At 63.9% G+C, this 55150-nt stretch carries 61 protein-coding genes and 1 tRNA gene (1 of these 62 only partly in view); 25 read left to right on the forward strand and 37 right to left on the reverse strand.

The window, feature by feature from the left end:
* The 8 genes from OX460_RS18880 to OX460_RS18915 form a co-directional block, all read left to right on the forward strand.
* On the forward strand, positions 1-1029 hold the 3' portion of the coding sequence (locus tag OX460_RS18880) for a porin (protein WP_099665790.1). Its footprint begins 9 nt before the window's first position; 1029 of the gene's 1038 nt are visible here — the last part of the coding sequence; the start codon falls outside the window, past its left edge; it ends in the stop codon at positions 1027-1029.
* A 179-nt stretch (positions 1030-1208) separates the two neighbouring features.
* Positions 1209-1886: a DUF484 family protein gene (locus OX460_RS18885; protein ID WP_099665791.1), complete on the forward strand. Its 678-nt coding sequence runs from the start codon at positions 1209-1211 to the stop codon at positions 1884-1886.
* 7 nt (positions 1887-1893) lie between these two features.
* A complete protein-coding gene (locus OX460_RS18890) occupies positions 1894-2838 on the forward strand; it encodes a tyrosine recombinase XerC (protein WP_289899565.1) in 945 nt (314 codons plus the stop codon).
* A gap of 135 nt (positions 2839-2973) precedes the next feature.
* Positions 2974-4062, forward strand: coding sequence for a GTP-binding protein (locus OX460_RS18895; RefSeq protein ID WP_251349446.1), 1089 nt, complete (start codon positions 2974-2976; stop codon positions 4060-4062).
* A gap of 481 nt (positions 4063-4543) precedes the next feature.
* The gene (gene dksA / locus OX460_RS18900) at positions 4544-4996 is read left to right on the forward strand and encodes an RNA polymerase-binding protein DksA (RefSeq protein ID WP_034753066.1); all 453 of its coding nucleotides are present in this window, start codon (positions 4544-4546) and stop codon (positions 4994-4996) included.
* Positions 4997-5206: 210 nt separating this feature from the next.
* A complete protein-coding gene (gene hslV / locus OX460_RS18905; protein WP_099665794.1) occupies positions 5207-5743 on the forward strand; it encodes an ATP-dependent protease subunit HslV in 537 nt (178 codons plus the stop codon).
* Between the two features lie 136 nt (positions 5744-5879).
* Entirely contained in the window at positions 5880-7232 is a 1353-nt protein-coding gene (gene hslU, locus OX460_RS18910) for an ATP-dependent protease ATPase subunit HslU (protein WP_285817091.1), read from the forward strand.
* 15 nt (positions 7233-7247) lie between these two features.
* Positions 7248-7442, forward strand: a complete 195-nt coding sequence (locus tag OX460_RS18915) for a hypothetical protein (RefSeq protein WP_099665795.1) — start codon at positions 7248-7250, stop codon at positions 7440-7442.
* A 68-nt stretch (positions 7443-7510) separates the two neighbouring features.
* On the opposite strand, the gene OX460_RS18920 is transcribed toward OX460_RS18915, so the two are convergent.
* Entirely contained in the window at positions 7511-8122 is a 612-nt protein-coding gene (locus tag OX460_RS18920) for an outer membrane beta-barrel protein (protein WP_289899566.1), read from the reverse strand.
* 168 nt (positions 8123-8290) lie between these two features.
* Between OX460_RS18920 and OX460_RS18925 the strand changes: the two genes are divergently transcribed.
* Positions 8291-9067 carry a helix-turn-helix transcriptional regulator gene (locus OX460_RS18925; protein ID WP_180278646.1) on the forward strand — a complete coding sequence of 259 codons (777 nt, stop codon included), beginning with the start codon at positions 8291-8293 and terminating at the stop codon, positions 9065-9067.
* On the opposite strand, the gene OX460_RS18930 is transcribed toward OX460_RS18925, so the two are convergent.
* The 17 genes from OX460_RS18930 to gpmA all read right to left on the reverse strand — a co-directional run bounded on the left by OX460_RS18930 (position 9040) and on the right by gpmA (position 26998).
* Positions 9040-11292: a patatin-like phospholipase family protein gene (locus OX460_RS18930; protein ID WP_099665797.1), complete on the reverse strand. Its 2253-nt coding sequence runs from the start codon at positions 11290-11292 to the stop codon at positions 9040-9042. The two genes, OX460_RS18925 and OX460_RS18930, sit on opposite strands and share 28 nt — an antisense overlap.
* Before the next feature lie 58 nt (positions 11293-11350).
* Positions 11351-11908, reverse strand: a complete 558-nt coding sequence (locus OX460_RS18935) for a type II secretion system protein N (protein WP_099665798.1) — start codon at positions 11906-11908, stop codon at positions 11351-11353.
* Between the two features lie 15 nt (positions 11909-11923).
* Complete coding sequence (gene gspF / locus OX460_RS18940; protein ID WP_099665799.1) at positions 11924-13144, reverse strand: type II secretion system inner membrane protein GspF; 1221 nt, start codon at positions 13142-13144, stop codon at positions 11924-11926.
* Between the two features lie 10 nt (positions 13145-13154).
* Positions 13155-14576: a type II secretion system ATPase GspE gene (gspE, locus tag OX460_RS18945; protein WP_077398708.1), complete on the reverse strand. Its 1422-nt coding sequence runs from the start codon at positions 14574-14576 to the stop codon at positions 13155-13157.
* Positions 14577-14586: 10 nt separating this feature from the next.
* On the reverse strand, positions 14587-16824 hold the full coding sequence (gene gspD, locus OX460_RS18950) for a type II secretion system secretin GspD (RefSeq protein WP_289899567.1): 2238 nt from the start codon (positions 16822-16824) through the stop codon (positions 14587-14589).
* The gene (locus OX460_RS18955) at positions 16821-17597 is read right to left on the reverse strand and encodes a type II secretion system protein N (RefSeq protein WP_289899568.1); all 777 of its coding nucleotides are present in this window, start codon (positions 17595-17597) and stop codon (positions 16821-16823) included. Before OX460_RS18955 ends, gspD begins: the two co-directional genes overlap by 4 nt.
* Complete coding sequence (locus OX460_RS18960; protein ID WP_251349449.1) at positions 17594-18127, reverse strand: type II secretion system protein M; 534 nt, start codon at positions 18125-18127, stop codon at positions 17594-17596. Before OX460_RS18960 ends, OX460_RS18955 begins: the two co-directional genes overlap by 4 nt.
* Complete coding sequence (gene gspL, locus OX460_RS18965) at positions 18124-19353, reverse strand: type II secretion system protein GspL (RefSeq protein WP_289899569.1); 1230 nt, start codon at positions 19351-19353, stop codon at positions 18124-18126. The genes OX460_RS18960 and gspL overlap by 4 nt, the downstream gene beginning before the upstream one ends.
* Before the next feature lie 19 nt (positions 19354-19372).
* Positions 19373-20344 carry a type II secretion system minor pseudopilin GspK gene (gspK, locus tag OX460_RS18970; protein WP_289899570.1) on the reverse strand — a complete coding sequence of 324 codons (972 nt, stop codon included), beginning with the start codon at positions 20342-20344 and terminating at the stop codon, positions 19373-19375.
* Positions 20341-20964: a prepilin-type N-terminal cleavage/methylation domain-containing protein gene (locus tag OX460_RS18975; RefSeq protein WP_099665805.1), complete on the reverse strand. Its 624-nt coding sequence runs from the start codon at positions 20962-20964 to the stop codon at positions 20341-20343. Before OX460_RS18975 ends, gspK begins: the two co-directional genes overlap by 4 nt.
* A complete protein-coding gene (gspI, locus tag OX460_RS18980) occupies positions 20964-21344 on the reverse strand; it encodes a type II secretion system minor pseudopilin GspI (protein ID WP_240317643.1) in 381 nt (126 codons plus the stop codon). The genes OX460_RS18975 and gspI overlap by 1 nt, the downstream gene beginning before the upstream one ends.
* On the reverse strand, positions 21344-21838 hold the full coding sequence (locus tag OX460_RS18985) for a GspH/FimT family pseudopilin (protein WP_051959291.1): 495 nt from the start codon (positions 21836-21838) through the stop codon (positions 21344-21346). Before OX460_RS18985 ends, gspI begins: the two co-directional genes overlap by 1 nt.
* A 12-nt stretch (positions 21839-21850) precedes the next feature.
* Positions 21851-22303, reverse strand: a complete 453-nt coding sequence (gene gspG, locus OX460_RS18990) for a type II secretion system major pseudopilin GspG (RefSeq protein WP_289899571.1) — start codon at positions 22301-22303, stop codon at positions 21851-21853.
* A 93-nt stretch (positions 22304-22396) separates the two neighbouring features.
* Positions 22397-23158, reverse strand: coding sequence for a molybdopterin-synthase adenylyltransferase MoeB (gene moeB, locus OX460_RS18995; RefSeq protein ID WP_289899572.1), 762 nt, complete (start codon positions 23156-23158; stop codon positions 22397-22399).
* An 8-nt stretch (positions 23159-23166) separates the two neighbouring features.
* Entirely contained in the window at positions 23167-24660 is a 1494-nt protein-coding gene (locus OX460_RS19000; RefSeq protein WP_289899573.1) for a S41 family peptidase, read from the reverse strand.
* A gap of 51 nt (positions 24661-24711) precedes the next feature.
* Positions 24712-26175 carry a peptidoglycan DD-metalloendopeptidase family protein gene (locus tag OX460_RS19005; RefSeq protein ID WP_289899773.1) on the reverse strand — a complete coding sequence of 488 codons (1464 nt, stop codon included), beginning with the start codon at positions 26173-26175 and terminating at the stop codon, positions 24712-24714.
* Between the two features lie 76 nt (positions 26176-26251).
* Complete coding sequence (gene gpmA, locus OX460_RS19010; protein WP_176381555.1) at positions 26252-26998, reverse strand: 2,3-diphosphoglycerate-dependent phosphoglycerate mutase; 747 nt, start codon at positions 26996-26998, stop codon at positions 26252-26254.
* 106 nt (positions 26999-27104) lie between these two features.
* On the opposite strand from gpmA, the gene OX460_RS19015 reads away from it, so the two are divergent.
* The 5 genes from OX460_RS19015 (at position 27105) to OX460_RS19035 (ending at position 30105) form a co-directional block, all read left to right on the forward strand.
* Positions 27105-27521 (forward strand): rhodanese-like domain-containing protein, encoded by a 417-nt coding sequence (locus OX460_RS19015; RefSeq protein WP_289899574.1) that lies wholly within the window; start codon positions 27105-27107, stop codon positions 27519-27521.
* A 25-nt stretch (positions 27522-27546) separates the two neighbouring features.
* Positions 27547-27813, forward strand: a complete 267-nt coding sequence (grxC, locus tag OX460_RS19020; RefSeq protein WP_070220900.1) for a glutaredoxin 3 — start codon at positions 27547-27549, stop codon at positions 27811-27813.
* Between the two features lie 160 nt (positions 27814-27973).
* On the forward strand, positions 27974-28450 hold the full coding sequence (gene secB, locus OX460_RS19025) for a protein-export chaperone SecB (RefSeq protein WP_077398684.1): 477 nt from the start codon (positions 27974-27976) through the stop codon (positions 28448-28450).
* An 84-nt stretch (positions 28451-28534) separates the two neighbouring features.
* Positions 28535-28996 (forward strand): SH3 domain-containing protein, encoded by a 462-nt coding sequence (locus tag OX460_RS19030; RefSeq protein WP_099665810.1) that lies wholly within the window; start codon positions 28535-28537, stop codon positions 28994-28996.
* Between the two features lie 68 nt (positions 28997-29064).
* A complete protein-coding gene (locus OX460_RS19035; RefSeq protein ID WP_251349455.1) occupies positions 29065-30105 on the forward strand; it encodes an NAD(P)H-dependent glycerol-3-phosphate dehydrogenase in 1041 nt (346 codons plus the stop codon).
* Between the two features lie 14 nt (positions 30106-30119).
* Here OX460_RS19035 and OX460_RS19040 read toward each other — a convergent pair whose 3' ends face one another.
* From OX460_RS19040 to mscL, 4 genes are read right to left on the reverse strand one after another with little or no spacing between them, the layout of a single operon-like run.
* The gene (locus OX460_RS19040; RefSeq protein ID WP_289899575.1) at positions 30120-30464 is read right to left on the reverse strand and encodes a cupin domain-containing protein; all 345 of its coding nucleotides are present in this window, start codon (positions 30462-30464) and stop codon (positions 30120-30122) included.
* Between the two features lie 15 nt (positions 30465-30479).
* Positions 30480-31172, reverse strand: coding sequence for a DUF2461 domain-containing protein (locus OX460_RS19045; RefSeq protein WP_289899576.1), 693 nt, complete (start codon positions 31170-31172; stop codon positions 30480-30482).
* A 21-nt stretch (positions 31173-31193) separates the two neighbouring features.
* Positions 31194-32354: a Do family serine endopeptidase gene (locus OX460_RS19050; RefSeq protein WP_180278647.1), complete on the reverse strand. Its 1161-nt coding sequence runs from the start codon at positions 32352-32354 to the stop codon at positions 31194-31196.
* A gap of 39 nt (positions 32355-32393) precedes the next feature.
* A complete protein-coding gene (gene mscL, locus OX460_RS19055; RefSeq protein ID WP_046681989.1) occupies positions 32394-32843 on the reverse strand; it encodes a large conductance mechanosensitive channel protein MscL in 450 nt (149 codons plus the stop codon).
* A 414-nt stretch (positions 32844-33257) separates the two neighbouring features.
* Here mscL and petA point away from each other — a divergent pair, with 414 nt between their 5' ends.
* The 9 genes from petA to OX460_RS19100 all read left to right on the forward strand — a co-directional run bounded on the left by petA (position 33258) and on the right by OX460_RS19100 (position 39805).
* Positions 33258-33866 (forward strand): ubiquinol-cytochrome c reductase iron-sulfur subunit, encoded by a 609-nt coding sequence (gene petA, locus OX460_RS19060; RefSeq protein ID WP_034783594.1) that lies wholly within the window; start codon positions 33258-33260, stop codon positions 33864-33866.
* 2 nt (positions 33867-33868) lie between these two features.
* The gene (locus OX460_RS19065) at positions 33869-35281 is read left to right on the forward strand and encodes a cytochrome bc complex cytochrome b subunit (RefSeq protein ID WP_099668284.1); all 1413 of its coding nucleotides are present in this window, start codon (positions 33869-33871) and stop codon (positions 35279-35281) included.
* A 36-nt stretch (positions 35282-35317) separates the two neighbouring features.
* On the forward strand, positions 35318-36082 hold the full coding sequence (locus OX460_RS19070; protein WP_099665814.1) for a cytochrome c1: 765 nt from the start codon (positions 35318-35320) through the stop codon (positions 36080-36082).
* A 120-nt stretch (positions 36083-36202) separates the two neighbouring features.
* On the forward strand, positions 36203-36814 hold the full coding sequence (locus OX460_RS19075) for a glutathione S-transferase N-terminal domain-containing protein (protein WP_010394154.1): 612 nt from the start codon (positions 36203-36205) through the stop codon (positions 36812-36814).
* 139 nt (positions 36815-36953) lie between these two features.
* The gene (locus OX460_RS19080) at positions 36954-37466 is read left to right on the forward strand and encodes a ClpXP protease specificity-enhancing factor (RefSeq protein WP_099665815.1); all 513 of its coding nucleotides are present in this window, start codon (positions 36954-36956) and stop codon (positions 37464-37466) included.
* 26 nt (positions 37467-37492) lie between these two features.
* Positions 37493-37568 (forward strand) — tRNA-Thr (locus OX460_RS19085).
* A gap of 185 nt (positions 37569-37753) precedes the next feature.
* Complete coding sequence (locus OX460_RS19090; RefSeq protein WP_289899577.1) at positions 37754-38731, forward strand: ImmA/IrrE family metallo-endopeptidase; 978 nt, start codon at positions 37754-37756, stop codon at positions 38729-38731.
* A 12-nt stretch (positions 38732-38743) separates the two neighbouring features.
* Positions 38744-39355: a hypothetical protein gene (locus OX460_RS19095; protein ID WP_289899578.1), complete on the forward strand. Its 612-nt coding sequence runs from the start codon at positions 38744-38746 to the stop codon at positions 39353-39355.
* A gap of 243 nt (positions 39356-39598) precedes the next feature.
* A complete protein-coding gene (locus OX460_RS19100; RefSeq protein WP_071325761.1) occupies positions 39599-39805 on the forward strand; it encodes a dodecin in 207 nt (68 codons plus the stop codon).
* A 27-nt stretch (positions 39806-39832) separates the two neighbouring features.
* On the opposite strand, the gene OX460_RS19105 is transcribed toward OX460_RS19100, so the two are convergent.
* Positions 39833-40144, reverse strand: a complete 312-nt coding sequence (locus OX460_RS19105; RefSeq protein WP_099665816.1) for a hypothetical protein — start codon at positions 40142-40144, stop codon at positions 39833-39835.
* A gap of 162 nt (positions 40145-40306) precedes the next feature.
* Between OX460_RS19105 and OX460_RS19110 the strand changes: the two genes are divergently transcribed.
* Together OX460_RS19110 and OX460_RS19115 are read left to right on the forward strand one after the other, a co-directional pair.
* Positions 40307-40681 carry a hypothetical protein gene (locus tag OX460_RS19110; protein WP_289899579.1) on the forward strand — a complete coding sequence of 125 codons (375 nt, stop codon included), beginning with the start codon at positions 40307-40309 and terminating at the stop codon, positions 40679-40681.
* A 211-nt stretch (positions 40682-40892) separates the two neighbouring features.
* Entirely contained in the window at positions 40893-41882 is a 990-nt protein-coding gene (locus tag OX460_RS19115) for a PEP-CTERM sorting domain-containing protein (protein WP_289899580.1), read from the forward strand.
* Positions 41883-41950: 68 nt separating this feature from the next.
* On the opposite strand, the gene OX460_RS19120 is transcribed toward OX460_RS19115, so the two are convergent.
* The 14 genes from OX460_RS19120 to OX460_RS19185 form a co-directional block, all read right to left on the reverse strand.
* Complete coding sequence (locus OX460_RS19120) at positions 41951-43027, reverse strand: LytR C-terminal domain-containing protein (protein WP_289899581.1); 1077 nt, start codon at positions 43025-43027, stop codon at positions 41951-41953.
* Between the two features lie 11 nt (positions 43028-43038).
* Positions 43039-43977 (reverse strand): type II secretion system F family protein, encoded by a 939-nt coding sequence (locus OX460_RS19125; protein WP_289899582.1) that lies wholly within the window; start codon positions 43975-43977, stop codon positions 43039-43041.
* Between the two features lie 119 nt (positions 43978-44096).
* Complete coding sequence (locus OX460_RS19130) at positions 44097-45074, reverse strand: type II secretion system F family protein (protein WP_099665821.1); 978 nt, start codon at positions 45072-45074, stop codon at positions 44097-44099.
* Positions 45075-45084: 10 nt separating this feature from the next.
* On the reverse strand, positions 45085-46431 hold the full coding sequence (locus OX460_RS19135) for a CpaF family protein (protein WP_099668285.1): 1347 nt from the start codon (positions 46429-46431) through the stop codon (positions 45085-45087).
* Between the two features lie 50 nt (positions 46432-46481).
* Entirely contained in the window at positions 46482-47651 is a 1170-nt protein-coding gene (locus OX460_RS19140) for an AAA family ATPase (protein ID WP_077398652.1), read from the reverse strand.
* Positions 47652-47703: 52 nt separating this feature from the next.
* Positions 47704-48312, reverse strand: a complete 609-nt coding sequence (locus OX460_RS19145; RefSeq protein WP_289899583.1) for a TadE/TadG family type IV pilus assembly protein — start codon at positions 48310-48312, stop codon at positions 47704-47706.
* On the reverse strand, positions 48302-48784 hold the full coding sequence (locus OX460_RS19150) for a TadE/TadG family type IV pilus assembly protein (protein ID WP_099665824.1): 483 nt from the start codon (positions 48782-48784) through the stop codon (positions 48302-48304). The genes OX460_RS19145 and OX460_RS19150 overlap by 11 nt, the downstream gene beginning before the upstream one ends.
* Positions 48781-50208 carry a pilus assembly protein TadG-related protein gene (locus OX460_RS19155; RefSeq protein WP_289899584.1) on the reverse strand — a complete coding sequence of 476 codons (1428 nt, stop codon included), beginning with the start codon at positions 50206-50208 and terminating at the stop codon, positions 48781-48783. The genes OX460_RS19150 and OX460_RS19155 overlap by 4 nt, the downstream gene beginning before the upstream one ends.
* Complete coding sequence (locus tag OX460_RS19160) at positions 50198-50500, reverse strand: hypothetical protein (RefSeq protein WP_289899585.1); 303 nt, start codon at positions 50498-50500, stop codon at positions 50198-50200. Before OX460_RS19160 ends, OX460_RS19155 begins: the two co-directional genes overlap by 11 nt.
* Positions 50501-50516: 16 nt before the next feature.
* Entirely contained in the window at positions 50517-51947 is a 1431-nt protein-coding gene (locus tag OX460_RS19165) for a type II and III secretion system protein family protein (protein ID WP_289899586.1), read from the reverse strand.
* Between the two features lie 38 nt (positions 51948-51985).
* On the reverse strand, positions 51986-52843 hold the full coding sequence (gene cpaB, locus OX460_RS19170) for a Flp pilus assembly protein CpaB (RefSeq protein ID WP_251349469.1): 858 nt from the start codon (positions 52841-52843) through the stop codon (positions 51986-51988).
* A complete protein-coding gene (locus tag OX460_RS19175) occupies positions 52840-54213 on the reverse strand; it encodes an ATP-binding protein (protein WP_289899587.1) in 1374 nt (457 codons plus the stop codon). Before OX460_RS19175 ends, cpaB begins: the two co-directional genes overlap by 4 nt.
* A gap of 93 nt (positions 54214-54306) precedes the next feature.
* The gene (locus OX460_RS19180; protein ID WP_289899588.1) at positions 54307-54840 is read right to left on the reverse strand and encodes an A24 family peptidase; all 534 of its coding nucleotides are present in this window, start codon (positions 54838-54840) and stop codon (positions 54307-54309) included.
* Positions 54841-54894: 54 nt separating this feature from the next.
* Positions 54895-55077 (reverse strand): Flp family type IVb pilin, encoded by a 183-nt coding sequence (locus tag OX460_RS19185; protein WP_034752975.1) that lies wholly within the window; start codon positions 55075-55077, stop codon positions 54895-54897.
* Positions 55078-55150 lie beyond the last annotated feature (73 nt).

Consider the following 55150-nt stretch of genomic DNA (forward strand, 5'->3'; position numbering starts at 1 on the left):
TCACTCGTTGCCCTCGCACTCTTCGGCGCCTTTGCCGCCACAGCACAAGCGCAGTCGTCCGTCCAAATCTACGGCACGATCGATGCTGGCCTGGGCAAATTGACTGGTGAAACCACCAAAGTCACCAAGCGCGACAACAACAAGCTGGGTTTCAAGGGCACGGAAGATCTGGGCAATGGCTTGAAAGCTATTTTCCAACTGGAAATTCGCTATGAATCCGACACGGGCACCATCGAAAACACCTCGGGCATCAATTCGCGTCCCCTGTTCCAGGGTCAAAGCCGCGTCGGCCTGCAAGGCGACTTCGGTACCGTACGCCTGGGCCGTGGCCTGACCGCTTTCCAGGAATCGAGCACCGCATTCGAACCATGGTCGGGCATGCCTACGACCGCCGGTTTCCAGACCGACCTGACCGTTGCCGGCTACACCAGCGATCCACTGAGCGCGCCAGGCAACTCGCGTAACCGCTTCTCGAACGCCGTGTTCTATAACTCGCCAGTCATCAGCGGCTTCCAGTTCAACGCCACTGTCGCCGCCAAGGAAGCCAATAACAACGCAGCTGTCAACAATCCGCCGGGCTCCAACAACTACTTCGTGCCAGCCAATGCCGTACCGGCGTCGAACCCATACTCGATCTCGGCCACGTACAACTATGGCCAATTCGCCGGTATGGCCGCGTATGAGCGCAATGGCCTGCAAGCCAAGCTGTGGTCGGTTGCCGCATCGTTCAATCCGGTAACGGAACTGAAACTGATGGCGTCGTACCAGCATCAGGATGACAGCAAATTCAAGATCATCAACACCGACACCAAAGCATGGCTGGTTGGCGCCAACTACGACGTCGGCCCAGGCAAGGTTCGCGCTGGCTACGGTCAAAAAACGCCAGACGGCGTGGCCAAGACCAAGCAGGCATCGCTGGGCTACGACTACAACCTGTCGAAGCGCACCTACCTGTACGCGGACATCTCGAACCGCAAGGATGTTGTTTCGAAGACCTACATCGGTCTGGGCGTACACCACAACTTCTAATGCCCGGCCTGTCACCCTCCGCGGGTGATTGCTGAGCTAAGAATGCAAGGCGGCATGGGCAACCATGCCGCTTTTTTCATGCGCGCGCGGAAAATGCATCGACGCTATCCCCTTTGCGCCTATGCCGCCGCACTCTCGGTTAGAATGAAGTGTTCAACTTTCACTGACAGATATTCTCAATGACCGCCACACTCGATTCCAGCACCGTCGCCCAGTACCTGAGCGAGCACCCGAATTTCTTCGAAGAGCATACCGCCCTGCTCGGTGAGGTCAAGCTGAGCAGCCCGCTGACGGGACGCACCATCTCGCTGCAGGAGCGGCAGATGGAAGTGATGCGCGACAAGTACAAGGCGCTGGAACTGCGCATGTCCAAGCTGAGCCGCCTGGCCGAGGAAAATGGCGACATCGCCAGCAAATTCCACGGCTGGAACCAGGCCATGCTGCAAGTGCGCAACGATGCGGACATGCCGCGCGTGCTGGTCGACGCCTTGCAAAGCAATTTCGACGTACCCTGCGTCAGCCTGCGCCTGTGGCAAGTGCTGCCGGAACACGCGAACGGCTGGTTCACGGAAGATGTGACGGCCGACGTGCGCATGTTCGCCAACAGCCTGCAAGCGCCGTACTGCGGCAGCAACCGCGATTTCGAAGCCGTGCACTGGTTGCAGGCCGATAAGATCGAATCGACCGTCATGATCGCCCTGCGCGCCCCGAACACCACGGGCACCTTCGGCTTGCTGGTGCTCGGTTCGCCCGACAGCGAACGCTTTACCTCGAGCATGGGCACGGACTTCCTCGTGCATATCGGCGCCACGGCCAGCGCCGCCCTGGCCGCGCTGCGCGCCGGCACGCCTGCCTGAGCACGCCATGGAGGCGCGCGGCAAGGCTGACTGGCTCGACGCCTATCTGGCGCAGCTGGCCACGCAGCGCAAGCTGTCGCCGCATACGCTGGATGCCTACGGGCGCGACTTGCGCGCCTTGCTGGAACTGAGCGGCAATACGCCCTGGACGGCGCTGGCGCACAATGAAGTGCGCCGCTACACGGCCAAGCTGCATGCCGGCGGCCTCGACCCGCGTTCGATCGCCCGCAAGCTGTCGTCGTGGCGGGGATTTTTCAACTGGCTCAGCGGCGAGACCCCGCTCGACGCCAATCCCGTCGACGGCATCCGCGCCCCCAAGCGGGCCAAGACCTTGCCGAAAGCCCTGTCGGTGGACGATGCCGTGCGCCTCGTGGCGCCCGCGCAACACCAGCAAGGCGCCGCCGAACCGGAACAGCTGTGCAACCGCGCCATGTTCGAACTACTGTACTCGAGCGGCTTGCGCGTGTCCGAACTGACCAGCCTGGACACCCACTATTGCAAGGCCGACGGCGGCCAGCCCGCCTCGCTGGGCTGGCTCGACATGGCCAGCTTCGAAGTCATCGTCACGGGCAAGGGCAACAAGATGCGCAAAGTGCCCGTCGGCAAGGCGGCCCTCGTGGCCCTGACCGCCTGGCTGGGCGTGCGCCCGCCAGCGGCCGATGGCAGCGCTGCCTTGTTTTTAAGCACGCGCGGCACGCGCATCTCGCCCCGCGTGCTGCAGCTGCGCCTGAAGGCGCACGCGCTGGCGACGGACATTCCCGCCAACGTGCACCCGCACGTGCTGCGCCACTCGTTCGCTTCGCACGTGCTGCAATCGTCGGGCGACTTGCGCGCCGTGCAGGAAATGCTGGGCCATTCCAGCATCACCTCGACCCAGGTCTACACGGCCCTCGACTTCCAGCACCTGGCGCACGTGTACGACCAGGCGCACCCGCGCGCCAAGCTCAAGTAGGCAGCGGCGCCGGTGGGGCAGCCTGATCCATATCAAGCGGATGGGCGCGCATTTGCAAGCTTTTGCAAAATTCCGGCATAATCGTCCGCATTCTTCCGCTTGCGCGGCGGCACCACCGATTACAAGGCATCTCTCATGGCACTGATTCCAACCACCATCCTCACCGGTTTCCTGGGCGCAGGCAAAACCACCTTGCTCAACCGCATACTGCAGGAAGAGCATGGCATGCGCATCGCCGTGATCGAAAACGAGTTTGGCCAGGAAAACATCGATAACGAGATCCTGGTGCAGGATAGCAACGAACACATCATCGAGATGAACAACGGCTGCATCTGCTGCACCGTGCGGGGTGACCTGATCGTGGGCCTCACGGAACTGGCGCGCAAGCGCGACGCCGGCTTGCTGGCGTTCGACCGCGTCGTCATCGAAACGACGGGCCTGGCCAATCCCGGCCCCGTGGCGCAAACCTTCTTTGTCGACGAAGAAGTGGGCAGCCACTACATGCTCGACGCTATTATCACGGTAGTCGATGCCCGCCATGCGATGAAGCAACTGGACGAATACGAGGAAGCCCAGCGGCAAGTGGGCTTTGCCGACAAGCTGCTGCTGTCGAAGACCGACCTCGTCAGCGAAGACGACGTGGCCGTCCTGACGCGCCGCCTGAAACGCATCAACCCGCGCGCGCCCATCGCCAAGGTCGATTTCGGCCGCGCGCCGCTGGCCGAGGTGCTCGACATCCGCGGCTTCAACCTGAATGAAAAGCTGGAACTGGACCCGGATTTCCTGGCAACGGAAACGGCGCACGTCCACGACCACGATCACGCGCATGAGCACGCAGATGAGCACGGCCACGGGCACAAGCATGAGCATAGCGACGCCTGCGCCACCGACTGCGGCCATGCCGACCATCACCATGCGCAGCACAGCGACGATATCGCCGCCTTTGTTTTCAAGAGCACGCAACCGTTCGACAGCGCCAAGCTCGACGAGTTCCTCGGCGGCCTGGTGCAAGTGTATGGCCCGCGCATGCTGCGCTACAAGGGCGTGCTGCTGATGCAGGGCGCCGAGCGCAAGGTGGTCTTCCAGGGCGTGCACCAGCTGATGGGCAGCGACCTGGGCGCCAAATGGGGTGAAAATGAAGTGCGCGGCAGCAAAATGGTGTTTATTGGCAAGAATCTACCAAAAGACATTTTTATTCGCGGACTCGAACAATGTTTGGTATAAACTAGCCGGGTTTTGCAAAGTATCCGTTGCAAAGCAGAAACAAAAGGGAAAGTTAAGCACGCTTTCCCGCTGTCTGACACCCGTCTTGCTGGCATAAACCAACAAGTAGCCGTTTCTGATCGGCTAGTCAACAAATCGGGATGGCAATATAAAGCAAAGCGTGCCAAAATCAGCGACGAAAACGGCCCATGTCGTTCGCCTGTCATGAAATGCTGGCAAACTGCCGCTGGCCGCATGCCAGGCATGCAACCGATCCACCCAACACGCCTGTTGACGCGCGCATAGCGCGACTGGCATAGAGCGGTAAAAAGTTATCAACATGGCACCTTAGCCGGCCGGTAGTCCTGGCTTTCGCCGGCAAGCCAAGGTCGCACGCAGTACAGCGGGACAGCAATGCCAAGCGGAACCTGTACAGTTGCTCGGTATCGCCGCATCAACTGATCAATTTGAAAACTCTGTCGTATCGAAGGTAAGCGAAGTTATGACCAAAACTAATAAATCGACCCCGGCCGCCAACCAAGACATCCCTCTCATCAGCGAAGACCAAATTCGCGCCATGAGCGAAGATGACTACATGAATCCGGCACAACTGGCATTCTTCAAGGCGCGCCTGCAGCAGCTCGAAAAAGACTTGCTGAAAAACGCCGGCGAAACCACGGAACACTTGCGTGAAACCGTGCTCGTACCGGACCCTGCCGACCGCGCCACCATCGAGGAAGAGCATGCGCTGGAACTGCGCACGCGCGACCGCGAACGCAAATTGCTGAAGAAAGTGCAGCAATCGATCGCCAGCATCGACGCCGGCGACTATGGCTGGTGCGAAGAAACGGGCGAGCCTATCGGCATCCCGCGCCTGATCGCCCGTCCGACCGCCACCCTGTCGCTGGAAGCCCAGCAACGGCGCGAACTGAAGCAAAAGCTGTACGGCGACTGATCGCCCTCCCCTTGCGCGGCCGCCCCGGCGGCCCGCGATGGCGAATAAAAAAGCACACGACCTCCGGTTGCGTGCTTTTTTTTCGTCCCGCGCCGACTACACTGAAGCAAACACTGCCGCTTGCAATTGCCTTTTCCATCCCCACTTTTGAGCCATGGGCGCGCAATCGCATGGCCTTGCACGCATCGGCACGAATCTTTTGAGGTCACTATGGAACAATTTCACGGCACCACCATCCTCTGCGTCCGGCGCGGCAAGCAAGTCGCCCTGGGCGGCGACGGCCAGGTAACGCTGGGCAACATCGTCATGAAGGGCACAGCCCGCAAAGTGCGTAAGTTGTATCAGGGCAAGGTCCTGGTCGGCTTTGCCGGCGGCACCGCCGACGCGTTCACCTTGCTCGACCGCTTCGAAGGCAAGCTGGAAAAACACCAGGGCAACCTGCTGCGCGCCTCCGTCGAACTGGCCAAGGACTGGCGCACCGACCGCGTGCTGCGCCGCCTGGAAGCGATGCTGCTGGTGGCCGACAGCGAGTCGACCCTGGTCATCACGGGCAATGGCGACGTGCTGGAACCGGAAGACGGCATCGGCGCCATCGGCTCGGGCGGCACCTACGCCCAGTCCGCCGCCAAGGCACTGCAGGAAAACACGGAGCTCTCGCCGGCCGAGGTGGTCAAGAAATCGCTGACCATCGCCGCGGAACTGTGCATCTACACGAATATGTCCCACATCATCGAGACCCTGGACTAAGAGTCCCCGAGAAAACGCCCATGGCTACGTTGCATGGCCTGGGCGTACAAAAAGGTACTGCCTGCGGCCAAGCGCCTTGCCCTGAACGTTTTTCGGGCACTCTACGCAAAAGAAAGATAGAAAGCCAACTATGATCATGAACATGACCCCGTCGGAAATCGTCACCGAACTCGACAAGCACGTGGTGGGCCAGGCCAAGGCCAAACGCGCCGTCGCCATCGCCCTGCGCAACCGCTGGCGCCGCCAGCAGGTGGCCGAGCCCCTGCGCCATGAAATCACGCCCAAGAACATCCTCATGATCGGCCCCACGGGCGTCGGCAAGACGGAAATCGCGCGCCGCCTGGCCAAGCTGGCCGAGGCGCCGTTCATCAAGATCGAAGCGACCAAGTTCACGGAAGTGGGCTATGTGGGGCGCGACGTCGACACCATCATCCGCGACCTGATCGACATCGGCATCAAGCAGACGCGCGCGCTGGAAATGAAGAAGGTGCGCGCGCGCGCCGAAGATGCGGCCGAAGACCGCGTGATCGACATCCTCGTGCCGCCGGCGCGCGACTTCGGCTTCACGCCGAATACGGCGGCGGCCGTGGACACGGGCAGCGGCGACAGCACGCGCCAGACCTTCCGCAAGCGCTTGCGCCAGGGCGAGCTCGATGACAAGGAAATCGAGATCGAGCTGGCCGAGGCGGGCCCGCAAATGGAAATCATGGCGCCGCCGGGCATGGAAGAAATGACGGAGCAGATCAAGTCCATGTTCTCGGGCGTGGGCGGACAGCGCAAGAAGGCGCGCAAGGTCAAGATCCGCGAAGCATTGAAACTGCTGGTCGAGGAAGAAGCGGCGAAGCTGCTCAACGAAGATGAACTGAAACAGAAGGCCATCCAGAACGTCGAGCAGAACGGCATCGTCTTCCTCGATGAAATCGACAAGATCGCCTCGCGCTCGGAGTCCGGCGGCGCCGACGTCTCGCGCGCGGGCGTGCAGCGCGACCTGCTGCCGCTGGTCGAGGGCACCACCGTCAACACCAAGTACGGCATGATCCGCACGGACCACATCCTGTTCATCGCCTCGGGCGCGTTCCACCTGTCGAAACCGTCGGATCTGATCCCGGAACTGCAGGGGCGCTTCCCCATCCGCGTGGAACTGGAATCGCTGTCGATCTCGGACTTCGAACGCATTCTCACCAGCACGGACGCCTGCCTGACGATGCAGTACGAAGCCTTGCTGGCGACGGAAAACCTGAAACTGCAATTTGCGCCGGAAGGCATCACGCGCCTGGCGGAAATCGCCTACTCGGTAAACGAGCGCACGGAAAACATCGGTGCGCGCCGCCTGCACACGGTGATGGAAAAACTGCTGGAAGAAGTGTCGTTTACGGCCAGCGAAGGCAGCAGCAGCACGGAAAACCTGCTGGTGATCGATGCCGCGTATGTCAACGAACGCCTGGAAGCGCTGTCGGTCAACGAAGACCTGTCGCGCTACGTGCTGTAATCAGGGAGGGGACCGATGGCAAACAAGGCATTGGCGACGCGGCAGAAAATGCAGTTCCGCGTCGAACCCTCGCAAAAACCGCGCAACCCCGTCGCCACTGCAGCCCTGCAGCGCGCCGCCGGGGCGCACGTCAAGACCGTGTCAGGCCAGCGCCAGCAGGAAAAACGGCTGCTGGCGAAATTGCTGTTGAAAGTCGAAATAGACAAATAGGCCGCCCGCGGACACCCTTTTCATAGGGCGTCCGCCATCAGGCCACTCTCTGCCGCAGCAGCGTCCCCTTAGAAACGGTAGGACGCGCCCAGCGAAAACATGTCGACCTTGGTCGTCTGCTTGCTGCTGTACTTGACCGGCACGCGGTCCCAGTCCAGGTGCAGCGCCCAGTTCTTGTTCAGCGCATACGCCGCGCCGATGCCGTAGGTCAGGCCGATCTTGTCCTTCTTGTCCGAACCGCCGCCCAGATAATCGACCTTGCCCTGCGTGTAAGCCGCACCGGCACGGCCGCTCAAGGTAAACGCGTCGAACTGGTAGCCGAGCACGCCCTGTATGCCGAGGCCCGTGAACTTGCCGCGGCCCGCGCGCCGGCCGGCGCCCGTGTCGAAGCCGGACTTCACCTCGCCGCCCATATACCCCACCAGTTCAATCGAAGGCAGGGCCACGCCGCCCTGAAACGGCAGCGCGTCGAAACTGTAACCCACGTAGGCCTTGCCATTGCGCTTGCTGCTTTTGTCGCAATCGCTTTGGCCGGCGATGCAATCGAGGCCGGTACTGGCGCGAAAGCCATAGCTGGCGCCAATGTAGATGGGGCTTGCCGGATCGGCAGCCGATGCATGCAAGGGAGCGATGGCGGCCAGCGCCAGCAGCGCTGCGGGGAAACGTAATTTGAAGGACATGGATAACCTCTACAAGTGGATGAGTTGCCTGGTTGTAGCGCGCCGTGCGAGCCACAAGCGGGAGTGTCATCGTTTTTGCCGAAAAGTACTATCTCCTTGTGCAAAGTGCCATTCAGGGATACATTCGGTACCGTCATCCGCCACTAATCTTATCAAAAGGGATATCCCGTGAGTTCACCCGAACTGGTTTTGCGCGTGCTGCGCACGCAACTGCGCGCCGCCGGCATCACCTATAAAGTGCTGGCCGAACGCATCGGCATGAGCGAATCGAGCGTCAAGCGCATGTTTGGCCAGCACGACATGTCGCTGTCGCGCCTGGCCCTGATCTGCAAGGCCTCGGGCATCGCCATGGAAGACGTGCTGCGCGGCGCGGCCGACATCACGCCGCATGCCGACACGCTCACCCTGGTGCAGGAAAAGTCGCTGGTGGCGCATCCGCGCCTGCTGCTGGTGGCGATCTGCTGCCTCGGTCACTGGAGCCTGGAACAGGTGGTGGAAACGTATGCGCTGACGCAAGCCGAATGCATCGGCTGCCTGGCCGAGCTGGACCGGCTGGGCTTGATCGAGCTCAAGCCGCTGAACCGCTACAGCCTGCGCGTCTCGAACGCCTTCCACTGGCTGGCCGACGGCCCGGTGCAGCAGTACTTCCGCGAACACGTGGTGGCCGATTATTTCAGCGGGCATTTTGACGGTGCCGGCGAAACCCTGATGTGCATCCCGGCGCGCCTGTCGCTGTCGAGCGCGCAGGAGCTGGTGCAAAAGATCCGCCAGCTGGCCGAGGAACTGGCGCGCCTGCACCAGAACGACCGCCGCCTGGCCCCCGCCGAGCGCGACGGCTTTACCCTGCTGCTGGGCTTTCGCTCATGGGAATTTGCCGCCTTCACGGCCCTGCGCCGCAGTACGGCGTCCGCCGCGCCCTACCAGACCGGTCCCAGGAACAGGTAGAGCGTACTCTCGCCGCCCTTCGATGCGCCCGACGCCACGTACACGGGACCGAAGCGCGTATCGACGGAGATGAAGGCGCTGCTGGCCTGCGTGAATTTGGTGGATTTCCAGTGCTCGCTCTGATCGAAGCCGCCGCCCATTTCCAGCGAAAAGCCGGCTCGCACGGCGCCGCCCAGGGTGCTGGGCAGGGAACCGATGCGGCGCGCCATCACGAAGCGCGCCAGGGCCACGCTGCGCCCCGTCACCGATTCGAACTGCGTGCCGGACAGGCGCAGGAAGCCGCCCAGGCTGAGTGGCGCCTCGCCGCGCTGCGCGCGCGCCCATTCGCCATACACATGGCCGGCCCAATTGCCGCGGCCAAAGGCCTTCAAGCCCGTGATGGCGGAACGCCCCAGGCCCGTCTCGCCCGAACCCGTGGTCGAGGCGCGCGTCCAGGTGGCGTCAAACAGCACGCCGCGCGTGGGGAAACCGGGCGAATCGAGCGTATCGACGCGGAACTGGACGAACTGGTTGGTGCCCAGCGCCCGCTCCTGCGGGTAGGCCGGGTCGGCCGGGATGCTGACACCGGCCTTGACTTCGCTGCGCGAGACGCCGAACTGCAGGTCGCCCCAGAAGCCGAACTGGCGTCCCAGCACCAGGCTGGCGCCCTGGCCGCTGTAGGCGACGCGCGCGCTGCGCCGTCCCTTGTCGAACAGGTCGACCGCCTGCGAGCTGTACTGGATTGACGGCGCGATATACCACGGGTTGCCGGCGCCCAGCGGCTGCCAGTACTGCACCCCGAAGTTGCGCGTGGTGCCGATCTGCGCCATGCTGCGCAATTCGCCGCCCCAGCTGTTCAGATTCGAGCGCACATGCAGCAGCTTCAGGGCAAAGGTATTGCTGTCCCTGAAATCGCTGCCCACTTCCAGGCCCACGCGCAGGCGGCTGCTGGCCCACGGCGCTTCGACGGCCTTGATGGTGACGGCGCGCTGGTCGCCGGAATCGACCACTTCCGTCTCCACGCGCGCCACGTCGCCGCGGCCATACAGCTTGGCCGCAGCCTTGAGCACATCTTCCTGGCTGACGGACTGCCCTTCCACCAGGCCCGATTGCGCCTGCAGGATGCGCGGATTGATATCGCCCTCGCTCTCCACGGCCAGGCGCGTGAGCGGCAAGGCCACGTCCAGCAGGGCCGGCGCGGCCAGGCGCAGCTGCTCGCGCGCCGCATACTGTTCCGGCGGCAGGGCCAGCGGCGCCAGGCGGGCGGCCAAGGCCTGCGCCGCCTGCTCGCCGGCGCGCATGGCGCGCGCATAGTTTTCAAAGTCGAGGAAACTGACGCCCGTCAAATCCGGCGCCACCAGGATATCCTGCGGCTGCAGCTCCTTGAGCGAGCGCTGCACATTCTGTTCCGTGAGGATTTGCAGCATCTGCTGCGCCACGCCGATGGCGCTGCCCAGCTCTTTTTCCGGCGCCAGCGGCGTGCCCACATTAACGGCGATGATGATGTCGGCGCCCATGGCGCGCGCCATGTCGACGGGCAGGTTGCGCACCAGGCCTCCATCGACCACCAGCCGGTTATTCACGCGCACGGGGGCAAACACGCCCGGCACGGCCAGCGAGGCGCGCATCGACAGGAACAGGGGCGTATCGACCAGTTCCACCAGCTCGCCATTGACCAGGTCCGACGCCACCGAGCGGAAAGGCAGCGGCAGCTGGCTGGCGGGGCGGTCGCGCATGCCGGCCGGCAGCAGCCGGTTCAAGGCCATTTCCAGCGCCGCATTGCTGGCCGCCGACGGCGGCGTGGAAATGCCGTTGCGGCTGGTGCCAAACTCGATGCGCGACGGCAGCAACAAATCTTCCTCGCGGCGGCGGAACGCCAGTTCGTCGCGCGGCGGCCGGTCGGCCACCACGCGCGCCCAGTTGGTCTCGCGCGCCATCTTTTCCAGGTCCGCCACGGAAGCGCCGGCCGCATACGCGCCGCCCACCACGCCGCCCATGCTGGTGCCGACCACCATGTCGATCGGCACATGCAGCTCCTGCAGCACTTTCAAGACGCCGATATGCGCCAGGCCGCGCGCGCCGCCGCCCGACAGCACCAGGGCGATGCGCGGACGCGCCGCGACGGGTGCGGGAACGGCCGGCGTGGCAGCGGAGGTAGTGGGGGCGGCGGGAACGGCGGCGACAGCCGGCGGCAAGGCGCACAGCGCCGCCACGCAGCCCGCCAGGACGGCACGAATCGAGAACATGAAGACTCCTGTGGCGATGGCGGCATGGCGCCATCGGCAAAATACGATAAAAACAGCGTTAATTCGGCGGCGGCACGCTGCTCACTTGCGGCGCCGGCATCATGGTCGCCGGCCGCTGCTGCTCCATCGGCAGCGGCGGCGGCACCAGGTTCGTGGCCGGCGCAGGGGCCGCGGCCGGCGCTGGGGTAGCGGACACCTGCCCCGGCAAGGCCAGCGCCTTGTCGTCGGCCACCAGGTCGATGCGCTTGCTCACGCCGCCGTCGCGCAGCAGCACGTGGCGCGCATGCACTTCCAGCACCGTCACGCCGGGCACCACTTCGGCGCCTTCCGGCAAGGCCACGGAGGGCTTGCCATCGGTCGAGATGATGGCCACGCTGCCGCGGCCATTGCCGGCGGCCACCACGCCCTTGAGCTGGTAGTTGCTGGCCGTGGCCACGCTGACCTGGCCGCCGAACAGCGAGGCGCCCGCCTCCACGCTGGCATCCTGCACCACCGGATTGGGGGGCGGATTGATGGGGCGCTGCGGCGCCTTGAACAGCTGCATGGCCCAATAGGCCAGCGACACGGACAGCGCCACGACGGCGAGCAAACTTGTAACTTGAGGCAAACGCTTCATGGCTTCCTTGGATACTTATCTTACAAGCTGATTGATTTCGATAATCGGCATCAGCACGGCCAGCACGATCAGCAGCACCACCACGCCCATCGCCAGGATCAGGGCCGGTTCCAGCAGGCCGGCGATGGTGAGCGTGCGGCGTTCCAGGTCCTGCTCCTGCGCGCTGGCGGCGCGTTCCAGCATGGCCGGCAGCTCGCCCGTGATTTCGCCCGCGCGTATCATGTGGATCAGCATGGGCGGAAAATGCTTTTGCGCCGACAGCGCGCGCGCCAGGCTGACGCCCTCGCGCACGGCGCCGCTGGCGTCAGCCACCAGTTCCTGCATCGCCACGTTGGTGAGCGTGTCGCGGCTCGTGTCGAGCGCGCGCAGGATCGGCACGCCGGATCCCGTGGTGATGGCCAGGGTGCTGGCGAAGCGCGCCGTGTTCAGGCTGCGCTCGAATTTCCCATACAGGGGCGCCGTCAGCAGCCAGGTATGCCAGCGCCGTTTCAGGGCCGGCTGCTGCAGCGCGCGGCGCCAGGCGAACCAGGCGCCGGCCAGGATCACGGCCACGACGAGGCCATAGTTGCGCACGAAGTCCGACAGCGCCAGCATGATCACCGTCAGCATGGGCAGCTTCTGCTTGGTATTGGCGAATACGGAGACGATCTGCGGTACCACATAGGTGAGCAGGAAAATCACGATGGAAAACGCCACCACCGTGACGATGGCCGGATACGTGAATGCCAGCTTGACCTTCTGCACCAGCGCATTGCGCCGCTCGATATAGTCGGCCAGGCGCGAGAGCACGCGCGACAAATGGCCGATCTGCTCGCCCGACGCCACCAGCGCCCGGTAAATTTCCGCGAAATCGCGCGGGTGGCGCGCCAGCACGTCGGAAAACGCGGCGCCGCCGATCACTTCCGAACGGATCGAGGCGATCAGGTCGCGCAGGTAAGGCCGCTCGGCCTGTTCCAGCAGCGCGGAAAACGCCTGCTCCAGCGGCAGGCCCGCTTCCAGCAAACTGGCCAGCTGGCGCGTAAACAGGGCCAGCTCGGTGCTGGACAGGCGCTCGCCGAAGCCGCGCCGTTTGGTCACGCCGGCGGCGTCGACCTGCGCGGCGATCGGTTCGACGGCCAGCGGCACCAGGCCTTGCACGCGCAACTCGGCGCGCGCGGAACGGGGACTGTCGGCATTGAGCACGCCCTTGCGGGTCGCGCCTTGCGCGTCGACGGCTTCATAGCGGAATGCGGGCATGGTGGCGGGCCTAGTCTTTGGTCACGCGCAGCAACTCGGCCTGCGTGGTGGTGCCGTCGCGCAGCCAGCGTTCGCCGTCGTCGCGCATGCTCGTCATGCCGTCCTGCAGGGCCACGGCGCGCACTTCCGCTTCCGAGGCACGGTTGTGGATCTGCGCGCGGATCTGCTCCGTCGTGCGCAGCAGCTCGTACACGCCCACGCGGCCCTGGTAGCCCGTCTGGCCGCAATGCTCGCAGCCGACCGCCTGCCAGTACTGGCCGTCGAAGGTCTTGCAGGAACCGCACAGCTTGCGCACCAGGCGCTGCGCCAGCACGCCCAGCAGCGACGACGACAGCAGGAACGGCTCGATGCCCATGTCGAGCAGGCGCGTGACGGCCGCCGAGGCGTCGTTCGTGTGCAGCGTCGCCAGCACCAGGTGGCCCGTCAAGGATGCCTGCACGGCAATCTGCGCCGTTTCCAGGTCGCGGATCTCGCCGATCATGATCACATCTGGATCTTGCCGCAAAATCGCCCGCAGCGCCTTGGCAAATGTCATGTCGATGCGCGGATTGACCTGCGTCTGGCCGACGCCGGCCAGATCGTACTCGATCGGGTCTTCCACCGTCAGGATGTTCGTGGTGGTGGCGTTGAGCATCGACAGCGCCGCGTACAGGGTCGTCGTCTTGCCCGAGCCGGTGGGGCCCGTGACGAGCACGATGCCGTGCGGCTGCGTGATCAGGCCGTCGAACTGTCCCAGCATGGGCGCGCTCATGCCCAGGTGCTGCAGGTCGAGGCGCCCCGCTTCCTTGTCCAGCAAACGCAGCACGGCCCGTTCGCCATGCCCGGTGGGCAGGGTCGAGACGCGCACGTCGACGGGCTTGCCGCCCACGCGCAGGGTGATGCGGCCGTCCTGTGGCAAGCGCTTTTCGGCGATGTCGAGCTGCGCCATGATCTTGATGCGCGAAATCAGCGAACCGTGGATGGCTTTCCTGGGACGCACGACGTCGCGCAGGCTGCCGTCGATGCGGAAGCGCACGACGGACGTCTGCTCGAACGGCTCGATGTGGATATCGGACGCGCCTTCGCGCAGCGCCTGCGTGAGCAGCGCGTTGATCATACGGATGACGGGTGCGTCGTCGGACGATTCGAGCAAATCCTCGATGGCCGGCACGTCCTGCAGCAGTTTTGTCAAATCCAGGTCGGCGTCGAATTCATCGGCCATCTGCGACGCGTCGCCGCCGCCGCCCGCGTAGGCGCCGGCGATGGCCGCATCGAGGTCGCCGCGCGGCAGCACCGTCAGCTGGATCTGGCCGAAACGGCGCGACACTTCGGCAATCGCCGCCGGCGCCGTCGACGCGGCCACCAGCACCTCGACGGGGGCGCCGTCGACGGCGCCGGGCCGGGCCAGCAAGCCAAAATCGCGCGCGTAGGCGTAGGGAAGCAGATTACTCATGACTGTCCCATCACTTCTGCGGCTGCGGCTGTTGCTGATATTGCTGCAACTGCGACTGCGGCGGCGTGGCCGCGTTGGCCGGCGCGCCTGGCGGCGGCGTCGGCGCCGGCGGCACGGGGCGCGTCACCATGCTGCCGCCCACCGGCTGGCCATCCTGCAGGGCCGGCAGCACGGGCGTGCCCAGGTCTTTCAGCATCAGATTGCCCGATGCCGGCACGGCGGCCGTCTCGGCCGAACGCATGTAGTCGTAGCGGTCGGCCGCCAGGCTACCGCTCTGCTCCTTGTTGCGCACGATGACGGGGCGCAGGAAGATCATCAGATTGGTTTTCTTGCGCTCGCGCGTCTGGTACTTGAACAGGTTGCCGATCAGGGGAATGTCGCCCAGGCCGCGCACTTTTTCCGCGTTGTCGCCCGTGCTGTCCTCGATCAGGCCGCCCAGCACGATGATCTGGCCATCGTCGGCCAGCACATTGTTTTCGATCACGCGGTTGTTGATGGTGATGCCGCTGACGGCCGTCGAGGTGGATTTGTCCACGCTCGACGTCTCGTGATAGATGCCCAGCTTGATCGTGCCGCCTTCGGAAATCTGCGGACGCACCTTCAGGGTCAGGCCCACCTCCTTGCGGTCGATGGTCTGGAACGGGTTCGTGTTGGTGCCGGCCGTGCTGGTGTACTGGCCCGTCAGGATAGGCACGTTCTGGCCCACCTTGATGGTCGCCAGCTCGTTGTCCAGGGTGATCAGGTTCGGCGTCGACAGGATGTTCGCGTTGCCGTCCGATTCCAGCGCATGCGCCACGGCGCCCAGGCCCAGCGCGCCGTTGATCTGCTTGAAGATGCCCAGGGTCAGGCCCCCCGTCGGCAGCACCTTGCCGCCGCCCAGCGCCAGCTTGGCGATATTGTTGTCGGTGCCGCCGGCGAACGACTGCAGCGCGCCCACGCGGTAGCTGCTGCTGCTGTCGCCGGAAAGCCCCAGCCACTGCACGCCGAACTCGGAGGCCTTGGCCGACGTCACTTCGACGATCAGCGCCTCGATGTAGACCTGGGCGCGGCGCACGTCGAGCTGGTCGATCACGGCGCGCAGGTTGCGATAGACGGCCTCGTTGCACGTCAGGATCAGGGTATTGGTGGAGGCGTCGGCCTGGATGAAGCCTGCCGCGCCGCCCGAGGACAGCTGCTGCGGCCCGTTGCTCAGCGAAGCGCCGCCCGTGGTGCCGCTTTGCGTATTGCCGCCCAGGCCAGTGGTGTTCATGCCGCCGCCCTGGTTGTTCTGGTTATTCGTATTCAGGCTGTTGTTGCCCGGCTGCTGCGCCGAAGCGGCCGTGCCGTCCGACGTCACCACCGAACGCAGGGTTTGCGCCAGCTTGGTGGCGTCCGCATTTTTGAGGTACACCACGTGCACGTTGCCCAGCTGCGTGGTCGGCTGGTCCAGCTTGGAAATGAGCGACTTGGCCAGGTTGGCGCGCGCCGCCGACGGCGCGCGCAGCACCAGCGAATTGGTGCGCGGGTCGGCCAGCACGGACACCTTGCCCGCGTCGGCCCCTGCGGCGCCGCCCGCATTGCCGCCTTCCATCAGTTTATTCACCATCGAGGCCAGGTCGGAAGCGATGGCATAGCGCACGGGGATCACGTCCAGGTCCGTCGAGGCGGGCACGTCGAGCGCGGCGATGATCTTCGCCAGGCGCTTGAGGTTATCCGCGTAATCGGTGATCACCAGCGAGTTGTTGCCCGGGTTGGCATTGATCGTGTTGTTCGGCGAAATCAGGGGGCGCAGCACGGCCAGCAGGTTGGCCGACGATTCGTAGTTCAGGTAAAACACCTGGGTGGCGATCTGGTCGCCCTTCACCTGGCTGCTGCCATTGCCCACCTGGGTCGGCACGGATTGCAGCTTGGCGTCCGCTTCCGGCACCACTTTCGCATAGCCGTCGCCGGAAACCACCGCATAGCCTTGCAGGCGCAGGGCCGAGGCCAGCAGAGCGAAGGCTTGCGTCTTGCTGATCGATTTTTCCGACACCAGCGTGATCGTGCCCTTGACGCGCGGGTCGATGACGAAATTGATGTTGGTGTAATGGCCCACGGCCTTGATCACGGACTCGATGTCGGCGCCGACGAAATTGAGCGCCGCTTCATCGCCGGGCGCGGCCCAGACGGGGGCCGGCATGCCGGCCACGGAACAGCACAGCAAGGCGGCGGCCGACAGGCGGCGCAGCGAAAAGGAGAAGGTATGGGGGCTCACGGATGGTTTTTTCATTGTCTGAACTCTAAGGCGATGATGTTTTTTTCGCTATTGCTACGGCGCTGTCCCAGCAAATTCAACAAACTCGCCAAGGTCTCTTCATATCCTGCTGCGGCCTGGGCCTGGCCGGAAAACTGCATGCGCCCCTGTTGCAGGCTGCCGCTGCCGTCGAGCAGCAGCGGTCCTTTGATGGAGCGCAAGGTCAACGTCGCCTGCTGCCCCTGCCAATCGAAATCGAGCTCGTAACTGCCCAGCGGACGCAAGGACGACAGGCGCGACGCCATGTCCGTCATCTGCAGGGTCGTGCGGCCGACGGCGGAAAACTGCTGTTTTTCCAGCGCCAGCTGCAAGGTGCTCCACGACAGGCGCATACTGCCCGTCGGCGCCACGGTATTCAAGGGCGCGCCCAGGCCGCCCAGGCCGTCGGCCGGCAGCAGCAGGGCCGCCGGGCTGACTTGCCAGTGCGACCACGAGCCGCGCAAATTGACGGCCTGCGACAGCGCCTGCGCATTCTGCAATTCCACGTCCACCGATCCCCACAGCACGGATGGCGAAATGCGCCAGCTGAAGCGCCCCGGCAGCAGGGGCGTCACGGCGCCATTCGCGCTGGCCGCCCCGCCGACAAAGGCCGAGCCGCGCCACAGGGTACCTTGCGCATCGCCCAAGGTCAAACGTCCGCCCGTCTGCTTTTCCACGAGACTGGCGACCCAGCCGGCCGGGAAAAACACCAGCAGGGTGACGCAGACGCTGACGATGATGGCCAGCAGCCAGCCTAGCAGGCGTATCATCGCGCCGCGCCCGGGCTCTGGTGCAGGGTCAGGCTGGCGTCGACCAGCCCCGCCTTGCCCTGCGCCGTGATCTTCGCTTCCTGCACCGCCACGCGGCCTTCGCGGCGCAAGCCGTCCAGCCACAGCATGACGCTGGCGAACGGCACGCCGTTCAGCTGCACGCGCGCGTACTCTCCCGTCAGCGACAGCGATTGCGGCGCCAGGCCGCGCGCCTTCAGCGACGCGTCGAGGCTGTCACGGCTCATGCTTGCCACCTGCACGGGCGCCTGGCGCGCCAGCTCGCCCGCTTCGCGCGCCAGCGCCTGCAGCTGGGCCGCGTTCTGGCGCAGCTCGGGCAAGCTCTTTTGCAAGGCGATGCGGCCCGTCCAGGCCGGCTCGAAGAATACGGCGTAGACGAGGGCCAGCCCCGCCACCACGCCGCCGATGCTCAAGAGCTTGCGCTCCTGCGGCGTGCGCTCGGCCCAGAAGGCCTGCACGGCCTGCTGCTGCCCCGCCCAGGCGGCGCGCGCCTTGTTGACTGCTGCACTCATGTTTTTGCTCCCGTGGCCGGCGTGATCTTCCACACGCCCGGCGCCGTTTCATTCAAGGCCAGCTTGCGCGCGGCCAGGCCGTCGCGCACCTGCGCCTGGGCGCTGGCGTCGACCATGTCCGGTTTCAGCTTGACGATCAGGCTGCGCTCGCGGTATTCCAGCGAGGCCACCACGCCGCGCCCGGCCAGGCCGCCCAGCGCCTCGCCCAGCGCCGCGCTCATGCTGGTGAAGTCATCCATGCTCGCTTGGCCGCCCTGCAGGCGGGCGGCGGCGATATTGCGCCGCATCTGCTCCGCTTCCAGGCCATACACGGGCGTTTCGTTCGGATACGCGGCCTTGAAGGTTTGCTGCATCGAGGTGCGCACGGTGGCGGCCTCGCGCTTCAAGCGCATCCATTCGATATTCATGCCGGCCAGATTGACGATCACGACCAGCAGCGCCAGGCGCAGCGGCCAGCGCCAGCGGCGCCATTCGGTGGCCGATCCCGTCGCCGTACCCAGGGAAGCGGCCAGGTCCAGTCCCGCGCCCCTGGCGCCGGCGATCCAGTGCGCCCAGTGGTCCGGTTCCACCGTCACGCCGTCCATGCCGGCGGCCAGTTGTTGATATTGCGCAAGCTCGGCCTGCGCCACGTAGACCGTCAGGGGCACGTCGCCGGCAAACGCGCGCGTCGTCAGCAGCGCCTGCTGCGGCTGGGCCGGCAACACCAGCCCCAGGCCCTCTTGCGGCGCCCGGCGCAAGGCCAGTTCCAGGCCATCGCCGCTGGCTTGCAGGGCAGCCGTCACGCTGCCGGGCTGCAAAGGCAGGCACAGCTGCGACGGCAGCAGCGCCACCTTGCGCGCGCCCTGCGCCAGCAAGGCTTTCACGAGTACCTCGGCCCAGGCGCGCTGCGCCACGGCCACCGTGCGCATGCCGGCGGCATCGGGCGCGCCGGCGGCCAGCAGGCAATCCTGGGTGTCGCCGAGGATGTGTTCTTCCACCAGGCCAGGCAAGGCCGCGCGCAAGCGGGCGCCGGCCAGCGGCGGCGTTTTCAGGCGCAGCAGGGTCACGTCGGCCGCCGCCAGCAGCAGCACCACCTGCTTCGCGCCGGCGATCAGCTGGCCCAGGCTGCCCAGCGGCGCGCTGCCCTGCTGCAACAGGGCGCCGCCGTCGCCGGCCAGCACGAAGGAGCAGGCCGGCGCGCTGTCGGTGGAGGCCTTGGCCGGGTGACGGATATACAATATTGTCAAAGTGACTCGCTTTCAGCTGTTAATTTTCCCGCAACCAGACCAGGCTGGTGGTGCGCTGCGGATCCGTTTTTCGATTGATGAGCGCCACGGCATCGAGCGCGGCACGGTCCAGCCGCACGCGGATGACGGTAAGGAAATAGCGGCTCTTCACATCGAGTTCCACGCCTTCAATCAGTTCAGCATTAATATTATTCTGGAAATTTAACTTATCGACAAACTTTTTGCGCGGATTGCTCAAAGTCAGGGCGCTGGCCTCGGACAGCGACATCATCGTTACGGCCGCCAGCACCTCGGCCGGGGCCGTGTTCACGTTGACCCCCGTGATTTCGGGCAAGATGATGACGACATCGCGCAGCTGCTCGATCATCTGCGGCGTATAGCCGGGCACGGCCAGCAAATCCTCGACTTGCGTGAACGCCACCGGCTCGCTGCCGCCGCCCGTGGCGGGCGTGGCAGCGGGCGTCTTGCCGTCGGTGCCGCTGGCGGTGCGCGGCTTCGGCCGCGCGCGCAGCACGGCATCGGCCGTCGCTTGCGCCAGGCCGCTGTCGAGCTTCATGTTGGACAATAAACGCTGGTAGGCCAGCACCTGCTTCGGATTGATGGTGCCCGTGGCGTCGACCAGGTTGGTGATATTGAAGCGCGCCTGCGCATCGAGCGCGCGGCCCGAGACGGTGGCGTCGAATTTTTCCGTGTCGACCTTTTCGCGGTCCACGTAATCGTCGAGCCGCGCTTCCTCGATGGGAGTGGCCCACACGCCGTCGGCCGCCGTCAGCATGGGATTGTCCTGGCGCAACCAGAAGCGGGCAAAGTCGACCATGCCGCGCATGGCCCACTGCGTCTGCAGGCGCAAACGCTGGTTTTCCATCGAGCGCACCTGCACCTGCTGCTGCCAGAACAGGCTGGCGACGACGGTGATGGCCAGCGCCGTCAGCAGCAAGGCCGTGATGACGGCCACGCCGCGCTGGCGCGAGGGGAACTTGAAGCGCGTCATCCCGGTCCCAATAAAAAGACTTTGGACAGGCCCGCGTCCTGGCCCGGCATTTGCAAGGTCACTTCCAGGCCCGGCACCTGGGTGGAGATAGTGGCGCCCGCCGTCAGCACGTTCCAGGCGCCATTGCTCCAGCCGCGCATGACCATGCTGTCGACGCCCTGCATCAGGGCCACGTCGGCGCTGGAGGTATCGGTATCGTCGCGCGCCGCCTGCCACAGGGTGTCGAGCACGGCCAGGTCGCGCGTGCCGTTCGACTCGCGCCGCGTCAGCACGCCGCCGCGCAGCCGGTAAGTGACCACTTGCAACTGTTGCGGCTCCTGCTCCGAGGCGGCCAGGCGCACCAGGGTCAGGCGGTCATTTTCCGCCGACAGGTTGATGCGGCCGTTCAGCAGGCTGTTGTTCAGCCCGGCGCCGGCCAGGTGGTCGCAATCGCTCTGCATCTGGGCAAACGCCAGCTGCATGCCGCGCGCCTGCTCCAGCTGGCTGGTCAGCACTTCGCGCGAGCGCATGATGCTGTCCAGGCCGCGCCAGCCCAGCACGGCGACCATGGCCAGGATGCCGATGGCCACGAGCAGCTCGATCAGGGTGAAACCCGCGGCAGGGACAGGGCGGCGCAGCATCAGTCGTTAAAGGAAAGCAAGACCAGGCGCACGATGCGCCGGGCCGGGTACTGTGCGTCATACACGTTGACGCGCACTTGGCGGATGCGGGGATTCGGCGTGGCCACCACTTCCTCCTCGCAAATGAGTTTTAAATCGCCCTGCGGGCAGTCGACCGTGCGCTTGCCCGTCTGCGGGAACGTCTTTGCCAGGCGCAGCCGCACCAGATGGTTTTCCGCCGACCAGGTGGCCATCATGGCGCTGCGCAAGCCGTCGCTGTTCTGCGTCAGGCTGCCGACGGCGCGCAAGGACGCGCCCAGGGCCGTGCCGACGATGACGAGGGCGACGAGGACTTCCAGCAAAGTGAAGCCGCGCTGGCGGCCATGACGTGGGAGCCGCATCATTGCTCGACCGTGAAGTGGCCGATGCCGTCGGCGCGGATGGCCACGCTGCGCTCGCCGCTGGCCAGGGTCAGGACAAAAGGCTTGTCGACCGGTTCGCGGCCGAAGATGATGCGCAGCGGCTGGGCCACGCTGTTCGAGGGCTGCACGCTGAGCAGCATGGGCGTGTTGGCAAACGCGCGCTCGCGCAGCAAATCGTCCTGCGTCACGGGTTGCCACAGCTTTTCATTGAGGACCAGGAAACGGTATTGATTTTCGTCAGCCTCGAACGCCACCTGCCGGCTGCGCACGATGGCTTCATCGCGCGCCAGCTGCAGCAGCAGGGCGATGCGTTCGGCTTCCTTTTGCAAGGCTTGCTGGCCATTCGGCATGGCGTTCAGCGACACCAGGCCCAGGGTCACGCCGATGATGACCATCACCACCAGCAATTCGATCAGCGTGAAGCCGCTGGCACGTGGCCGGGGCGGAGCGCGACCGGTGGTCATGGCTGGCATGCAATGGAAAACTTACAGTTCCCAGGAACCGATATCGGCATCGTCGCCGCTACCGCCAGGCTGGCCGTCGGCGCCCAGCGAAATGATGTCGACTTCGCCCTTCACGCCCGGCGACAGGAACTGGTACGGATTGCCCCATGGATCTTTCGGCATCTTTTCCAGGTAACCGCCCGCCTTCCAGCCATTCGCGGCCGGTCCCGTGGTCGGTTTCTCGATCAGCGCCTGCAAGCCCTGTTCCGTGGTCGGGTAGCGCTGGTTATCCAGGCGATACAGTTTCAAGGCTTGCATCACGGTAGCGATATCGACTTTCGCCGCCGCCACTTTCGACTCGCCCGTGCGGGCGATCAGCTTGGGCACCACCAGCGACGCGAGGATACCCATGATCACCACCACGACCATGATTTCGATCAAAGTGAAGCCGCGCGCGCGGCGACGGCGTATCGGATGGTTTGCTGCGTTTTGCATAAGAAAGAGAGAAGAAGGTGAGTAATGAGTGCAGAGTATAAAGCGGAAATATGACAAAGCCTGTCATATAGGGAAAAATTTGTGCGGGGGCTGTCAGGCCGGCAAGACCACTTCGCCGCAAACGGCGCAGCCGGGGTCGCGCGCGACGCGCATGCTGCTCCATTCCATGTGCAAGCCGTCGAGCAGCAGCAGCCGTCCGGCCAAGGACTCTCCCACGCCCATGATCAGCTTCAAGGCCTCGGCGGCCTGCATGGCGCCCACCACGCCCACCAGCGGCGCGAACACGCCCATGGTCGAGCACGCCTCGTCCGTGAACTGCTGTTCCTGCGGAAACAGGCAGGAATAGCACGGTTGCGTGCCCGTGCGCGGGTCGAACACGCTCACTTGCCCGTCGAAACGGATCACGGCGCCCGACACCAGCGGCACCCTGGCCGCCACGCAGGCGCGGTTGACGGCGTGGCGCGTGGCGAAGTTGTCGGTGCAGTCGAGCACCACCGTGGCGGAGCAGACCAGTTCGGCCAGACGAGCGCCGTCGAGGCGCTCCTGCAAGGCGACGATATCGATCTCGGGATTGATCCCGGTCAAGGTTTCGCGCGCCGACAGCACTTTCGGCTGGCCCACGCGCTGCGTGGTGTGGGCGATCTGGCGCTGCAGATTGGTCAGGTCGACCGTGTCGTCATCGACCAGGGTCAGCTTGCCGACGCCGCTGGCGGCCAAATACATGGCCGCGGGCGAGCCGAGTCCGCCCGCGCCGATCACCAGCACATGCGCGTCGAGCAAGGCTTGCTGGCCTTCGATGCCGATCTGGTCCAGCAGGATGTGGCGCGAATAGCGCAGCAGCTGATTGTCGTTCATGGCGGCGACTACGGTTTTTGCACAGGAATCTTCTTGTCGTCCGCCTTGATATCGGAAGCGATTTCCGGCTTGGCGCCGATCTTCTCCACCTTCGCATCGACCTTGGCCAGCTGCACCGGCAAGCCCTGGAAGTGGTTCAAGGCTTGTTGCAGCTGGAAATCGTCCTTGGCGCCGTATTCGAGCGGCTTGCGCTTTTTCGCCGTGGCGATCAGGCGCTGCTCTTCTTCCAGCTGATCCTGCATGCCTTCCATCGTCGGCTTGGCCGCTTCCGGCTTGCCGTCGTTGCTGCTCAAGTGTTTTTCCAGATCCGCCTCGCGGATGCGCAGGCTGTTCCAGCCATCGCCTTCGGCCGTTTCATCGACCAGCAAGTCGGGCACGATGCCGCGCGCCTGGATGGCCCGGCCTTTCGGCGTGTAGTAGCGGGCCGTCGTCAGCTTGACGGCCGTGTCGGCCGTGATCTGGCGCAAGGTTTGCACGGAACCCTTGCCGAACGTCTGCGTGCCGATGACGGTGGCGCGCTGGTAATCCTGCAAGGCGCCGGCGACGATTTCCGAGGCGGACGCGGAACCGGCGTTGACCAGCACCACCAGCGGCACGGTTTTCAGGGCGGCCGGCAGCTTGGCCAGCGGGTCGGCCCTGGCGCCGGGTGCAGCATAGAATTCGCGGCGGCCATAAAACACCTGTTTCGACTCGGGCAACTGGCCCTTGGTGGAAACGATCACGGAATTGCCCGGAAGAAACGCTGTCGCCACGCCGATGGCGCCCGGCACGACGCCACCGGGATCGTTGCGCAAGTCCAGCACCATGCCCTTGAGCTTGGGGTCTTGCGCATACAGCGCGTTGATCTTTTTGACCATGTCATCGACGGTCGGTTCCTGGAACTGGGCGATGCGCAGCCAGGCATAGCCGGGCGCGACCATCTTGGCCTTCACGCTTTGCACGCGGATTTCCTCGCGCACGATGGGGAAGACCAGCGGCTTGCTTTCGCCCTTGCGCGACATCGTCAGCACCAGCTTGGTGCCCGGCTGGCCGCGCATCTTCTTGATGACCTCTTCCAGCTGCAAGCCTTTCAGCGGGATATTGTCGAGGCGGGTGATCAGGTCGCCCGCCAGGATGCCGGCCTTGGCGGCAGGGCTGTCCTCGATGGGCGAGACGACTTTCACGTAGCCGTCTTCCATGCTCACTTCGATGCCGATGCCGACAAACTTGCCTTGCACGCTTTCGCGCATTTCCTTGAAGGCATTTTTATCCAGATACACGGAGTGCGGGTCCAGGGACGAGACCATGCCGGAAATGGCTTCCGTCAAGAGTTTCTTGTCTTCCACCTTCTCGACGTAATCGGACTTGATCAAGCCGAAGACGTCGGACAACTGGCGCAGCTCGTCGAGCGGCAGCGGGGCATTCGTGATTTTTTGCGCCACGGCCGGGAACTGCAGCGACATGCCGATGCCGGCCAGGACGCCCAGACCGATCAGGCCGATACTTTTGACTTTGATACCCATGTATTCTTCGCAATCTACAAATTCGCTGCCGCAGCAATGGTGGGAACTGAATTAAAACTTCACCCAGGTGGCGGGGTCGAAGGCGCGGCCCTGATGACGCAATTCAAAGTATAGCCCTGATTCCTCGTTGCCGCCGCTGTTGCCCGCGCTGGCAATGGCCTCGCCGCCCTTGACGGCGTCGCCCACGCGTTTCAGCAGCGACTGGTTATTGCCATAAATACTCATGTACTGGCCGCCGTGGTCGACGATGATCAGATTGCCGAAACCGCGCAGCCAGTCGGAAAACACGACCCGGCCGCCGGCGATGGCGTGGATCTCGCTGCCTTCGCCCGTGCGGATGAACACGCCCTTCCAGCTGGGGCCGTCACCGCGCTTGCTGCCGAAGCGGGCGGCGATCTTGCCCGCCACGGGGGCGCGCAGCTGCCCTTTCATGCTGGCAAAGGCGCCGGCCGGCGCGGCCGGGCCCAGGCTCGGGCGGTCCGGCTCCGGTTCCGGCTTGGGTTCCGGTTTCGGCGTCACCTTGGCCACTTGCGGCGGCTCGTCGTCGTCGATCGGTTCCAGTTTCACGGGCGGCGGTGGCGGCGTTTGCGGCTTGATCTTGCCCGATTTGTTTTGTTGTTCTTTCGCAAGACGTTCGCGTTCGGCCTGCGCCTGGGCGGCCTTGGCGCGCGCGGCCAGCAGGCGTTCGCGTTTTTCCGCCGCGATCTTGGCGTCGGCGGCCGCTTTCGCGGCGGCGCGTTGCTCGGCCAGCAATTGCTGGCGTTTCTTTTCGGCCGCGGCGGCGGCGGCTTGCTCTTCGATCAGTTTTGCCAGTTTGTCGACCAGGTTGCCCATGCGCTGTTCGTCGCGCTCGACATTGCCCACTTCCTTGCGCTGCGCCACCAGGCGCTGCGACAAGCTCGTCAGTAAGGCGGCGCGGCGCGCCTTCTCCTGCACCAGCAGGGCCTTCTGGTCGCGCTCTTCCTGCGCGATTTCTTCCAGTTCATCCTTGGCGTTCTGCACCTCCGCCTGGTTTTTCTCCACGGCAAGCAAGTTGGCGCGCAAGGCTTCCAGCAGGCGCGCCTGCGCCTGCGACACATACGCCATCAGTTGCAAGTCGCGGTTGATGCGGTTCGGGTTATCGCCCGACAAGAGCAGCTTGATGCGGTCTTCGTTGCCGGCAACATATTGTTCACGCAGCAACTTCGACAGCTGCGTCTTCTGCTTCTCGACGGTGGCCGTCAATTGCTGGTGCTCTTGCCCCAGCGCATTGAGTTTCACGCCCGTCTCGCTTTGCTCCTGCGCCAGATCGCGCAGGGCGCGGTTGGCGTTGGAAATGGCCTCTTCCGACTCGGCCAGGGTATCGGCCGCGTCATCCTTGGCGCTTTCCGTGCGGCTGATGTCGCGCTTGAGCGCCGTCAGCTTTTGTTGCAATCCAGCACGTTGTGCTTCCGCGGCCGCCTTCTGCTTGCTGCGTTCGGTGGGCTTGGCGCCCTGCGCGGCACCGCTGGAAAGCAGCAGCGCCAGGCACAGCATGGCGCCGGCGCGCCACGCCGGCAGGGGTCGTTCAGCAGAGGGGGCGATGGCTGTGCCGCGGAAGAAAGACGACAAGTTACTTGGCCTTCCCTTGGTTCGCCACGGCAGCTTGCGCTGCCGCAATCGCTGCCGGGTCGCCCAGGTAGTAATGACGGATCGGTTTCAGGTCGGCGTCCAGTTCATACACGAGCGGCTGGCCGTTCGGGATGTTCAGGCCGACGATGTCGCTGTCGCTGATGCCGTCGAGCATCTTGATCAGCGCGCGCAGGCTGTTGCCGTGGGCCGAAATGATGATTTTCTTGCCGGCGCGGATGGCCGGGGCGATTTCCTCGTCCCAGGCCGGCATCACGCGCGCCACGGTGTCTTTCAGGCATTCGGTCAGGGGAATCGATGCTTGCGGCAAGCCGGCATAGCGCGGATCGTTGAACGAGGCGCGGTCATCGTTCGCTTCCAGCGGCGGCGGCGGGGTGTCGTAGCTGCGGCGCCATACCAATACTTGCTCGTCGCCATACTTGGCGGCTGTCTCGCCCTTGTCCAGGCCTTGCAGGGCGCCGTAGTGGCGCTCGTTCAAGCGCCAGTCGTTCTTGATCGGCAAATACATCATGTCCATCTCGTCGAGCGCCAGCCACAGGGTGCGGATGGCGCGCTTCAGGACGGAAGTGTAGGCCACGTCGAACGTAAAACCTTCCTGCTTGAGGATCTGGCCGGCGGCCTTGGCTTCGTTGACGCCCTTTTCCGTCAGATCGACGTCGGTCCAGCCGGTGAAGCGGTTATCGAGGTTCCAAGTGGACTCGCCGTGACGCATGAAAACGATTTTGTACATAGTTCTATCTTCTCAAGGGGTTCAAATCAAAAAAGCAAAACGTAAAAAGACCTCGTCCAGCTTCTATTTTATAATGCGCGGATTGACTTAAACCATTGGACCCTACGTGAAATTCATTATCGACCACATTTTTCTGTTTGCCATCGTCATTATTTCCGGCGGCGCCCTCCTCTGGCCACTGCTGTCGATGCGCGGCAAGCGCGCGACCGTGCTGGAAGTCACGCAACTGATCAACCGTGGCAAGACTGTCATCGTCGACGTGCGCAGCGCGGAAGAATTCGCCACGGGCCACTTGCCTGACGCAAAAAATATTCCGCTGCCGGAACTGACAAAACGCCTGGGCGAGCTGGAAAAATTCAAAACGCGCCCCATTGTAGTGGTTTGCCAGAAAGGTTCGCGTTCGGCAACCGCCGTCGGCCTGCTGGGCAAAGCCGGTTTCGCTGAGGCAACAAGCCTGGAAGGCGGCCTCGACGAATGGAAAAAGCAAGGTTTGCCATTGAAAACCTTGTCGCTGGCGAAATAAGCCAGCCTTAACTGAAGGAATCATCATGACCGTACCAGTAATTGTCTATAGCACCGCCGTGTGCCCGTATTGCGTGCGCGCCGAGCGCCTGTTGGAAGCCAAGGGCGTGGCCGTGCAAAAGATCCGCGTCGACCTCGACCCGGAAGAGCGCATCAAGATGATGGAACGCACGGGCCGCCGCACGGTGCCGCAGATCTATGTGGGCGATACCCACGTGGGCGGATTCGACGATTTGTATGCGCTCGATCAAGCTGGCAAGCTGGACCCCTTGTTAAATGGCACGGCAGCCTGATATAAAGCGGGTTCGAGAAATTGCTTGGTTTTTTGTCGTATTGTTTTGATACAATTGCCCTCGCACCTGATCTGGCCGCGCCTATCCGGCGCGGTTTGAATACCGCAAGCACCATATTTGAACGGTGTGCCGTTCTTGTCCTTTACAACGAAAGCGTTCCATGTCTGACGAAAATCTGCAACCAGTCTTCCAAATCCAACGCGTCTACCTGAAAGACATGTCGCTGGAACAACCAAATTCCCCAGCTATTTTCCTGGAACAAGAAGCACCAGCCATCGAAGTGGCACTGGACGTGGGCGCTGCGCCTCTGGCCGACGGCATCTTCGAAGCCACCGTGACCATCACCGTCACCGCCAAAGTCGGTGAAAAGGTCGCTTTCCTGGTTGAAGGCAAGCAAGCCGGTATCTTCGAAGCACGCAACATTCCTGCTGATCAACTCGATCCACTGCTGGGAATCGGCTGCCCGAACATCATCTACCCTTACCTGCGCGCCAACATCGCCGACGTGATCACCCGTGCCGGCTTCCCGCCAGTGCACCTGGCCGAGATCAACTTCGAAGTGTTCTACCAACAACGTCTGCAAGCTATTGCTGACGCCGCAGCAGCTGCCCCGGCAGCCGACGCGACGACGCACTAAGCTTCAGGCAAGACCCCGCCAGCCGTCAAGGCTGGCCTGACACGGCGGCCTGGCCGCCGTGTTTCGTTAAGGTTCAAAAATATCATGTTGAAAAGTGCGCTCTTGAGCAAGTTCCGCTGGATGGCCGGCGCCGTGCTGCTGCTGGCGACCGCCGCCAGCCACGCCGTCGATTTCAAAACGGTGGGCGCGGCTCCCGTGATCCTGTACGACGCGCCATCCGCAAAGGGCGGCAAGCTGTACGTGGCGCCACGCGGCATGCCGCTGGAAATCGTGCTCAGCTACGGCGAATGGGTCAAGGTACGCGACGCCAGCGGCGAAATGGCCTGGACGGAAGCCAAGGGCCTGTCCGCCAAGCGCAACGTCGTGGCGCGCGCCGCGAACCTCAAGGTTCGCGCCAGCCCCGACGACACCGCCTCCCCCATCATCCTCGTCGACAAGGGCGTGCTGCTGGAAATGAGCGAGCAGCCGAGCTCCAACTGGGTCAAGGTCCGCCACAAGGATGGCCAGAGCGGCTACGTCAAGACCAGCGAAGTGTGGGGCCTGTAAGCACCGCCAGATTCATCCGGGCAGCGGCCAGCCGCGCCGCGCCCCTCCCCCTGCCAGACTGAGGTCGCATGCAAGTTTCTCCCGATACATCTCCCGCCGCCACGGCGCTCCCCCGCAAGATCACCATCCTCGGCGCCGGCGCCTGGGGCACGGCCGTGGCCATGGCCCTGGCCGGCCGCCACGACGTGCTGCTGTGGGGCCGCAACGGCGACGCCATGGCGGCCATGGCCGCCAGCGGCGAAAACAGCTATTTGCCCGGCTTCCCCTTGCCGCCGCAACTGCGCATCAGCGCCGATTTCGACGCCGCCGTCGCGCATGCCGGTGGCGAACACGGCATCCTGATCGCCGCCTGCCCCGTGGCGGGCTTGCGGCCCATGCTGCAGCAATTGAAAGACAAGGCCATCGGCAACCTGGTGTGGCTGTGCAAAGGCTTTGAAGGCGGCACGGGCTTGCTGCCGCACCAGATCGTGCAGGAAGTGCTCGGCGACAATATCCCCGGCGGCGCCCTGTCCGGCCCCTCGTTCGCGCAGGAAGTGGCGCGCGGCTTGCCGTGCGCGCTGACCATCGCCTCGCACAGCGCGGCCTTGCGCAGCGCCGTCGTCTCGGCCTTGCATGGCGGCACCATCCGCGTGTATGCGAGCGACGACCTGGTGGGCGTGGAAGTGGGCGGCGCCGTCAAGAACGTGCTGGCGATCGCCACGGGCGTGGCCGACGGCCTGGGCCTGGGCTTGAATGCGCGCGCCGCGCTGATCACGCGTGGCCTGGCGGAAATCACGCGCCTGGGCACGGCCCTGGGTGGCCAGACGGAAACGTTCATGGGCTTGACGGGCATGGGCGACCTGATTTTGACGTGCACGGGCGACCTGTCGCGCAACCGCCGCGTCGGCCTGGGCCTGGCGCAAGGCAAGGCGCTGGACACCATCGTGGCCGAGCTGGGTCATGTGGCCGAAGGCGTGCCGTGCGCCAAGGCAGTACGCGAACTGGCGCGCCGCATGGGCGTCGAGATGCCGATCACCAACGCGGTGGCCGGCGTCCTGTTCGATGGCGATTTGCCGCACGTGATGGTGCAGCAGCTGCTGTCGCGCGATCCGCGCGCCGAAGCGGCTTGAGCGCCAGAAAAAACCTAACGTCCCGCCTTGTGCATGAGTATGGTCAGTAATAACAGGCTGTCTTCGCGCGCTTCCAGGGCGTGCGCCTGGCCGCCGAGCAGGTACAGCATCTGCCCCGGCCCCAGCAGGTGTACGCCGCCATGCGCCGTCACCGCCACCTGCCCTTGCAGGCACAGCAAGGTGATTTCGCCGAGCACGTGATGCTCGGGCATGGTCTTGCCCTTGGGCATGCACATGCGGATCAATTCCAGTTCATCCGTCTTGGCCAGCGCGATGGCGGAAAACTGCGACAGGTCGTCGCCGTCCCTGCGCAGCACCTCGATCACCTGTCCTGAACTTGCGTGTTCCAGTGCCATCATGTGCTCCTTCCGCAATTACTCGGTGACTTCCTCCGGCTCTTTCGCGCCGCGCATCCACTCGACCAGCGGCCACGCATCCTTCAAGCCTTCCGCCAGGGTCGGCAGCAGTTGCTCGGGTTCGTTCACGGGCAGCGGCACTTCGGTCCAGACAAAAAAGCTCTTCAGCTTGATGAATTCGATATGTTCGGCATCCGCCTCGAAGCCCTTGGGAGGGCGCTGCAGCTTGCCCTCGTTCTGGATGGTGCCGAAACGGGCTTTCAAACGCTTATTTTTCAGCACTTTGGAAAACCCTGGCGCGTCGTTGACCATGTGCTCGCGCAGCGCCTTCAGGCGCCCGGGCGGCGGCATGTATTCGCCGGCGCCGAACAGCAAGTTGCCCTGGCCATCGATCTGCAGGTAATACGTGGGACCGCCCGCCTTGCTGGGACGGCGCATGTCGTTCGGCGCGATGGCGGCCGAAAAGCGCGTCTTATACGGGCTTTTATCGTGCGCGAAACGCACGTCGCGGTTGATGCGGAACAAGGCCTTCTTCGGATTGCAGTACTTCACGGCCGGGTCGAACTTGCCGAGTTCAGCAATAAGTGACGTCACCAGTGCAAGGAATTCCTCGCGCAGGATGTCGTAACGGGGCTTGTTCATGACAAACCAGGGACGGTTGTTGTTGTCGCTCAGTTCACGTAAAAATTGGGTCAAATCACGCACATGCATGTGTCAAATTCCGATCAGCAACTATTTGGAAAGCTCTTTCGGGAGGGGGCGCTTGCCCACCATCACGTCGAGCGCCGCTTCGCGATTCTTGCGCAGCACCGTCATTTTAGCTTTTCCGCCGGGCGGCAGTTGGGCGATCAGGTTCAGCATTTCCGTCGTGTCGCCGACAGGCTTGCCTTCCACCGTCAGCAGGATGTCGCCGGGCACGATGCCCGCCTTGTCGGCCGGGCCGTTGCGCACCACGCCGGCGATGATGGCGCCGCTGCTGCGCTGCAAGTTGAAGCTTTGCGCCAGCTCGGGCGTGATGTCCTGCGTTTCCACGCCGATCCAGCCGCGCACCACATGGCCATCCTTGATGATGGCTTCCATCACGGTTTTCGCCGTCGAGACGGGGATGGCGAAGCCGATGCCGACGGAGCCGCCGCTTTGCGAGTAAATTGCCGTATTGATGCCGATCAAGTTGCCGCGCGTATCGACCAGGGCGCCGCCCGAATTGCCGAAGTTAATCGCCGCATCCGTCTGGATGAAATTTTCAAAGCTGTTGATGTGCAGGTTGTTGCGGCCCAGGGCGGAGATGATGCCCATGGTCACCGTCTGGCCCACGCCGAACGGATTGCCGATGGCCAGCACCACGTCGCCCACGCGCGCCAGTTCCGACTGGCCCAGCACGATGACGGGCAGCTTGTCGAGGTTGATCTTGATCACGGCCAGATCCGTTTCCGGGTCCAGGCCCACCACCTTGGCAGGCGCCTTGCGGCCATCCGTAAGCACCACTTCGATTTCGTCGGCGCCTTCCACCACGTGGTTGTTGGTCAGCACATAGCCTTCATGGCTGACGATGACGCCCGAACCGAGGCTGTTTTTCAAGTCGTCGTCATCCTCGCCGTCCGGGTCGCGGTCGCCGAAGAAACGTTTGAAGAAGGGATCGCGCGCCAGCGGATGGGCGCCGCGCTTGGGTACTTGCAGGGTGAGGATGTTGACGACGGCGGGCATGGCGCGCGCCGCCGCGTCGCGGTAGGAACCGGGCGCCAGGCTGCTGGACGCCGTTTCCACCACGGGCACCGGTTTAGTCGGAGAGCCCAGTTGCTGTACCCGGCTGGCCGGGCGCAGCGCGCCGTACACAAAGTACAGCGCCAACGCGATCGTCACGGTTTGCGCAAACAATAACCAGAATCGTCGCATAACACTCCACCCAGGTCAGCCGGCCGGTGCCGGAACGACTTATTTTGCCAGATCGTTGCTATTCTGTCCGTTCTTCTGCAGGGAGTCGCGGATTTCACGCAGCAGCACGATGTCTTCCGGCGTGGCCGGTGCCGGCGCCGGCGCGACCGGTTCGCTGCGGCGGGCCTTGTTCATCAGGCGCACCATCTGGAAGATGATGAAAGCCAGAATGACGAAATTGAGCAAAATGGTGAGGAAATTGCCGTAGGCCAGCACGGCGCCCGCCTTTTTCGCTTCCACCAGGGTCAGGGTCGTCGCCTGGCCATTCAGGGGCAGGTAGTAATTGGCGAAATCGAGGCCGCCGAAAATGCGGCCGATGGGCGGCATGATCACGTCTTGCACCAGGGAATCGACAATCTTGCCGAAGGCACCACCGATAATGACACCGACCGCCAGATCGACGACGTTACCCTTCATTGCAAATTCTTTAAATTCTTGCATCATTGCCATGAAATTTCTCCTTCGGATATGTATAAAAAACATGCCGATCATACTATTGATTCCCGGGCACACCAACTTGTGGTTGCCGGCGAGACCAATTCCGGCACAGCCGCGCGCATCTAGTTCGAAAGAACTAGCCACCTCCTGCAAAAGTATATAAATTATGGTACAAGCAACGTTTTTGTTTTATTCGTTGTTTGCTTCACTTATAATTTGCGGTTGCCAGAAGCGGCTTTTTCGCTTCCGGATAATCAACAAGAAACTGGCATGGGCTGCGCCATAGTCCGAAGTTCCGCAGGGATGTTGCCACTTTACCGCACAAAGATGCGGGTTGCGGCAATCAGTGGGAAAGAACTTCGGCGACGGGTTTTTCGCGGCTGCCACTCATAATAAAGATTCGCATTTTGACTGATTGGGGTTTGCATGAGTAACGAAAAGCAGGTCGATTCAGGCCGTCGCGGCTTGCTCGTCGCCACGTGCGCGGCGGGCAGTGTAGTTGGATTGGCAACCGCGGGAGCCTTGGTAAGCACCTTCCAGCCGTCGGAGCGCGCGAAAGCGGCTGGCGCGCCGGTCGAAGTAGACATCACCACCTTGCAACCCGGCGAAATGCGCACCGTCGAATGGCGCGGCAAGCCGGTCTGGATCCTGAAGCGCACGCCGGAAATGATCGCGTCGCTCAAGCAAACCGATGGCAAGGTCGCCGATGCCAATTCCCAACGCAATCCCGCCGAATTCACGCCCGAATACTGCATGAACGAGGCGCGTTCCATCAAGCCTGAAATTCTCGTCGCCGTCGGCATCTGCACCCACCTGGGCTGCTCCCCTTCCTCGAAATTTACCCCCGGCCCGCAACCGTCGCTGCCCGATGACTGGGAAGGCGGCTTCCTGTGCCCTTGCCACGGCTCCACCTTCGACATGGCTGGCCGCGTGTTCAAGAACAAGCCGGCGCCGGACAACCTGCAAGTGCCGCGCCATATGTACCTGAGCGACACCAAATTGCTGATAGGTAAAGACGAGAAAGGCGAGGCTTGATCATGGCTGCTTTCAAAGAAACGAAATTCCCGGCAGACGCTCCCGTCGCCGAAAAAGCGCTGGGCTGGGTCGATGACCGCTTTCCCCTGACCAAGCTGTGGAACGACCAATGGGGCAAGTACTACGCCCCGAAAAACTTCAACTTCTGGTACATCTTCGGTTCGCTGGCCATGCTGGTGCTGGTGCTGCAGATCGTCACCGGCATCTTCCTGACCATGCACTACAAACCGGATGCGGCCCTGGCCTTCAATTCCGTCGAGTACATCATGCGCGAAGTGCCGTGGGGCTGGCTGGTGCGCTACATGCACTCGACGGGCGCCTCGGCCTTCTTCATCATCGTCTACCTGCACATGACGCGCGGCCTGCTGTACGGCTCGTACCGCAAGCCACGTGAACTGATCTGGCTGTTCGGTTTCGCCATCTTCCTGTGCCTGATGGCCGAAGCGTTCTTCGGCTACCTGTTGCCATGGGGCCAGATGTCGTACTGGGGCGCACAAGTGATCGTCAACCTGTTTGGCGCCATCCCGCTGATCGGCCCTGACCTGTCGCTGTGGATCCGCGGCGACTACGTCGTTTCCGACGCGACCCTGAACCGCTTCTTCGCCTTCCACGTGATCGCCATCCCGCTGGTACTGCTGGGCCTGGTTGCAGCGCACTTGATCGCCCTGCACGAAGTCGGTTCGAGCAATCCGGACGGCATCGAAGTGAAGGAAAACCTGGGCGCCGACGGCCACCCGGTCGATTCGATTCCATCGCATCCGTACTACACCGTGCACGATTTGTTCGGCGTCTCGATCTTCCTCGTCATTTTCAGCGCCGTCGTCTTCTTCGCGCCGGAAATGGGCGGTTATTTCCTGGAATACAACAACTTCCTGCCGGGCGATTCGCTGAAGACCCCGCTGCACATCGCGCCAACCTGGTACTTCACGCCGTTCTATTCGGTGCTGCGCGCCACCACGGCCGACTTCATGTACGTGCTGATGGGTGTCGTGGCCGCCTACGTGGTGTTCATCTGGCTCAAGTCGCGCCTGTCGACGACGGTCAAGTCTGCCATCGCCGGCATCGCCATCGTCGCCATCATCGGCATGCTGCCGCAGGTGCTGGACGCGAAATTCTGGGGCGTGGTGTTCTTCGGCGGTTCCGTCGTGATCCTGGCCTTCCTGCCATGGCTCGACCATTCCCCGGTGAAATCGATACGCTACCGTCCGAACTGGCACAAATATGTGTACGCCATCTTCGGCCTGTCGTTCCTGATCCTCGGCTACCTCGGAACCCAGGCGCCAACGGATACGAAGACCATCGTGTCGCAAGTGTGCACCCTGATTTACTTCAGCTTCTTCCTGTTGATGCCATGGTGGAGTGCAATGGGCAAGTTCAAGACCGTGCCGTCGCGTGTGACGTTTCACCCGCACTAAGCCGCTCTCACGCCACGCTCAAAGGACATACATCATATGAAGATTGCAAAAAAACTGCTCGCCATCCTGGCCTTCGTGCCCGCCATGGCTCTCGCCAGCGAAGGCGGCTTTCCGCTGGACAAGGCTCCTGACCGCCAGACCAACATGGCAGCGCTGCAACATGGCGCCAAATTGTTCGTCAATTATTGCCTGAATTGCCACGCCGCCGTGTCGATGCGCTACAACCGCCTGCGCGACCTGGGCTTGACGGAAGACCAGATCAAGCAGAATCTGTTGTTCTCCGGCGATAAAGTCGGCGACTTGATGACGACGAGCCTGGCACCGCAGGACGCCAAGGCCTTCTTTGGCGTCGTACCGCCGGATTTGTCGGTAATTTCGCGCGCGAAATCATCTTCCGCTGGCACAGGCGGCGACTACCTGTATACTTACCTGCGTACGTTCTATAAAGACGACACTCGTCCGACCGGCTGGAACAACATGGTCGTGCCGAATGTTGCCATGCCGCATGTATTATGGGAATTGCAAGGTGTCCAGTCTGCCAAGTTCGTGGAAGAGAATGATCCGCACGAAGCTGGCAAGAAGATCCACAAATTTGCCGGCTTCGAGCAGGTCAAGCCAGGTACGTTGAACAAGATCGAGTATGACAATGCGGTAGCCGACCTGGTCGGCTACATGGAGTGGATGGCCGAACCGGCACAGCAGACACGCAAGCGCCTGGGCGTGTGGGTGCTGCTGTTCCTGTCGGTCTTTGCTCTGCTGGCATGGCGCCTTAACGCGTCGTTCTGGAAGGAAGTCAAATAAGTGAGGCGCCGGCCATAGGCCGGTTTATGCCTGTTTCTGCGTTGTCCGCATGAGTGGACAAGCGACCTGGGGTGAGCCGTTCGCGGCTTCACCCCCTTTGTTTCTAAGGAACTATAAAAAATGATGGTTCTCTATTCGGGTACAACCTGCCCATTTTCGCAACGCTGCCGCCTGGTCCTGTTTGAAAAAGGCATGGACTTCGAAGTGCGCGACGTCGACCTGTTCAACAAACCGGAAGACATTTCGACCATGAATCCGTATGGCCAGGTGCCTATCCTGGTCGAACGCGAACTGATCCTGTATGAATCGAACATCATCAACGAGTACATCGATGAGCGCTTCCCGCATCCGCAACTGATGCCGGCCGATCCGCTGATGCGCGCCCGCGCGCGCCTGATGCTGTTCAATTTCGAAAAAGAACTGTTCGTGCACGTGCACGTGCTGGAAAGCGAACGCGCCAAGAGCAACGACAAGGCCCACGACAAGGCACGCGCGGAAATCCGCGACCGCCTGACGACCCTGGCGCCGCTGTTCCTGAAAAACAAGTACATGCTGGGCGACGAATTCTCGATGCTCGACGTGGCTGTCGCGCCGCTGCTGTGGCGCCTGGACCACTACGGCATCGAACTGTCGAAGACGGCTGCACCGCTGATGAAATACGCCGAACGCATCTTCTCGCGTCCTGCGTACATCGAGGCATTGACCCCTTCCGAAAAGGTCATGCGCCGCTAAAGATAATCCCGGCAGGCAGCGCCTGCCGGGATATCTTGGGGCATATGTTAAAGTTGCTTTTTGCGCTGTCCCAGTCTTTTGAACTACCGGTGCGCCCGCCTCATGCTGACGGGGGCGCTCCCGCCTCACCGTGCCTACCATGTCTGAAATCTCAACCAAACCTTATATGCTGCGCGCCATCTACGAGTGGTGCACCGACAGCGGCTACACGCCTTATCTCGCGGTCAAAGTCGATTCGCGCACCACGGTACCGATGGAATACGTGAAAAAGGGCGAAATCGTGCTCAACATCAGCTTCGGCGCCACCAGCGGCCTGAAGATGGACAACGACGCCATCCGCTTCCACGCCCGCTTTGGCGGCGTCTCGCGCGAAATCTACGTGCCGGTCGACAACGTGATGGCCATCTACGCCAACGAAAACGGCCAGGGCATGGCTTTCGAGCCCGTGCTGGGCAACGATGACCCGGACGCGCAACCGACGGACAGCCCGGCCTCCGCCGACGTCCCGCCACCCGTGCTCGCCCCCGCCGCCAGCGGTCCCACCCTGTCGTCCGTGCCGACCAGCTCCCCCGAACAACGCGACAGCGCCACGCCAGGCGACGACGAGCCACCAAAAAAAGGCGGCCGCCCGACCCTGACACGCATTAAATAGCGTATAATTCGCAACGCGCAGTTTTTGCCGACTTAGCTCATTTGGTAGAGCAGTTGATTTGTAATCATCAGGTGGCCAGTTCGAAACCGGCAGTCGGCACCAGAATTCAGCAGTAAATCAAAGGGTTACCCGCTTCGGCTGGTAGCCCTTTTTTGTTTTCAAGTCACAGCAACAACTCGTGTAGGCACTGATAAAGCCGAACATTACATTGAAAGTTGAATATTTGGTATGATATGTAACGCTAGTTCAGCGCGAGTACGGCGTTCGCAGACAGAAAGGAGACCGTGATGACTAATCCAATGGATTCCCTGTATGCGCGCTTAAGCCAGCGAGGCCTGACGAAGGCATTCGCGCGTCGTCTACTTCCTGACTGGTGGGATGACTCTTTGGCGGCCACACCCAGCGCCCTATTACAAGCCCAGCTTATCATTTCTGCTGGGATGAATTTCGAACTAAGGTCGCTCCGCGACTCATCGGCTAAGATAGAGTTTAAAGCAGCTCGTCGCAAGTTTAAGCTCAGCAAAGCCGTTGATGAGCCAAGTATTCAGTTAAGCGCAGAATACGCCACTGCCACTGCAAAACTGGCCATCCAGGCGGTTCCATCGCCCTTTGTCTTACCTCCACCAAGCGCATTAAGTATTCGCAATGCACTTTTGCTGACTCACAAATGTATTGACCTATCTGCATTGCTTGATTATTGCAATCGCATCGGTATCCCAGTTCTTCATATGCCTGAGTTACCAGGTAAAAAGATGGATGCCGTAGCAATTCGACATCATGGCCGAAGTGCCATTGTTCTTTGCACGAAAAAAGTGGCTCCATACCTGCTATTCCATCTTGCGCATGAAATTGGACATATTGCATTAGGGCATTTGGGGAATGAAGACGGCACCCTTATTGACACGGTAATTACTAGCAATACAGCAGATGCTGATGAGCGTGCCGCAGATTCGTTTGCGGTTCAATTATTGAATGGATGTGAGATTCGCTACTCTTCTAGTGGCAAGTATGTCACAGCCGTTAAATTGGCCAATGCCGCTATGTCCTACGGCCAGCAGCACAAGATTGATCCGGGACATATCATCCTTAATTTCGCTTACGCAGCAGAAAATTTTGCACTTGCAAACGCAGCCCTTAAGTTGCTCCCACCTTCTGCGACGGACGCCAGCATCATCAACAAGAATTTGCTCGCGCTTATGGACCTAGGCTCCTTGTCTGATGACCAAGCATCCTTGCTGACTAAGCCCCTTGCAACAAAAGCTTAATATCGAGACAAAATGATAGTTTTGTCAGATAACGATATTCTCTTTAAGCTTGCCCAATGCGACCTTTTCGACGAATTTCTCGCTTACGTACAAGTTCCGGCAAAATCAATTGCTATTCTTCATACCTGTATATTCAAGATGAGGAGGACGCTAAGAAGCCAGCCAGAGGTTCTCGCAAGACTGGAGCAATTTTGCCAGGTAGTAACTATCATAGCTGATGATGAAGTTGACATCGATATTCTCGAAACAATAATGGAAACCGGAGCTGATGCCGGAGAGGCTATCCTTGCCGCGAAGGTAGCCACCACACCCGGAGCTTATCTTGTTACTGGAGATAAGCGGGCCGTCAGAGCCTTGAACACGATGACGAATGGCCCGACAAAATCGGCGTTAGCTGGGCGAATTCTTTGCTTTGAAGAGCTTGTCATTGGTTTAATGCATAACAGCGGGTTTGCAGCCTTATCGGCTAAATTAAATGCTGGAAGCGCATGCGATGGTGTCCTACGGGTTGCGTTTGGTCCGGGACGAACAGAAGAGCATGCACTGAGCTGCCTGTACTCGTATGCCGATGAGTTGCGTACTTCTTGCCCTAACCTGCTCACACCACGTCCTGAAGTTACGTAGATACCTCTTCGCTATCAAGACACATCCTGGCAGCGGCTGACGCTAAGCCGGCTATAACTCACTCAAAAGCTAAAGCCGCAGCGTTGATCATAAGCAATGCACCAGCTTTATGCAGGCCTTCGCCAGCCTCGCATGCGCATTGCTGCACCGCGCAATGACTATCAGCACATTTAGGCGCAAGATGAGCACGTGCTTGCGCAAAGCAGGCTCCCGATGTCTGGCTTGCCTACCTGGGGAAATATCATGTCCGCACACACTTACAAGTTGATCGAACTGGTCGGCACGTCGACCGAGAGCAGCGATCAGGCGATACGCGATGCCATTGCCAAGGCGGCGCTGACGGTCAAGCACATGGACTGGTATGAAGTGACCGATTCGCGCGGCCATATCGTCGATGGCAAGGTGGCGCACTTCCAGGTCACGCTCAAGGTCGGCTTCCGGCTCGAATAAAGGGATCGAGTGAAGCAAGCGGCGCGCTCAGCGCCGCCCGGCCGCTCCCCGGCTCTCCAGCCACTCCCGGCCGCCGGCCTCCAGCGCCGTCTCGATGACCTTGTCCGGCAAGCTGTAGACGGTCGCCCAGCTGGCGCGGCCATCCTGCGTGTTGGCTGGAAAACTGTGCGTCTCGATCGGCCAGTGATATTTGCGTTTCAATGCCTTGACGATGGCGGCCAGCGAGACGCGGCCTTGCAGCGGTTCGGCGCCGGACTGGTCGCTATTCGACAGCAGCACGGCCAGGACCTGGCCGCGGCCCGTGCGCGCGCCGGGGAAGGTGGGGGTTTTGTTTGCCATGGCCTATTTTACCGGGCAATGATCGGACGAGAGGCGATGTGCCGCACCTTTGATACGGCGCAAGCGCCGCAGCGGCTTTGCGTCCACGATGGGCATTTCGCCAGGCGTGCCGGCGCCCCTCCGGCAGCCTGGGCCTATCATCATGGGGCACAGGAGCCTATCATGCACAGCCTGAACATCCACGCCATGCAATGGCAACCCGTCGCCGATATTTCCGCCGTCAATCCGCTGCTGCCCGACGATCTCGCCTGCTTTCGCGAGCTGCGCGACGTGCTGCAAAGCTACGGCGCGCTCGACCGCTTCGGCATTTCCCTGATCCACCGCCATTTCGACATCGCCGACGACGAAGAGCTGATGGAGTACACGGATGCGGAAGCACGCATCTTGACGGTCAAACCTGTCAAGAAAAGCGACATCGACTGGAATCACACAACGATTACCAACTGGAAATTGACGGAAGGCGAGGAAGTGGCGCGCATCGGTTGCGGCTGCGCACGCAATTCGGGCGGCCACCTGGGCTATCACCGGGGTACCTGAGGCTGGCCGACGGCGCCCGCCAAGCGGCGTCGGCCTTTCTTACACTTCACTTCATCCAGCTCAGTCCGCTTTGTGCAAGCACTTGATTTCTTGTGATATTTTTGTGTGGCACGCAAGCTGCTTATCCCTGTCTACGAGATGAATCCAGGCAAGTCATTCTGGATTCTTTGTCCCCCGGATTTTCCGAGACTGACCACGACAAGAGGCTGCGATGAACGTTGATCACACACGAAGCAAGACCCTGGGCTGGCTGGGCGCACTGGCGGCGGCGAGCCTGCTGGCCAGCGGCCAGGCACAGGCCGGCGCGTACGGCCTGGCCGTCAATGAGTTGAACAATTTCCGCATCACCACCAGCGCCGGCGCGCTGTCGCTGGCCGGCGCCAACCGCAATGCCAGCGACAGCGCTTTTTTCGAAGGCGGCGTGGCCGTCAATCCGCGCGCCGTCAATACGGGCCCGGCCGCCAACGCCGACGTGCCGCAAGTGTGCTCGGGCGGCGGCTGCAGCGGCTTGCCGCAAAACCACTATGCACCCAGCCCCAGTTCCACCCTGGAATTTGCCCGCGGCGATGCGCATGCCTTCGGCAACATGCTCAATGGCGGCGCCAGCGTGAGCGCCGTGGCGGAAGCACAGCGCAACACGATCGGCGCCGCCACGGCCACGGCCGGCGACACGCTGACCGGCTCCGTCAACCTGACCCTGTCGAGCGCCGGCTTCATCACCTTCAGCTTCATGGGACGGCGCGACCTGCGCACCAGCGTGACGACCATGGGCGACAAGTCGAACGTGTCGATCATGGATATCTTCAATATCTCGTGCAACAGTTCCAGCCCCGCCGGCTGCCTGTCGCACGCGAATGCCGATGGCGTAATCTTCCAGTTCGCACCCGATGGCGATGCCAACAATGGCAGCGACATCAATGGCAACCATGGCGCCGGCAGCCTCGACCCGTTCAGCCTGAACATGACGGCCGGCACCAACGACCCCGCCACCGGACGCGCCTTCACGAATGGCTTCGCGATGTTTTCCCTGACCTCGAATTTCGCCCTGCCGGCCGGCAGCTATACCTTGAATTTTTCCAAGTCCACGCGCACCGATATCGTCGTCATCGATCCGCCGCTTGCGGTACCGGAGCCGGGCACGCTGTTCCTGCTGGGCATGGGCTTGGCGGCCCTGGCTTTTACGCGGCGCCGCCAGCCGTAATCATCCGCAGCATGAAAAACACGCGGCGCCCGCCAAGGCGCCGCGTTTTCTGTGCCGCTCAAGACGTTTTAACCGAGCCGCGCCAGCGCCTGGCGCGCCAGCTGCAATTGCTGCAGATAATAACGGTGCAGCATGGCCGGATCGCTCAAGTCGCGCCCCAGTACCAGGCGCAGCTCGCTGGCGGGGCAGTCGCCGGCCTGGGTTTCTACTGGGGTTTGCACCTGCGTTCCCAACTGACGCGCCAGCTGGCGCGCCGCCTGCTCCTGCGCGGGCCGGTACTCGACGCGCGTGCGCGCCACCTGGAAGCCGGTTTCATTGGCCAGGCGCACCACCTGCACGGGAGCGCCGGCCAGGCTGCGCGCCAGGGCGGCGGCCAGGCCAGGCACGCCGTTGCCATTCACAATTTCCAGGCGCGGACGGGGCACGGCAGCGGCCGGCATGGACCGCCCGGCCGTGACAGCGGGCACGCTGCGCACGGCGGCCGGCACGCGCTGCAAGCGGGCCATGCCGTCGCTTTGCGTGATCTCGATGCGCGCCATGGCGGGCGCATCCGGCAGCGGCGCGGCCACGGGCACGCCCGGCGGCGGCGCCGCGTTGCGCAAGACAGCCATGTCGCTCCGTAAATCATGTTCCTGCAGGCTCTGCGCCTGGCGCCGCATGACGGCCGCGCGCGCGTGCTGTCCCAGCCGTTCGAGCACTTGCGCCAGGTGCTGCCAGGCCAGCGCGTTGAGCGGATCGAGCAGACACGCCTGTTCCAGCGCAGTCAACGCTTGCGCATCGCGCCCACGCAAATAGTAGGCGCGACCGAGATTGCTGAACAGATACGCCTGTTGCGGCTGCGGCGCGCCGGCTTCCTGCGTCAGGGCCAGCCACTGGGCGATCGCCGCATCGTGCTCGCCCCGCTGCGCGTGCAGCACGGCCAGGCCGTTGCGCGCATTCACATGGCGCGGTGCGGCGCGCAAGGCTTGCGCATAGGCCGCTTGCGCGGCCGGCAAGTCGCCCCGCTCGAAATGCTGGCGCCCCGCCGCATAGGCGGTATCGGCGTCCGGCCACTGCGGCAGCGGCGCGTGGGCCGGCGGCGTGGTACAGGCGGCCAAGCCCAGACAGGCGCAGGCGGTGGCCAGGCGGGAAATCGTCAAGCGCATGGTAGCTCCTTTCAGCGGTTGGCCATGGCCGGCACGAGCACGCGATAGACTTCGATCACGGCCGGCCCCATGAGCACCAGCATGAGGGTGGGAAAGACGCAAAAGATCAGCGGGAACAGCAGTTTCAAGGCGATCTTCGCGGCAGCCTCCTCGGCCAGCAGGCTGCGCTTGCCGCGCAGATTTTCCGAGTGCACGCGCAGCGAGTCGCCCATGCTGGTGCCGAAGCGTTCCGACTGGATCAGCATGGCGACGAGGGTGTCGACATCTTCCACGCCGCTGCGCAAGGCCAGGTTGCGCAGCGCCTTTTCCTTGGAAAAGCCGGCGCGCATTTCCATCAGCACCAGTTGCAATTCCTGCGCCAGCACCACGCTTTTGATGTGGATTTCGCCCGACACCTTCACCAGCGCGCGCTCCAGGCTCAGGCCCGCTTCCACGCACACGGTCAGCAAGTCGAGCGCGTCGGGGATGTTTTCAAAGATGTCGCGCTGGCGCCGCTTGGCCGTGCTGGCCAGCACCAGATTCGGCAGGTAATAGCCGACGGTGGCGCTGACGCACAGCAGCAGCAATAGCACGCTGCGCAGTTGCGCCGCCATGGCGCTGGCCGCATACAGCCCCAGTACGGTGGGGAACAGCAGGGCCAGCACGGTCTTTGCCGCAAAGTACAGGGCCGGCGCGCTGGCCTGGCGCCAGCCCGCGTTCATGAAGCGCGTGCGCAGCGGCGAGCGCTCCCAGCCCTCTTCCGGCAGCGACAGCTTGCTGAACGGCTGCGCCACGCGCGCCACGCGCTCCACCCAGCCCGTGTCGGCCACCGCCTCGCTGGCGGCCGGCGCCATGGAACCGAACAGGCGCTGGCGCAAGGCGCCGGGAAAGAAAATCAGCCACGCCAGCAGGGCCAGCGCCACCACCACGGCGAAGACGATCAACAGGAACAGCAGTTGCGGGCCAGTCATGGCATTTCCTCCGATTGATCGACTGACAAAACGTTCAGGGCTAGGCGTATCGCCGAAGGCAGTACGACAGTACGACAAGGCGATGCAACAACGCCATGGACTTTTTTTCAGGCGATCTCTTAGATGCGGATGCGGATGACGTTGCGCATCCAGACCACGCCCAGCGCCACCATGCCAGCCGCATACCACAGCAGCTTGATGCCGCTGGGATCCGTCCACAGCAGGCTGATGTATTGCGGATTGACCAACGCCATCACGCCGATCATCACCACCGGCATCAGCCCCAGCACCCAGGCCGACATGCGCCCCTCGGCCGACAGCACGCGTACCTGCCCCAGCAACTTCAGACGGGCGCGGATGATGCGCGCGATGCTGACCAGCACTTCGGCCAGATTGCCGCCCGATTCGCGCTGCACCAGCACGGCGATGACGAGGTAGCGCAAATCCGTCAGCGGAATGCGCGCGGCCAGGTTTTGCAGCGCCTCGTTCATCGGCACGCCGTAATTGATCTCTTCGTGCGCCATCTTGAATTCGCCGCTGATCGGCTCATTGAGTTCATCGCCCACCATCTGCAGCACATTCGAAAACGAGTGCCCGGCGCGCAGCGCGCGGGCCAGGAAATCGGCCGCTTCCGGCAATTGCGCCTCGATCTTTTTCAGCCGCGCCGCGCGCGCGCGCAGCACGACCATGCACGGCCCGCCGCCCGCCACGCCCAGCAGCAGCAAGGCGCCCGGCAGCGGCATGGGCCAGATGGCCAGCCACAGCAGTGCCAGCAGCAGCAAGCCGCCCGCGCCGCCCAGGAACTGCGCCACCGACCAGGACAAGCCCGATTGCAGCAGCAGGTGGTCGAGCTTTGCCGCCTGCGGCAGGCGCCGCAGCCAGCGCTCCAGGCCAGGCGAGCGCGCATAGCGGCGCTGCTTGAGGATGGAAACCCGCTCGCCGCCGGCCTCGCCGCGCGCTGCCATCAGCCGCAAGCGCCGGTTGATGCGCCGCGCCGCGCTGCCGTGCGTGCCCGCCCACCACAGCCAGGCGCCTTCCACCATCAGGATGCAGGCGGCGAACAGCAGCACGGCAAAGCCGTAGAACACCAGGTCCATGATGCTTCCTTTATTCGTAGATGCGGTCCGGGTCGAACACCGTATCGGGCACGGGCGCGCCGAACATGCGCAAGCGTTCCGTGAAACGGGGCCGCACGCCCGTGGCGCAAAAGTGGCCCAGCACCTTGCCAGCCGCATCGACGCCCGTCTGCTCGAAGCGGAAGATTTCATGCATGGCGATGATGTCGCCCTCCATGCCCGTCACTTCCTGCAGGCTGACCAGCTTGCGCGCGCCATCCGTCAGGCGCGACACTTGCATCACCACCGTCACGGCCGAACAGATCTGCTGGCGCGTGGCGCGCGGCGTCAGGTTCACGCTGGCCATGCCGACCATGTTTTCCAGCCGCGCCAGCGCATCCCTCGCCGTGTTCGAGTGGATAGTCGCCAGCGACCCTTCGTGGCCCGTGTTCATCGCCTGCAGCATGTCGAGCGCCTCGGCGCCGCGCACCTCGCCCAGGATGATGCGGTCGGGCCGCATGCGCAGCGCATTGCGCACCAGCGCGCGCTGGCTCACTTCTCCCTTGCCCTCGATATTCGGCGGGCGCGTTTCCAGGCGCACCACGTGCGGCTGGCGCAGCGCCAGTTCGGCCGCATCCTCGATGGTGACGATGCGCTCGCTGCCGGGAATGAAACCGGACAGCACATTGAGCAGGGTCGTCTTGCCGCTGCCCGTGCCGCCCGAGATCAGGATGTTGACCTTGGCCTGCCCCAGCGCCTGCAGCACCTGCACCATGGGCGGCGTCAGGCTTTTATAGTCGAGCAGATTGGCGATGCTCAAAGGCTGCACGGCAAAGCGCCGGATCGACAGGATCGGGCCATCGACGGCCAGCGGCGGAATGATGGCGTTCACACGCGAGCCGTCCGGCAGGCGCGCGTCGACCATCGGGCTCGATTCGTCGACCCGCCGTCCCACGCGCGAGACGATCTTTTCGATGATCTTCATCAGGTGCGCATTGTCGTGGAAGGTCACGTCCGTCAGCTGCAACCGCCCGCCCCGCTCCACATACACCTTGTCGCAGGTGTTGACGAGGATATCGGACACGCTGGCATCGGCCAGCAACGGTTCCAGCGGGCCGAAGCCCAGCATCTCGTGCTGGATGTCGAGCACCAGGCTATGCCGCTCGTGCTGGTTCAGGACGATGCGCTCTTCCTCGATCACGCGCTGCACCAGCAGCGCCAGCTCGTGCTTGAACTGTTCGGCCGTCAGGCGTTTCAGGCGCTCCAGGTCGATACGGTCGAGTATCGTCTGGTGCATGGTCTTTTTCAGTTCCTGGTAGGCGTGCAGCGCCAGCGCCCCTTGTCCATTCGTGGCGGGGCGCACCGTTTCATTCGCCGCCAGGCGTTCGCGTAAAGTCATCTCGGCTCCCATGATGGCTCCCGGCGGGAGCCTTGACATCCATCCCCGTCCTAAGCCTCGCTGCGGCTGAACAGGCGGTCGAACAGGCCGCGGCTTTCCGTCACGCGGCGCGCCGTCACCAGTTCCACCAGTTCGGCCAGGCTGCGCGCCACTGCGCTGGTGCGCGACAGCTGCAGCAGCGGAATGCCCTGGTTGACGGAATCGGTGGCGGCGATGTAATCGTTGGGCACCGTGTGCACCACTTCCGCGCCCAGCGCCTGCTCCAGGTCCGCCAGGCGCAGGCGCCCGCCCTTTTCATAGCGGTTGACGATCAGGCGCAAGCGCTCGCCCGGATAGCCGAGCGAGCGGAAGATGTCGAGCAGGCGGCGCCCGTCGCGGATGTCGGGCAAGGCCAGCTGCAGCACCGGATAGATCGCGTCGGCGTTGTCGAGCGCGCGCAGCGACAGCGCATCGATCTGGCGTCCCACGTCGAGCACGATGTAATCGTAGTGCTGGCGCGCCACGGCCAGGATGCGGTCCATGTGCTCGGGCTGCATGTCGACCTTGTGCGCCGGGTCGTCGGCCGCCGCCAGCACGCCGAAGTTCGGCGTGATGTGCACCAGGCACGAGGCGAGGAAGGCGCCGTCCATGCGCGCGATCTGCGCGCAGATGTCGGACAGGGTCATGGCCGGCTTCTGGTCCGAGACATACAGAGTGGCGTCGCCGAACTGGCCGTGCAGGTCGATCAGCAGCACCTTGCAGCCGGCCAGGCTGGCCAGCGCATAGGAAAAATTCGTCGACAGGAAGGTGGCGCCGCTGCCGCCCTTGCACGAGATGAAGGCGAGCACTTTACCGTCGCGCATCTGCGTCACGCCGGCCTGGATATCGACCCGGTCCATCGCTTCGTGGAAGGCCTTGTGCACCAGCGGCAGCTGCAGCACTTCGCGCATGCCGGCGCGCATGGCGCGGATCAGCACATCCTGCTGCTGGCCGCGCGTGAGCAGCATCAGCACGGCCAGCGGATACTGGCGCGCCAGGCGCTCGAGCAGGTCGGCTTCGTCGGCATCGATGCCGCTGGCGTCGACGATCACCAGCTCGGGCGCTTCGGGCAGCATGCGCTCGACGGCGTCGCGCAAGCCGCTGCGCCGGTCCAGCAGCCGCAGCACGGGCATGCGGGCCGCGCCTTGCGCCGCGATTTCATCGTGCAGGCTGGCGTCGCGGGTAATCATCAAGGCTTTCATCCCCCCTCCTTCATTCAAGGCACTACATTCGGCTGCGCCGACGCACTGGCGCTCATGGACAAAAGCCGGGATTGTCCGCATAGCCCAGCGACTCGGCCACCGCCATGGTGGTCCCGCTGGGCAAACGTATGGCGCCTGCGCCGGAGGGAAACATCATCCCCAGCAGCGGCAGGATGGGCCGGTACGGCACGCGCTCGCAGCGCGCGCCGACGCCGGGCTGGCACAGGCGTGCGCGCACGAAGCGGATGCAGCTGGCGCCGTGCGGATCGTCCAGGCAATTGATGCGGTTGCGCTGCGGGCAACCCGGCAGCACCGTCACCGGCAGTACCGCCAGCGCGGCGCCGCCAGCGCTCTCCGACAAGTAATCGATGCGCACATGCGCGTCGCCGAGGCCGCCGCCCAGCGGCAGCGTGCCCGGCGTGGCGCGCAGCACGGCGTGCATGCGCACGGCTTGCAGGGCGGCGGCATCGCTGAAATCGGTGACGGCGGCGGCGCGCGCCGCGCGCCGGGTAATTTCATGCACCATGTTCCACATGTACACGGCGCGCGCCACTTCCAGCATGGCGAACAGGAACAGGAAGAACAGCAGCGCCAGCATGGCGAATTCGACGGCGAAGACGCCGCGCTGGCGCTGCCGGCGGAGGTGCGGGTTAATGGACATAGCGCAATGTCGCGTTGGCGCGCAGCGGGATCGGCGCCAGTTGCGGCAGCCACTTGCGGGTCAGCGCAGGCAGGAAATCGACCGGCATGTCGGCGGTGACCTTGATGCGCACCTGCAGCGGCGCCGTCGCGTAGCTGCCGCAGCCATAGGAATCGTCGGCATACACGCAGTCCACGTTGACCCTGGCGGCCTCCATGCCCGGCCAGCTTTCCGCCATCGCCTCGACCACCATCTGCCGGGCCAGGGCGGCGCCCTGGTTCGCCGTGCCGATGCTGCCCATCTGCGGCAGCGGCATGGTCGCCATGTAGCGCGCCGCATCGTGCGCGCTTTTTTGCAGGGCCGTGTACACCAGCAGCGCGCGGCCGAACAGCAGCACGAAGGGCAGCAGCGCCATGAAAAACAGCAGGATCAGCGCCAGCTCGATGGCGGCGACGCCGCCCTGGCGGCGCGCGGCGCGGCGGAGCGGCCTCATTGCAGCAGCTCCGCGGGGCCGGCCAGCGTGCCCTCGTCCACCAGCCCGTCAAATTCGGCGCTCAGTACGCCATTGCTGGCCGGCGCCGTCATGAAGAAGCGGCCGATGCCGCGCACCCGCGCCAGCACGTCGCTGCCCGCCGGCACGGGGCAGGCCAGCAGGGGAATGTGCAGCAGCCGGCGCTGCGCCACGCCCGTGTTGCCGGTCGGCGCCGTCTGGAAGCCCAGCGTCTGGTAGGGCGGCGTGGCAGGGTAGCCGGACTTGGCGGCCGGCGCGGCCGGGCTGGCCGGATACAGCCTGGGCCAGTCGCTGGTGGCAAACGGCAGATAGCCGCCGGCCGGCTTCGGGTTGCTGTACCTGGCCGCCCTGGAAAACGACCACAGCGGTCCATAACTGCCGACGGTGGGCGACGTCGCGTTCGATTCCGGATCGGCCACGGACAGCAGCGGGTTGCCCGTGCTCAGGGCGCTCGGCGCGTCGGGCGTGTTCATCATCCACCAGCTCGGGGCCGTATTCGGATAGGCGCGGATATTCGTGTCGGGCGGCGCCGTGACGGCATGGCAGCCGCTGCCCGCATGCTGGTTGAAGCGCGCATTGAAGGCCGTCCACAGCGCGGCGGGAAAAGGCCGGTGCACATGCACCTGGGCGCTGCCGATGCGCGGATACAGCACCGTGCCGCTGCAGACGAACGGCAGCACGCTCGCTTCGCCGACCTGCTGCGACGGCCCCACCACGCCCGGCTGGCCCAGCGGATTGAGCACGAAGTGTTCAGCCGCGGGCCCGTGCGGATTGAGTTTTAACAGGTTATACGCCACGCCGCGGCGAAAGCCATACTCCAGCAACTCGACGGCCGGCAGCAGCGCCGCATTCGTGCGCGGACTGGCCGCGCTGGCCGACAGCGCGCAGATGGCCAGCGGCATCAGGCGCAAGCTGGTGCGCCCCGCCACGGCGCGCGCGCCCGTGTCCAGGGTGCGCAGCGCCGGCGACCAGGCGCCGAGGAACGCCGTCGCCACCCGTCCCAGCGAGGGTGTATTGGCCTGCGTATCGACGCGCACGAACAGCGCCGTGGCGGCGTCGGGCACGGCGCCAGCCGCATGCCAGCCGCTGGCAGGCGCGTCGGGCGTACTGGCGAAGCGGATGCTGGCGTCCGACAAAGTCGCGCCCTGCATGCGGCGGCGCCATGCGCTGCGGTCGGCCGCACTGCCCTTGGCTTTTTCCACGGCGACGAGCAAGCCCTCGGGCGTGCCCACCAGTTCCGCGGCGGCCGCCATCGCCGCATTGTCGGCCAGGTTCTGCAGCTCCGTCTTGCGGCCGATGACTTGCCCCACATCAAGCGCCAGGCCGATAAAGCCCAGTACCACGATGAGCAGGATGGAAAAGGCGATCAGCATCGCCCCGCGCTGGTGCTGGCGTCTATTTGCCACTGCCGCCTCCCAGCATGAATTGCACCGGTTGCGGCGCCTGGGCATTCGGTTCGGCAAACGAGGCGCGGTAGCGCTGCATGACGGCGTGCGCACTGGGTCCGTCGAGGCCATCGGCCGGCCGGCGATTGCCCGCGCCGGCCGGATCGCGCACCTGCTGCGCCATGGACAGGCGCACGGCGTCGCCGAAGCGCCGGTCCAGCTGCGGCGTGCTGCCGTGCGCGCAGGCGGCCAGCTGCACGGCCAGGACCAGGGCGGCGCAGCGCCGCAGCGACGTCAAGAGCGAGTTCGGCATGGCGTATCTCCCCGTCTCATTTCAACTCGAAACCGTTGGCCGCGCGCGGCGGCGGCACGGACGGCGGCGCGCCTTCCATCTTGCCTCCCAACATCAAGTCCATGCGCGAAGGCGGCGCCAGCTGCGCCGTCGGCAGCACGGCATCGGCCGGCAAGGGTTTGACCAGGTGCGCGGTAATGACGAACAGCAATTCCGTGCGGTCGTGCTGGAAATCCGTGCTGCGAAACAGCGCACCGAGGATGGGCACTTCGCTGAGCCAGGGCACGCCCGTGATATTGCTCACCTGGTTATTCTTGATCAAGCCGCCGATGGCGTAGCTCTGGCCGTCGTACAGCTGCACCGTGGTCGAGGCGCGCCGCGTGGTGATGACAGGCAAGATCGAACGCCCGCTGACGCCGGCGGCGGAAATGCCCACGCCCTCGCGCGACAGTTCCGACACTTCCGGCGCCACCTTCAAATTGATGCGCCCGCCCGACAGCACGGTGGGCGTGAAGCGCAGGCCGACGCCGTATTCGCGCTCTTCCAGCGTGATCTTGTTGTTGTCCTGGCCGACGGGAATGAAGATCTTGCCGCCGGCCAGAAAACTGCCTTCCTGCCCGCTGATCGCCATCACCGTCGGTTCGGCCAGGATGCGCACCAGGCCATCCTGTTTCTGCGCCTCAATGGTCAGCTGCTGGCGGCCATTCGACTTGCGCACGTCGAGCAAGCCATTGGCCGTGCCGCTGAGGAAGTTCGACAGCAAGGTGGTGGCCCAGCTGCCGGACGCGAGGCGCAGGGTGGCGCCCACTTCCAGCCGTTCCAGCAGGGACTTCGACACTTCGGCAATCTGCACGGCCAGCATCACCTGCTGCGGCGCGCTGACGTCGAGCATGTTGATGATGCGGCTGTTTGCGCCGCCCGCGCCGCCGGCGGGCGCCGTGGCGGCGGGCGGCATGGCGGCCCCATCGGCCGGCTTGGGCAGCGCCAGCGCGACCGTGGCGCGGCGCACGTAGGCGTGCGCCAGCTCGACGGCGCGCAGCACGGCGCCCGCATCTTGCACCGTGCCCGACAGCACCAGGGTATCGGCCACGGCCGTGACGCGGATGGCTCTTTCTTCCGGCATCAGCGCCGCCAGGGTCGTTTGCAGGCCGGCCGGGTCCATGCTGACGCTGACGTTCACCACGCTGCACACGCCGCTGCGGCCCTGGATGATCATATTCGTGCTGCCCACGTCGACGCCGACCACGTACAAGGTGTCGGGCGCGACCAGCATGGCTTGCACCACGGCCGGGTTGCCGACGCTGCGCTGCTGTACCGCCTCGGGCAGGCGCAGCATACTCGACTTGCCCACCTGCAGCTGCAAGTGACCGGGCGAGGCCGCTTCACCGCCGCAGCGCGGGCCAGGATCGGCCGCCGCGCCGGCAAGCGGCGACAGCAGGCAGAACATTATCAGCAGGGCGCGGTTCATGAGCGTGTCCATGGTTGAGCAAGGCAAAGGCCAAAAGACTAAAAACATTCGCGCGACTGGCGCGTCCCGTCGATGACGCCGCTGCACAGGCGCTGCGGTTCCGGCGGCGCCTTCGCCACGCGCACGGGACGCGGCGCGGCGGCCAGCACGGGCGCGGCGGCAGGAGGGACAGGCTCGGCTTCGTGCGGTCCGCCCAGCAGGGTCAGCTTGGTGGCGCCCGCCGTCACGCCCGGCTGCGGGTCGACCTGGTTGCGCAGCACCAGCGACAGGCTGCCCACGCTGCGCGCCAGGTCCAGGTTTTCCGCCTGTTCCGGCGTCACTTCCAGGGTCACCGCATTGACCACGCGCGGCTTGGTCTCGTCGCGCCCCACTTCCTGCGCCACGGCCAGCACGAGGATGCGTTCGAGCACGATCTTGGAAATGTTGCGGCTTTGCGGAAACGCGCGGTCGCCGGCATCCTGCTGGGTGCTCACGATGATGTCGACATAGTTGCCCGGCAAGGCGAAGCCGGCCACGCCGATCACATCGTTGACGCGCACGGTGATGGCGCGCCGCCCTTCCGTGATCAGGGCCGACAGGCCGCCCAGGGTGCCGGCCGGCGCCAGCTTGGCTTCGCTCAGCGGCTCGCCGCGCAGCACGCTGGTTTTCAGCACCCGTCCCGCCAGTGTGGCCGGGTCTTGCAGCGCGCCCTGCGGCAAGCTTTCCGCCGGCCATTCGGCCAAGCGCAGCATCTCCGGCGTCAGGCGCTGGCCCAGGTTGACATCGCTGGCGGCCACGACGATCTTGCCCTTGCCGGCCGGCGTCTGGCGCAGCAGCCAGTGCGAGGCCAGCAGCACGGCCAGCAGGCCCAGCACGACCGCCAGGCCCATCATCAGGAGGGCGCGCCGGTTCTTCATGCGATGCGCTCGCACAGGCTGGCGGCCGGCATGTCGCAGCTGGCGAACAGGCTGCTCCAGGCCTGTTCCAGGGCGGCCACCGTCAGGCGCGCCTCGCTGCCGGCAAAGCCGGCGAAGTCGCCTATGCGCGCCAGCAATTCCTGCGGATAGCTGGCCAGCAAGGGCCGCCCCTGCGCGCCATGCAGCTGCAGCAGATGGTTCAGGGCTTGCTCGTCGATGGCCATGCCCGCCAGCCGGCATTGCTGGCGGAACAGAGCGCGATAGGCGCTCTCGGTCAGCGGCCCCACCTGCACCTTGTAGCCGATGCGGCGCAGCAAGGCGGCGTCAAACAGCTCGTCCGGCGGCACGTTCGTGGCCAGCACGAGGGCATTGTCGAACGGCACGCTGATCTGCACGCCGCCTGGCAAGCCCAGCTGGTCGCTGCCGCGCGCCAGCGGCTGCATCAGCCGCGTCAGCAATTCTTGCGCCCCCAGGCGCTGGCGGCCCAGGTCGTCGATGATCAGCATGCCATTGTTGGCGCGCACATGGGGCGGCGCCTGGTAGCAGCCGCCGCTGGCGTCATGGCGCAGCTCCAGCATGCCGGCGTCGAGCTCGGCGCCCACGTGGATCACGGGACGCTGGCACAGCACCCAGCGGATGTCCGTGCTGCGCCGCTCCAGCGCCTGGCGCGCATGGCTGACGTGCTGCGCCGCGGGCGGCAGGTGCTGGGCCGGGTCATATAATTGGATGATGTCCTGGCCAACGACGATGGCGTAGGGCACGGCGACCAGCCCGTGCAGCAATTGTCCCAGCTGCAGCGCCAGGGTCGACTTGCCGCTGCCGGGCGGACCGTACAGCAGCAGCGAGCGTCCCGAATGCAGGGCTGCGCCGACCACGTCGAGCATGCCCGGCCCCGCATGGGCGCCCCCCAGCACGGCGGCCAGATCGTCGCTGCCGACGCGCTGTTCCTGCGCCAGCCACGACTGGCGCGCCACCATGGCGCGGTACGCTTCCAGGGTGACGGGGGCGGCGCCGATATACGCGCAGCGCTCGAGGAAGGCGCTGGCGCGCTGCTTGCCGGCGCCCGTCAGCTGGTACTGCACGTCGATATCGGATTCGCCGCGCCAGGCTACCTCGGCCATCTGCTCCGTCACCATGAAATCGAGCACTTCACGCAAGACATTGATCGACAGGCGCAAGCGCGTCGTCAGCGCGGACAGGTGCGTCTTGCCGCCCACAAACATCAGCTTGGCGATCAGCTCGACCACCAGCGGCCGCTCGAGTCCCGTTTCACGCAAGCTCTTCGGCTGCGGCGGCAGGGGCGGCATCAGGTTCGCGTCGGCAGGGCGCGGCGCACTCTCGGTGCTCAGGGAATAGTCGACCTCGGTCATGCTGCGTCTCCAAGCCGGTTAAGAGGGCATTCAACAGAATTCATTCTAGCGAGCGGAGACTGGCGCCCATTGATCAAGAGCAATGAATACCAATCAGAAATAATGACGCCCCTGTACCACCAGGCAACCCAGGGCAATGGCCAGGCCGTACGGCATGTTGCCCACGCTGGCCTGGCTGCCGAGTGCAGTTGGCGCCAGGGGAATGCCGGCCATGCGCGCGATCATCGGCCACAGCAGCTGGCGCAGATTGCCCAGGCAGGCGCGCCACTTGCCCTGCCAGGTGATCATCAGCACGGCCATCACGCCGCCCAGGACGAACGTGGCGAAACAGATCTGCAGCACGGGCCAGGGGCCGGCAAAGGCGCCCACCATGGCGATCAGCTTGACGTCGCCGGCGGCCATGCCGCGCAGCACATACAAGGGTAAAAAGAGGAAAAAGCCCGTCGCCATGCCGCCCAGCCACACGGGCAGCACGCTGTGCGGCCACAGCCACAGATGCAGGGCCAGGGCGGCGAGGATGCCGGACAACACCACACCATTCGGTATCTTGCGGCGGATCAAATCACTGACGGCGGCCCCCGTCACGAAGCACAGCAACAGCAAATCGCACAAGGCGGTTGCAGGCATGGCACACCTCCCGAAAAAAAACCCGCCACTGGCCGGCCAGCGGCGGGCACCCGCTTAGGGCGTCAACACCAGGTTCGACGAAATGTCGGTGAGGACGGCCAGCAAGTTGGTCTTGATCAGCAAGAAACCGGCCGTGATGGCGGTAGCCATCAAGGCCGCAATCAAGCCGTATTCGATTGCCGTAATGCCATCCTCATCCTTGACAAACTGCTGTACTGCCGACAGGAAGGTATGCATGACAAGCTCCCAAAAGTGAATCACAAGTCCCTGGCGCAATCGGGTGTGAAACATTGCCCATTCCTGCTAATAT

This window comes from Janthinobacterium sp. SUN033 (genome assembly GCF_030397595.1).
Taxonomy (GTDB): Bacteria; Pseudomonadota; Gammaproteobacteria; order Burkholderiales; family Burkholderiaceae_D; genus Janthinobacterium; species Janthinobacterium kumbetense.

What these genes read in the sequence shown, in the direction of transcription:
- secB (WP_077398684.1), top strand. Translation starts at nt 27,974, where the DNA reads ATGTCTGACGAAAATCTGCAACCAGTCTTCCAAATCCAACGCGTCTAC.
- OX460_RS19140 (WP_077398652.1), bottom strand. Translation starts at nt 47,651, where the DNA reads ATGAAAGCCTTGATGATTACCCGCGACGCCAGCCTGCACGATGAAATC.
- gspE (WP_077398708.1), bottom strand. Translation starts at nt 14,576, where the DNA reads ATGAGTAATCTGCTTCCCTACGCCTACGCGCGCGATTTTGGCTTGCTG.
- gspD (WP_289899567.1), bottom strand. Translation starts at nt 16,824, where the DNA reads ATGAAAAAACCATCCGTGAGCCCCCATACCTTCTCCTTTTCGCTGCGC.
- OX460_RS19070 (WP_099665814.1), top strand. Translation starts at nt 35,318, where the DNA reads ATGAAGATTGCAAAAAAACTGCTCGCCATCCTGGCCTTCGTGCCCGCC.
- dksA (WP_034753066.1), top strand. Translation starts at nt 4,544, where the DNA reads ATGACCAAAACTAATAAATCGACCCCGGCCGCCAACCAAGACATCCCT.
- OX460_RS19105 (WP_099665816.1), bottom strand. Translation starts at nt 40,144, where the DNA reads ATGGCAAACAAAACCCCCACCTTCCCCGGCGCGCGCACGGGCCGCGGC.
- OX460_RS18985 (WP_051959291.1), bottom strand. Translation starts at nt 21,838, where the DNA reads ATGCCAGCCATGACCACCGGTCGCGCTCCGCCCCGGCCACGTGCCAGC.
- gpmA (WP_176381555.1), bottom strand. Translation starts at nt 26,998, where the DNA reads ATGTACAAAATCGTTTTCATGCGTCACGGCGAGTCCACTTGGAACCTC.
- gspI (WP_240317643.1), bottom strand. Translation starts at nt 21,344, where the DNA reads ATGCGGCTCCCACGTCATGGCCGCCAGCGCGGCTTCACTTTGCTGGAA.
- OX460_RS19135 (WP_099668285.1), bottom strand. Translation starts at nt 46,431, where the DNA reads ATGACTTTACGCGAACGCCTGGCGGCGAATGAAACGGTGCGCCCCGCC.
- OX460_RS19030 (WP_099665810.1), top strand. Translation starts at nt 28,535, where the DNA reads ATGTTGAAAAGTGCGCTCTTGAGCAAGTTCCGCTGGATGGCCGGCGCC.
- OX460_RS18885 (WP_099665791.1), top strand. Translation starts at nt 1,209, where the DNA reads ATGACCGCCACACTCGATTCCAGCACCGTCGCCCAGTACCTGAGCGAG.
- OX460_RS19100 (WP_071325761.1), top strand. Translation starts at nt 39,599, where the DNA reads ATGTCCGCACACACTTACAAGTTGATCGAACTGGTCGGCACGTCGACC.
- OX460_RS19075 (WP_010394154.1), top strand. Translation starts at nt 36,203, where the DNA reads ATGATGGTTCTCTATTCGGGTACAACCTGCCCATTTTCGCAACGCTGC.
- gspK (WP_289899570.1), bottom strand. Translation starts at nt 20,344, where the DNA reads ATGACGCGCTTCAAGTTCCCCTCGCGCCAGCGCGGCGTGGCCGTCATC.
- OX460_RS18935 (WP_099665798.1), bottom strand. Translation starts at nt 11,908, where the DNA reads ATGAAGCGTTTGCCTCAAGTTACAAGTTTGCTCGCCGTCGTGGCGCTG.
- cpaB (WP_251349469.1), bottom strand. Translation starts at nt 52,843, where the DNA reads ATGAAGAACCGGCGCGCCCTCCTGATGATGGGCCTGGCGGTCGTGCTG.
- petA (WP_034783594.1), top strand. Translation starts at nt 33,258, where the DNA reads ATGAGTAACGAAAAGCAGGTCGATTCAGGCCGTCGCGGCTTGCTCGTC.
- gspG (WP_289899571.1), bottom strand. Translation starts at nt 22,303, where the DNA reads ATGCAAAACGCAGCAAACCATCCGATACGCCGTCGCCGCGCGCGCGGC.
- OX460_RS18920 (WP_289899566.1), bottom strand. Translation starts at nt 8,122, where the DNA reads ATGTCCTTCAAATTACGTTTCCCCGCAGCGCTGCTGGCGCTGGCCGCC.
- OX460_RS19145 (WP_289899583.1), bottom strand. Translation starts at nt 48,312, where the DNA reads ATGTCCATTAACCCGCACCTCCGCCGGCAGCGCCAGCGCGGCGTCTTC.
- OX460_RS19160 (WP_289899585.1), bottom strand. Translation starts at nt 50,500, where the DNA reads ATGCCGAACTCGCTCTTGACGTCGCTGCGGCGCTGCGCCGCCCTGGTC.
- moeB (WP_289899572.1), bottom strand. Translation starts at nt 23,158, where the DNA reads ATGAACGACAATCAGCTGCTGCGCTATTCGCGCCACATCCTGCTGGAC.
- OX460_RS19165 (WP_289899586.1), bottom strand. Translation starts at nt 51,947, where the DNA reads ATGAACCGCGCCCTGCTGATAATGTTCTGCCTGCTGTCGCCGCTTGCC.
- OX460_RS19175 (WP_289899587.1), bottom strand. Translation starts at nt 54,213, where the DNA reads ATGACCGAGGTCGACTATTCCCTGAGCACCGAGAGTGCGCCGCGCCCT.
- hslV (WP_099665794.1), top strand. Translation starts at nt 5,207, where the DNA reads ATGGAACAATTTCACGGCACCACCATCCTCTGCGTCCGGCGCGGCAAG.
- OX460_RS19000 (WP_289899573.1), bottom strand. Translation starts at nt 24,660, where the DNA reads ATGGGTATCAAAGTCAAAAGTATCGGCCTGATCGGTCTGGGCGTCCTG.
- OX460_RS19040 (WP_289899575.1), bottom strand. Translation starts at nt 30,464, where the DNA reads ATGATGGCACTGGAACACGCAAGTTCAGGACAGGTGATCGAGGTGCTG.
- OX460_RS18890 (WP_289899565.1), top strand. Translation starts at nt 1,894, where the DNA reads ATGGAGGCGCGCGGCAAGGCTGACTGGCTCGACGCCTATCTGGCGCAG.
- OX460_RS19150 (WP_099665824.1), bottom strand. Translation starts at nt 48,784, where the DNA reads ATGAGGCCGCTCCGCCGCGCCGCGCGCCGCCAGGGCGGCGTCGCCGCC.
- OX460_RS19120 (WP_289899581.1), bottom strand. Translation starts at nt 43,027, where the DNA reads ATGCGCTTGACGATTTCCCGCCTGGCCACCGCCTGCGCCTGTCTGGGC.
- OX460_RS19080 (WP_099665815.1), top strand. Translation starts at nt 36,954, where the DNA reads ATGTCTGAAATCTCAACCAAACCTTATATGCTGCGCGCCATCTACGAG.
- OX460_RS19045 (WP_289899576.1), bottom strand. Translation starts at nt 31,172, where the DNA reads ATGCATGTGCGTGATTTGACCCAATTTTTACGTGAACTGAGCGACAAC.
- OX460_RS19130 (WP_099665821.1), bottom strand. Translation starts at nt 45,074, where the DNA reads ATGGACCTGGTGTTCTACGGCTTTGCCGTGCTGCTGTTCGCCGCCTGC.
- OX460_RS19090 (WP_289899577.1), top strand. Translation starts at nt 37,754, where the DNA reads ATGACTAATCCAATGGATTCCCTGTATGCGCGCTTAAGCCAGCGAGGC.
- hslU (WP_285817091.1), top strand. Translation starts at nt 5,880, where the DNA reads ATGAACATGACCCCGTCGGAAATCGTCACCGAACTCGACAAGCACGTG.
- OX460_RS19125 (WP_289899582.1), bottom strand. Translation starts at nt 43,977, where the DNA reads ATGACTGGCCCGCAACTGCTGTTCCTGTTGATCGTCTTCGCCGTGGTG.
- grxC (WP_070220900.1), top strand. Translation starts at nt 27,547, where the DNA reads ATGACCGTACCAGTAATTGTCTATAGCACCGCCGTGTGCCCGTATTGC.
- mscL (WP_046681989.1), bottom strand. Translation starts at nt 32,843, where the DNA reads ATGGCAATGATGCAAGAATTTAAAGAATTTGCAATGAAGGGTAACGTC.
- OX460_RS18975 (WP_099665805.1), bottom strand. Translation starts at nt 20,964, where the DNA reads ATGCTGCGCCGCCCTGTCCCTGCCGCGGGTTTCACCCTGATCGAGCTG.
- OX460_RS18955 (WP_289899568.1), bottom strand. Translation starts at nt 17,597, where the DNA reads ATGATACGCCTGCTAGGCTGGCTGCTGGCCATCATCGTCAGCGTCTGC.
- OX460_RS19180 (WP_289899588.1), bottom strand. Translation starts at nt 54,840, where the DNA reads ATGCCTGCAACCGCCTTGTGCGATTTGCTGTTGCTGTGCTTCGTGACG.
- OX460_RS18960 (WP_251349449.1), bottom strand. Translation starts at nt 18,127, where the DNA reads ATGAGTGCAGCAGTCAACAAGGCGCGCGCCGCCTGGGCGGGGCAGCAG.
- OX460_RS18915 (WP_099665795.1), top strand. Translation starts at nt 7,248, where the DNA reads ATGGCAAACAAGGCATTGGCGACGCGGCAGAAAATGCAGTTCCGCGTC.
- OX460_RS19115 (WP_289899580.1), top strand. Translation starts at nt 40,893, where the DNA reads ATGAACGTTGATCACACACGAAGCAAGACCCTGGGCTGGCTGGGCGCA.
- OX460_RS19065 (WP_099668284.1), top strand. Translation starts at nt 33,869, where the DNA reads ATGGCTGCTTTCAAAGAAACGAAATTCCCGGCAGACGCTCCCGTCGCC.
- OX460_RS19185 (WP_034752975.1), bottom strand. Translation starts at nt 55,077, where the DNA reads ATGCATACCTTCCTGTCGGCAGTACAGCAGTTTGTCAAGGATGAGGAT.
- gspF (WP_099665799.1), bottom strand. Translation starts at nt 13,144, where the DNA reads ATGCCCGCATTCCGCTATGAAGCCGTCGACGCGCAAGGCGCGACCCGC.
- OX460_RS19050 (WP_180278647.1), bottom strand. Translation starts at nt 32,354, where the DNA reads ATGCGACGATTCTGGTTATTGTTTGCGCAAACCGTGACGATCGCGTTG.
- OX460_RS19005 (WP_289899773.1), bottom strand. Translation starts at nt 26,175, where the DNA reads ATGCTGTGCCTGGCGCTGCTGCTTTCCAGCGGTGCCGCGCAGGGCGCC.
- OX460_RS19110 (WP_289899579.1), top strand. Translation starts at nt 40,307, where the DNA reads ATGCACAGCCTGAACATCCACGCCATGCAATGGCAACCCGTCGCCGAT.
- OX460_RS19035 (WP_251349455.1), top strand. Translation starts at nt 29,065, where the DNA reads ATGCAAGTTTCTCCCGATACATCTCCCGCCGCCACGGCGCTCCCCCGC.
- OX460_RS18930 (WP_099665797.1), bottom strand. Translation starts at nt 11,292, where the DNA reads ATGTTCTCGATTCGTGCCGTCCTGGCGGGCTGCGTGGCGGCGCTGTGC.
- OX460_RS19095 (WP_289899578.1), top strand. Translation starts at nt 38,744, where the DNA reads ATGATAGTTTTGTCAGATAACGATATTCTCTTTAAGCTTGCCCAATGC.
- OX460_RS18895 (WP_251349446.1), top strand. Translation starts at nt 2,974, where the DNA reads ATGGCACTGATTCCAACCACCATCCTCACCGGTTTCCTGGGCGCAGGC.